59 protein-coding genes and 1 tRNA gene (1 of these 60 running past the window's edge) are annotated in these 57,467 nt (G+C 48.1%); 17 read left to right on the top strand and 43 right to left on the bottom strand.

Annotated features, from left to right (window positions below):
- Positions 1-379, top strand: the end of a protein-coding gene (gene glpK, locus KJY73_RS20800) for a glycerol kinase GlpK (RefSeq protein WP_214345563.1). Its footprint begins 1,109 nt before the window's first position; only the last 379 of its 1,488 coding nucleotides appear in the window; the start codon falls outside the window, past its left edge; it ends in the stop codon at positions 377-379.
- A 42-nt stretch (positions 380-421) separates the two neighbouring features.
- Here the strand turns inward: glpK and KJY73_RS20795 are convergent, their stop codons facing one another.
- The 5 genes from KJY73_RS20795 to KJY73_RS20775 all read right to left on the bottom strand — a co-directional run bounded on the left by KJY73_RS20795 (position 422) and on the right by KJY73_RS20775 (position 5,571).
- Complete coding sequence (locus KJY73_RS20795; protein WP_214345562.1) at positions 422-1,012, bottom strand: porin family protein; 591 nt, start codon at positions 1,010-1,012, stop codon at positions 422-424.
- Between the two features lie 163 nt (positions 1,013-1,175).
- A complete protein-coding gene (locus KJY73_RS21985; protein WP_214345561.1) occupies positions 1,176-2,489 on the bottom strand; it encodes a methyl-accepting chemotaxis protein in 1,314 nt (437 codons plus the stop codon).
- A gap of 312 nt (positions 2,490-2,801) precedes the next feature.
- Positions 2,802-3,560 carry an SOS response-associated peptidase family protein gene (locus tag KJY73_RS20785; protein ID WP_214345560.1) on the bottom strand — a complete coding sequence of 253 codons (759 nt, stop codon included), beginning with the start codon at positions 3,558-3,560 and terminating at the stop codon, positions 2,802-2,804.
- Positions 3,561-4,315: 755 nt separating this feature from the next.
- The gene (locus KJY73_RS20780) at positions 4,316-5,344 is read right to left on the bottom strand and encodes a tyrosine-type recombinase/integrase (RefSeq protein ID WP_214345559.1); all 1,029 of its coding nucleotides are present in this window, start codon (positions 5,342-5,344) and stop codon (positions 4,316-4,318) included.
- Positions 5,344-5,571 carry a DUF4224 domain-containing protein gene (locus tag KJY73_RS20775; protein ID WP_214345558.1) on the bottom strand — a complete coding sequence of 76 codons (228 nt, stop codon included), beginning with the start codon at positions 5,569-5,571 and terminating at the stop codon, positions 5,344-5,346. The genes KJY73_RS20780 and KJY73_RS20775 overlap by 1 nt, the downstream gene beginning before the upstream one ends.
- 381 nt (positions 5,572-5,952) lie before the next feature.
- Between KJY73_RS20775 and KJY73_RS20770 the strand changes: the two genes are divergently transcribed.
- The 5 genes from KJY73_RS20770 (at position 5,953) to KJY73_RS20750 (ending at position 10,225) form a co-directional block, all read left to right on the top strand.
- Positions 5,953-6,660 (top strand): zinc-finger-containing protein, encoded by a 708-nt coding sequence (locus KJY73_RS20770; RefSeq protein ID WP_214345557.1) that lies wholly within the window; start codon positions 5,953-5,955, stop codon positions 6,658-6,660.
- A gap of 312 nt (positions 6,661-6,972) precedes the next feature.
- Positions 6,973-7,500, top strand: a complete 528-nt coding sequence (locus KJY73_RS20765) for a hypothetical protein (RefSeq protein WP_214345556.1) — start codon at positions 6,973-6,975, stop codon at positions 7,498-7,500.
- Positions 7,500-8,456 (top strand): type IV secretion system protein, encoded by a 957-nt coding sequence (locus KJY73_RS20760; protein WP_214345555.1) that lies wholly within the window; start codon positions 7,500-7,502, stop codon positions 8,454-8,456. Before KJY73_RS20765 ends, KJY73_RS20760 begins: the two co-directional genes overlap by 1 nt.
- A gap of 3 nt (positions 8,457-8,459) precedes the next feature.
- On the top strand, positions 8,460-9,239 hold the full coding sequence (locus KJY73_RS20755) for a type IV secretion system protein (RefSeq protein ID WP_214345554.1): 780 nt from the start codon (positions 8,460-8,462) through the stop codon (positions 9,237-9,239).
- Positions 9,240-9,340: 101 nt separating this feature from the next.
- Positions 9,341-10,225 carry a hypothetical protein gene (locus KJY73_RS20750; protein WP_214345553.1) on the top strand — a complete coding sequence of 295 codons (885 nt, stop codon included), beginning with the start codon at positions 9,341-9,343 and terminating at the stop codon, positions 10,223-10,225.
- Positions 10,226-10,754: 529 nt separating this feature from the next.
- Here KJY73_RS20750 and KJY73_RS20745 read toward each other — a convergent pair.
- The 11 genes from KJY73_RS20745 to mutY form a co-directional block, all read right to left on the bottom strand.
- Positions 10,755-11,213, bottom strand: coding sequence for a hypothetical protein (locus KJY73_RS20745; RefSeq protein WP_214345552.1), 459 nt, complete (start codon positions 11,211-11,213; stop codon positions 10,755-10,757).
- Positions 11,198-11,896 carry a hypothetical protein gene (locus KJY73_RS20740; RefSeq protein WP_214345551.1) on the bottom strand — a complete coding sequence of 233 codons (699 nt, stop codon included), beginning with the start codon at positions 11,894-11,896 and terminating at the stop codon, positions 11,198-11,200. The genes KJY73_RS20745 and KJY73_RS20740 overlap by 16 nt, the downstream gene beginning before the upstream one ends.
- Positions 11,896-12,630 (bottom strand): TIGR04255 family protein, encoded by a 735-nt coding sequence (locus KJY73_RS20735; protein ID WP_214345550.1) that lies wholly within the window; start codon positions 12,628-12,630, stop codon positions 11,896-11,898. Before KJY73_RS20735 ends, KJY73_RS20740 begins: the two co-directional genes overlap by 1 nt.
- A gap of 387 nt (positions 12,631-13,017) precedes the next feature.
- On the bottom strand, positions 13,018-13,206 hold the full coding sequence (locus KJY73_RS20730; protein WP_214345549.1) for a hypothetical protein: 189 nt from the start codon (positions 13,204-13,206) through the stop codon (positions 13,018-13,020).
- Positions 13,207-13,246: 40 nt separating this feature from the next.
- A complete protein-coding gene (locus KJY73_RS20725) occupies positions 13,247-13,777 on the bottom strand; it encodes a plasmid mobilization protein (RefSeq protein ID WP_214345548.1) in 531 nt (176 codons plus the stop codon).
- A gap of 316 nt (positions 13,778-14,093) precedes the next feature.
- Positions 14,094-14,309, bottom strand: coding sequence for a hypothetical protein (locus tag KJY73_RS20720; RefSeq protein WP_214345547.1), 216 nt, complete (start codon positions 14,307-14,309; stop codon positions 14,094-14,096).
- 3 nt (positions 14,310-14,312) lie between these two features.
- Positions 14,313-14,690 (bottom strand): hypothetical protein, encoded by a 378-nt coding sequence (locus KJY73_RS20715; RefSeq protein ID WP_214345546.1) that lies wholly within the window; start codon positions 14,688-14,690, stop codon positions 14,313-14,315.
- Positions 14,691-15,274: 584 nt separating this feature from the next.
- Positions 15,275-16,120 carry a plasmid replication initiator RepA gene (gene repA, locus KJY73_RS20710; RefSeq protein WP_214345545.1) on the bottom strand — a complete coding sequence of 282 codons (846 nt, stop codon included), beginning with the start codon at positions 16,118-16,120 and terminating at the stop codon, positions 15,275-15,277.
- A gap of 287 nt (positions 16,121-16,407) precedes the next feature.
- Positions 16,408-16,483 (bottom strand) — tRNA-Phe (locus KJY73_RS20705).
- Positions 16,484-16,668: 185 nt separating this feature from the next.
- A complete protein-coding gene (locus KJY73_RS20700; protein ID WP_214345544.1) occupies positions 16,669-16,941 on the bottom strand; it encodes an oxidative damage protection protein in 273 nt (90 codons plus the stop codon).
- A gap of 37 nt (positions 16,942-16,978) precedes the next feature.
- Positions 16,979-18,037 carry an A/G-specific adenine glycosylase gene (gene mutY / locus KJY73_RS20695; RefSeq protein WP_214345543.1) on the bottom strand — a complete coding sequence of 353 codons (1,059 nt, stop codon included), beginning with the start codon at positions 18,035-18,037 and terminating at the stop codon, positions 16,979-16,981.
- A gap of 152 nt (positions 18,038-18,189) precedes the next feature.
- Between mutY and KJY73_RS20690 the strand changes: the two genes are divergently transcribed.
- The 7 genes from KJY73_RS20690 to KJY73_RS20660 all read left to right on the top strand — a co-directional run bounded on the left by KJY73_RS20690 (position 18,190) and on the right by KJY73_RS20660 (position 24,338).
- Positions 18,190-18,810, top strand: a complete 621-nt coding sequence (locus tag KJY73_RS20690; RefSeq protein ID WP_214345542.1) for an alpha/beta fold hydrolase — start codon at positions 18,190-18,192, stop codon at positions 18,808-18,810.
- Between the two features lie 85 nt (positions 18,811-18,895).
- Positions 18,896-19,612, top strand: coding sequence for a tRNA (guanosine(46)-N7)-methyltransferase TrmB (gene trmB, locus KJY73_RS20685; protein WP_214345541.1), 717 nt, complete (start codon positions 18,896-18,898; stop codon positions 19,610-19,612).
- Complete coding sequence (locus tag KJY73_RS20680) at positions 19,612-20,631, top strand: methyltransferase (protein ID WP_214345540.1); 1,020 nt, start codon at positions 19,612-19,614, stop codon at positions 20,629-20,631. Before trmB ends, KJY73_RS20680 begins: the two co-directional genes overlap by 1 nt.
- A 236-nt stretch (positions 20,632-20,867) precedes the next feature.
- On the top strand, positions 20,868-21,104 hold the full coding sequence (locus tag KJY73_RS20675) for a hypothetical protein (RefSeq protein WP_206593129.1): 237 nt from the start codon (positions 20,868-20,870) through the stop codon (positions 21,102-21,104).
- Positions 21,105-21,356: 252 nt separating this feature from the next.
- A complete protein-coding gene (glgC, locus tag KJY73_RS20670) occupies positions 21,357-22,583 on the top strand; it encodes a glucose-1-phosphate adenylyltransferase (protein WP_214345539.1) in 1,227 nt (408 codons plus the stop codon).
- Positions 22,580-24,019 carry a glycogen synthase GlgA gene (gene glgA / locus KJY73_RS20665; protein ID WP_214345538.1) on the top strand — a complete coding sequence of 480 codons (1,440 nt, stop codon included), beginning with the start codon at positions 22,580-22,582 and terminating at the stop codon, positions 24,017-24,019. The genes glgC and glgA overlap by 4 nt, the downstream gene beginning before the upstream one ends.
- Positions 24,020-24,023: 4 nt before the next feature.
- Complete coding sequence (locus KJY73_RS20660; protein ID WP_214345537.1) at positions 24,024-24,338, top strand: hypothetical protein; 315 nt, start codon at positions 24,024-24,026, stop codon at positions 24,336-24,338.
- Here KJY73_RS20660 and KJY73_RS20655 read toward each other — a convergent pair.
- The gene (locus tag KJY73_RS20655; protein WP_214345536.1) at positions 24,325-24,756 is read right to left on the bottom strand and encodes a DUF3293 domain-containing protein; all 432 of its coding nucleotides are present in this window, start codon (positions 24,754-24,756) and stop codon (positions 24,325-24,327) included. The two genes, KJY73_RS20660 and KJY73_RS20655, sit on opposite strands and share 14 nt — an antisense overlap.
- A 110-nt stretch (positions 24,757-24,866) precedes the next feature.
- Between KJY73_RS20655 and KJY73_RS20650 the strand changes: the two genes are divergently transcribed.
- The 3 genes from KJY73_RS20650 (at position 24,867) to arcA (ending at position 27,887) form a co-directional block, all read left to right on the top strand.
- Entirely contained in the window at positions 24,867-26,510 is a 1,644-nt protein-coding gene (locus KJY73_RS20650) for an ATP-binding protein (RefSeq protein WP_214345535.1), read from the top strand.
- Positions 26,510-27,046: a YfiR family protein gene (locus tag KJY73_RS20645; protein ID WP_214345534.1), complete on the top strand. Its 537-nt coding sequence runs from the start codon at positions 26,510-26,512 to the stop codon at positions 27,044-27,046. Before KJY73_RS20650 ends, KJY73_RS20645 begins: the two co-directional genes overlap by 1 nt.
- 133 nt (positions 27,047-27,179) lie before the next feature.
- Entirely contained in the window at positions 27,180-27,887 is a 708-nt protein-coding gene (arcA, locus tag KJY73_RS20640; RefSeq protein ID WP_206593122.1) for a two-component system response regulator ArcA, read from the top strand.
- A gap of 58 nt (positions 27,888-27,945) precedes the next feature.
- Here arcA and pmbA read toward each other — a convergent pair whose 3' ends face one another.
- Entirely contained in the window at positions 27,946-29,277 is a 1,332-nt protein-coding gene (pmbA, locus tag KJY73_RS20635; RefSeq protein WP_206593121.1) for a metalloprotease PmbA, read from the bottom strand.
- 68 nt (positions 29,278-29,345) lie between these two features.
- Here pmbA and yjgA point away from each other — a divergent pair, with 68 nt between their 5' ends.
- Entirely contained in the window at positions 29,346-29,852 is a 507-nt protein-coding gene (gene yjgA, locus KJY73_RS20630) for a ribosome biogenesis factor YjgA (RefSeq protein ID WP_214345533.1), read from the top strand.
- A 60-nt stretch (positions 29,853-29,912) separates the two neighbouring features.
- Here yjgA and tldD read toward each other — a convergent pair whose 3' ends face one another.
- From tldD to KJY73_RS20505, 25 genes are all read right to left on the bottom strand, one after another.
- On the bottom strand, positions 29,913-31,358 hold the full coding sequence (gene tldD / locus KJY73_RS20625) for a metalloprotease TldD (protein ID WP_214345532.1): 1,446 nt from the start codon (positions 31,356-31,358) through the stop codon (positions 29,913-29,915).
- A complete protein-coding gene (locus tag KJY73_RS20620; RefSeq protein WP_214345531.1) occupies positions 31,342-32,172 on the bottom strand; it encodes a carbon-nitrogen hydrolase family protein in 831 nt (276 codons plus the stop codon). The genes tldD and KJY73_RS20620 overlap by 17 nt, the downstream gene beginning before the upstream one ends.
- Positions 32,165-35,965 (bottom strand): YhdP family protein, encoded by a 3,801-nt coding sequence (locus KJY73_RS20615; RefSeq protein ID WP_214345530.1) that lies wholly within the window; start codon positions 35,963-35,965, stop codon positions 32,165-32,167. Before KJY73_RS20615 ends, KJY73_RS20620 begins: the two co-directional genes overlap by 8 nt.
- Positions 35,966-36,093: 128 nt before the next feature.
- Entirely contained in the window at positions 36,094-37,560 is a 1,467-nt protein-coding gene (gene rng, locus KJY73_RS20610; RefSeq protein WP_206593116.1) for a ribonuclease G, read from the bottom strand.
- Entirely contained in the window at positions 37,557-38,117 is a 561-nt protein-coding gene (locus tag KJY73_RS20605) for a Maf family protein (RefSeq protein ID WP_214345529.1), read from the bottom strand. The genes rng and KJY73_RS20605 overlap by 4 nt, the downstream gene beginning before the upstream one ends.
- Before the next feature lies 1 nt (position 38,118).
- Positions 38,119-38,601 (bottom strand): rod shape-determining protein MreD, encoded by a 483-nt coding sequence (gene mreD, locus KJY73_RS20600; RefSeq protein WP_206593114.1) that lies wholly within the window; start codon positions 38,599-38,601, stop codon positions 38,119-38,121.
- The gene (gene mreC, locus KJY73_RS20595) at positions 38,585-39,457 is read right to left on the bottom strand and encodes a rod shape-determining protein MreC (RefSeq protein ID WP_206593113.1); all 873 of its coding nucleotides are present in this window, start codon (positions 39,455-39,457) and stop codon (positions 38,585-38,587) included. Before mreC ends, mreD begins: the two co-directional genes overlap by 17 nt.
- A 51-nt stretch (positions 39,458-39,508) precedes the next feature.
- On the bottom strand, positions 39,509-40,552 hold the full coding sequence (locus KJY73_RS20590; protein WP_102794482.1) for a rod shape-determining protein: 1,044 nt from the start codon (positions 40,550-40,552) through the stop codon (positions 39,509-39,511).
- A gap of 220 nt (positions 40,553-40,772) precedes the next feature.
- Positions 40,773-43,859 (bottom strand): polymer-forming cytoskeletal protein, encoded by a 3,087-nt coding sequence (locus KJY73_RS20585; protein ID WP_214345528.1) that lies wholly within the window; start codon positions 43,857-43,859, stop codon positions 40,773-40,775.
- On the bottom strand, positions 43,856-44,281 hold the full coding sequence (locus tag KJY73_RS20580; protein WP_214345527.1) for a type II secretory pathway protein: 426 nt from the start codon (positions 44,279-44,281) through the stop codon (positions 43,856-43,858). Before KJY73_RS20580 ends, KJY73_RS20585 begins: the two co-directional genes overlap by 4 nt.
- Positions 44,271-45,143, bottom strand: a complete 873-nt coding sequence (locus KJY73_RS20575) for a type II secretion system protein (protein WP_214345526.1) — start codon at positions 45,141-45,143, stop codon at positions 44,271-44,273. The genes KJY73_RS20580 and KJY73_RS20575 overlap by 11 nt, the downstream gene beginning before the upstream one ends.
- A 1-nt stretch (position 45,144) precedes the next feature.
- On the bottom strand, positions 45,145-45,735 hold the full coding sequence (locus KJY73_RS20570) for a type IV pilus modification PilV family protein (protein WP_214345525.1): 591 nt from the start codon (positions 45,733-45,735) through the stop codon (positions 45,145-45,147).
- Positions 45,722-46,297 (bottom strand): prepilin-type N-terminal cleavage/methylation domain-containing protein, encoded by a 576-nt coding sequence (locus tag KJY73_RS21980; protein WP_214345524.1) that lies wholly within the window; start codon positions 46,295-46,297, stop codon positions 45,722-45,724. The genes KJY73_RS20570 and KJY73_RS21980 overlap by 14 nt, the downstream gene beginning before the upstream one ends.
- Before the next feature lie 25 nt (positions 46,298-46,322).
- Complete coding sequence (locus KJY73_RS21975) at positions 46,323-46,853, bottom strand: prepilin-type N-terminal cleavage/methylation domain-containing protein (protein ID WP_206593107.1); 531 nt, start codon at positions 46,851-46,853, stop codon at positions 46,323-46,325.
- A gap of 93 nt (positions 46,854-46,946) precedes the next feature.
- A complete protein-coding gene (locus tag KJY73_RS20555; RefSeq protein ID WP_214345523.1) occupies positions 46,947-47,546 on the bottom strand; it encodes a prepilin-type N-terminal cleavage/methylation domain-containing protein in 600 nt (199 codons plus the stop codon).
- A gap of 43 nt (positions 47,547-47,589) precedes the next feature.
- The gene (locus KJY73_RS20550) at positions 47,590-48,096 is read right to left on the bottom strand and encodes a hypothetical protein (RefSeq protein ID WP_206593105.1); all 507 of its coding nucleotides are present in this window, start codon (positions 48,094-48,096) and stop codon (positions 47,590-47,592) included.
- 1 nt (position 48,097) lies between these two features.
- Positions 48,098-49,312 (bottom strand): type II secretion system F family protein, encoded by a 1,215-nt coding sequence (locus tag KJY73_RS20545; protein ID WP_214345522.1) that lies wholly within the window; start codon positions 49,310-49,312, stop codon positions 48,098-48,100.
- Position 49,313: 1 nt separating this feature from the next.
- Positions 49,314-51,047: a GspE/PulE family protein gene (locus tag KJY73_RS20540; protein ID WP_214345521.1), complete on the bottom strand. Its 1,734-nt coding sequence runs from the start codon at positions 51,045-51,047 to the stop codon at positions 49,314-49,316.
- A 2-nt stretch (positions 51,048-51,049) separates the two neighbouring features.
- The gene (locus KJY73_RS20535; RefSeq protein WP_214345520.1) at positions 51,050-52,075 is read right to left on the bottom strand and encodes a tetratricopeptide repeat protein; all 1,026 of its coding nucleotides are present in this window, start codon (positions 52,073-52,075) and stop codon (positions 51,050-51,052) included.
- Entirely contained in the window at positions 52,072-52,980 is a 909-nt protein-coding gene (locus KJY73_RS20530) for an ExeA family protein (RefSeq protein ID WP_214345519.1), read from the bottom strand. Before KJY73_RS20530 ends, KJY73_RS20535 begins: the two co-directional genes overlap by 4 nt.
- Positions 52,981-52,982: 2 nt before the next feature.
- Positions 52,983-54,644 (bottom strand): pilus (MSHA type) biogenesis protein MshL, encoded by a 1,662-nt coding sequence (gene mshL, locus KJY73_RS20525; protein ID WP_214345518.1) that lies wholly within the window; start codon positions 54,642-54,644, stop codon positions 52,983-52,985.
- Positions 54,634-54,960, bottom strand: coding sequence for a hypothetical protein (locus KJY73_RS20520; RefSeq protein WP_214345517.1), 327 nt, complete (start codon positions 54,958-54,960; stop codon positions 54,634-54,636). The genes mshL and KJY73_RS20520 overlap by 11 nt, the downstream gene beginning before the upstream one ends.
- A 2-nt stretch (positions 54,961-54,962) precedes the next feature.
- A complete protein-coding gene (gene gspM, locus KJY73_RS20515; protein ID WP_214345516.1) occupies positions 54,963-55,607 on the bottom strand; it encodes a type II secretion system protein GspM in 645 nt (214 codons plus the stop codon).
- Positions 55,600-56,202 (bottom strand): PilN domain-containing protein, encoded by a 603-nt coding sequence (locus KJY73_RS20510; RefSeq protein ID WP_214345515.1) that lies wholly within the window; start codon positions 56,200-56,202, stop codon positions 55,600-55,602. The genes gspM and KJY73_RS20510 overlap by 8 nt, the downstream gene beginning before the upstream one ends.
- Positions 56,199-57,035, bottom strand: a complete 837-nt coding sequence (locus KJY73_RS20505) for an MSHA biogenesis protein MshI (protein WP_214345514.1) — start codon at positions 57,033-57,035, stop codon at positions 56,199-56,201. Before KJY73_RS20505 ends, KJY73_RS20510 begins: the two co-directional genes overlap by 4 nt.
- Between the last annotated feature and the right edge of the window lie 432 nt (positions 57,036-57,467).

Here is a 57,467-nt window from a genome sequence, read left to right as displayed (position 1 = left end):
TACCGGCATTAAGGAAATTGTCAGCGCTGGCTTGCAATCAGTTTGTTATCAAACCAAAGATCTGCAAAAAGCCATGGAGGCAGACGGTGTGCGCCCTGTGAGCTTGAAAGTAGACGGCGGCATGGTCAAAAACGATTGGCTTATGCAGTTTCTGGCCGATATGTTAGGCGGTGAAGTGCAGCGCAGTAAAATAAACGAAACCACTGTCTTAGGTGTCGCCTACCTGGCTGGGTTACAAGCCGGTATTTATGAATCTTTAGACGATATTTCCGCCCTTTGGCAACAGGATAAAGCCTTTACACCCAGTATGGATAAAAGCAAAAGAGACTCCCTGTACAATCAATGGCAACAAGGCGTTAAACGCATTCAGACCCGTTAATCATCGAATAAACAAAAGGCCTGTAAAACAGGCCTTTTTTAATCAAAAGCGGTAGCTAACTCCCACATCCAAACCACCAACTTTGAGATCATCCATAGGGAGATGCTTCAGCCCCACATTCATACCCCAACCGCTGTCCCAGCGATATTGCCAGCCTGCCTCAAGGTAAAGGCCTACGCCTGAGTCATCAGCTAATTTGGTCTTATCACCACTAATTTCATAGTCAAAATACTGCAACCCCAACTTACCGTAGATGCTGTTGCGCTCACTTAGTGGGAACTTGGCCGTCCCTGCAATCACCAGATTGGAATATTCCAGATCATCGGCGCCAATACCAAAAACCGGCTTGCGGTCGTTGCTGCACTCGAAATTATCCCGGTCAATTTTCTTGCAATCCCAGTTACTCGACTCAGTTCCTCCGACAATACCAGCCTCAACGCCAAATTGCTCAGTCAGACTGTAATGATAGTAAAGGTACAAATGCCCCACCCCATTACCATCTTCTTTTGAGTCTTTAAATTTGGCGCTGCCGCCGCCCATCGCCACGCCTATCGAATGAGGGGACATTTGGCTTTCCGCCAGCACTGGCGCACTCGCCAATAATATCAGTGAATATAAAACAGGTTTTAACATTGGGTGTCTCCTTATGTGTGTGGGAGACAGTGTGCCGCCAAGCCAATAGAAGGTCTGTGAGCGGCCTGTAGCGAAGATGTCAGAGTGCGTGGGAAAGTGTATGCAGATGTAATAGAAGGCTAGGGTTATGTCGGCCTTCTGATTTAACCATTTGTCGCGCTTATTACTTTAACCGATTGGAGAATTGCTCTACCGCATCGACCACTTTGGTTGACCCTTGTAATATTTCCTCAATAACGGCCCTAGCCTGAATTACCAGCTCCTGTACATCTTCAGCCTGCTTTTTACTTTTTTCTATAGTTTGCACGGCGGTATTGGTCATATTCTGATTGTTGGTTACCACACTTACAATCTCTTCGGTAGATCTACTAGTACGTGAAGCCAGTTGCCGCACTTCATCTGCTACCACTGCAAAGCCCCTGCCCTGATCCCCCGCCCTGGCCGCTTCTATGGCAGCATTGAGCGCTAGCAGGTTAGTCTGCTCGGCAATGCTGCTGATAGCTTGGACAATAGTACTTATCTGCTGTGATTGTTTTTCGAGCTCGGTGATGCTGTTTGCCGCATCACTCATTTGCTGGTCAAGTCTTCGCATCACCTCAGCGGTTTGTGCCATTACCTGCATACCACGTTGTGCAGCTGCATCAGTTTCCTGTGAGGTTTCAAAGGCAACATTAGCGGCCTCAGACACGGCAATTTCCCTTTCAATCTGCTCAGTGATCACAGTGGCAAACTTCACTACTTTATAAAATCGCCCCCTAATATCCGAGATAGGATTATAGGATGCTTCCAACCACACATCCCGACCATACTTGTCCAGGCGTTTAAATCTTTCAGCAAAGAACTCTCCGTCTCTGAGCTTGCGCCAGAAGGTTTCATACTCGGGCGATTGATGCACATCTGATGCACAAAACATACGGTGGTGTTTGCCTTTTATCTCTTCCAACTTATAACCCATTGCATTCAGAAACAGCTTATTAGCCGTTATTACATGACCATCCATATCAAACTCAATAGCTGCTGTGGAGCGCTGGAGGGCCTTGATCATATATTCGTAGTGCTGGGATGCTTCTATGGTGCGCGTCAGGTTGTTGGCATAGACGACAAAGTGCTCAAGTTGGTTTTGCTGATTAAAAACAGGGTGAACAATGGCTCTCAGCCAGCAATATTCACCTTTTTTATTAGCAATCTGAATTGCCCCAACCCAATGCTCTTTGGCGCTGATAGCCGACACCATGCGTTTAAAATGGTCAGTTCCTCTGAGATCCTGTGGAACCATGTCCTGGAGGCGCTTTCCCTCTAGTTCCTCTGCCGTGTACCCTAATTCATTCAAAAAGCTATCATTAACAAAAAAGACCTTACCATTAGCATCCAGTGACAAAGACAACATTTCCTCAAACAGCCCATCCCTAACCTGTTTAAGCAGATGTAGTTCGTTACACAATTCTTGGTTTTGTTTTCTCAGTTCACGCCCAAACATTAATGCGGCCCCCTGTGGCTTTCAGCATTTCGCATATAGTACAACTAGTTACAACCTCTATAGATGAAGTAGCTGAATACCTTGTTAAGTTAACAAAAGTTGTCAACTAACATAGATGAAGATAATACGAGACTGCCTGGCTCTAAGATCACTAAGCTGTGTGATTTTGCCCCTGACGCTGGTTCTCTTAGCAAGGTTTATTACTTTATGGACCGTTAGTTTTACTCGTACTGGTTATCAGACCGAACGCAACCAACGTACCTAGATACACTAGCTGAACTAAACCTTGCTTTGGTATCAGTGAAGCATCTGCTATTGGGTCTTAGGGGCTGAAGCAATATCCGCAATTACTGCTATTGGCTTACCGATGGGTTGGTGATTGGAAGGTTTATCCACTCGCTGCGCCAACAAATCCTGCGGCAGAAAAGGCTGTAGCAAAATATCAAATACACTGACATCGGTTTGCCGACAATCCAGCCACAAGTCCATTGAGCCATCGGCCTGATTTAATATCAGCGGCATGGACTTTTCATGAAAGGGCAGCAGTTTGTTATGAAGGCCTAGGGTGATAATAGAGCAAGATAATGCCCGCTCCCCAGTTGCAAAATGCTGCCATTCACGGCATAAGCCTCCCAGCGCCAAGGCCCCGTTGGCAGCAACAAAGTCTGTATAAATTGCATTATCTCCCTTCCCTTGCGTCTCTCCAAAACCTGTTACCGGCACAATACAGCGGGACTGCCGAAAGGCCTTATATCCTGCACTTTTGGGGTCGTTTAACTTGTCGTATCTGGTATTAAAACTGGTGTATTTAGACGGCTTAAAGCCACCTGGGCGATGTTCAAGTAGCAGCCACCAGGTGGCCAGTGCCAAAATGCGTTTCCCCTCCACCTCACGAATAATCCCCACAGGCTCAGTGGCGCGGATAAAGCGGTTAAAGTACCAGGGAATAGGCCGACCATCCGGCAAACACTTAATCTCTGATGTTTGCCTATCCGGGAAAAGCTTAACCCCTAAGGCTTCGCAAAGCCCGACAACAAAAGGGTCATCAGTGATATTAAGTCGTCCGCACATATCGATGTTCTTACCGGCACGTAGAATTGCTTTTGGTCTAACAGACTCAAATAGAATAGGCAGAAAGACGCTACTAAGAATAAAGCGGGTATGGGGCTAAAAAGCCATATTGAGGCCAATGGTTTTGCCACAGCCTTGTCAGGACAGATAAGTAAGAGACGGACAAGATTGCAGGAGCAATCTTGGACATCCGAAGGGTGGCCTGCAGGGCAAAGTACAGGGAAGAGCTTTGCAATCGAACCCGGCACTTAGCCGGGTGAGAGCCTTTGGCACAGCCATAAATAAAAAGCCCCGGTCTGTCGTGCTAATGGATGTATGACAAATGAGGCGGAATGCTCGCCCCCTGGGACTAGGCCTAACTACTGAAGGTTGATCAGATCGCAGATGTTAGAGGCGGACAAGATTGCCCGGAGCCATCTCGGACATCCGAGGGATAGCCAAAGTACAGGGAAGAGCTTTGCAATCGAACCCGGCACTTAGCCGGGTGAGAGTCTCTGGCACAGCCATAAATAAAAAGCCCCGGTCTATGACCGGGGCTTTTTCTTTACTAGGATGGTGCCCAGAGGCGGAATCGAACCACCGACACGGGGATTTTCAATGTCGACGGTTCAAGAACCCTAAGCTACTGTTATTCCTAGCTTTCTTTAGAACCAAAGTTCCTATAAAAAGTCGCTAGTTTTCAAAAATTATGAGTCTTTTGGCCTATTTCTGCGCTTCTAAGACTCAGCTCAATTAGTTTCGATAATGCTGAAAAATTACTTCTTTTTCAAGCTCTTCGCTCTATTGACAGGATGCACATGCGTATATCCCCGCCTGTAGATGCGCTTTGTGGTTGAAAGACTGCTATGACCGCATAGCTCAAAGGCTTCCATCAGGCTATCACAATCGGTAGCGGCGCGGGCTCGTAAGTCTTTTTCCTGAAATCTCTCTTCCAATAATCCTGAACTCAGAGCTTTGTTCATCACTCTATGCCATATACTCCGAAACCCATCAGCACTATATGGTGTTCCACTCCGTGTTGAGAAAAACCACCAATTCAATGGTAAGACATTGCTTTTTCTCTTCACGCTATTCATCTTTTGCAGCTTGCTCACAATGAGTTTCAACTCGGAGGAGGCAGAAAAACAAAGCTTCTTACCAGTCTTTGAAGTGTCTACCCAAAGGCCCTTGTCATCCCACATTCCGCTGTGAAGCCTAAGCATATCTGTCTGTCTAAGAGCCGTAGACAACTTCAAATCTATGTACAGACGCATCCATTCAGGCGCGAAATGTTTAAAAGCCTTGATCTCATTGTCTGTAACCAGTCTATCTCTGGGAATTTCTTTGTGGCGCTTAATATTCTGCACCGGCGTCTCTTCAACAATTCCCCAGCGGATAGCTTCGGTAAAAATTGCGCCCAATAGAGCAACCTCTCGATTGGCTCGAGTAGCTGATTTTTTCCTGGCATCAAGATGCTGATAGATATGGATTGGCTTTACTTCCTTAGGTCGAAAGTCGCCGAAGGAGAGCAGAAGAAACTTAGCACCAGACATATTGGACTTGTGCGTTTCCGGGGCTTTGGTTGGGGACACTTCCTGCATATACCTTGCAATAAGATCCTTCATTAGAGGAGCTTCAAAGTACATCCCCGGAACAGCCCAATATGCCTTTAAGGCTGAATGCAATGTCCTTCCCAGCCGAATGTCTTTCTGCCCAGGTATACGGAGGTAATAGATACCGCCTTTCTTATTGAAATACATCCCTTTCGGAAGGTGAGAGTACTCGGCTGTGTGATGCCTACCCATTATACTTTCCCAATTGCAGACAGCTTGTCATAACTTATAGATAGCTTCGAACGATTCTTGTAGTTTCTTTCAGCGCCGAGATCTTCCTCAATTACCTTTCTTAGCACTTTAGGACGTCCTAGAGCATCAATTGAAAAAGGAATATGCATCAAGAGCAACTGTTCTACTTGTTTCTTTTTTTGCTTTCGCCCTGTCAGTTCAGACATTTCTTCAAATGTTAAAAACATAACTAACTTACCAAATTTAAAAACTCCCAATCAATTTACATGCATTGAATTTATTTTTTGATTACATTTGGAAATAAAAGCCACCGTTTTTTATAAGGCGTGGAATACATATATTATTGCACACAAAATAGAGGTTATTTTCTGTGTGAAACATATACTGATGCACAAAAATGACTAAAAAAGGCAAAAACACCCTAAAAAAACATTAAATGACGTGAAATCCTCCATTTTAAATTCTAAAAAATAGAATGAAATATGGTTATTCATTTCCTCAGCGCTAAATAGCTGTGGTTGAAGGGTTTCTAACTTTGTGGATACTTCATATTCACGAGTTTGACACGTGTCAAACATTGTCATCGATAACTAGCTCTGGACTTACCAATGACTACCCCTTCAAAGCAGACCACACAAGACTTTTACTGGCATAGCACAACACCAGGTATGAAGCGGAAACTTAGCCAGATTGAGGCACAACTGAAGTATTCTGGATGTGACAAAGACTATGACAGAGACATGTACAATCAAGCTTACCTATCCGTGCTTTTGACTTTGAAACAAGAATTTAAAGGTAAACCTCAGTGCAGGATCAATAATTGGGAAAGGTCTAGCTTACTCAATTACTTCGATAGTAAGAACGACAAGACACTTACTGAGCACTACAGAATACTCGTCATAAATTTATTCTTTGATTCTGAATCCACACCAAGAAAAAGAACCACACTTGGTCCAATTATTTTTCGTTGCCATTATTGTGATGGTACTGCAAGCCTAAAAAAGTTTGACGTATTGAACAGAAGATTCGGTAAATATGGCTACATTTGTGACTCAGGCTGTGACGCCAGCGTAAGCTTTCACAAAGGCGACTCAATGCCAATGGGCAGTTTGGCAAATAAGGAACTTCGAATACTAAGAAGTCAATGCATGACTTTATTGAAAGAGATCTCTCGGAAAAATCAGGTTAATGAAAGTGTAATCAATCGGAAGTTGTCAGAGACACTGCACTTAAACTACTTAGATATAAAAATAGCCCGGTTAGCAGAAGAACAGTGCCACACTTTTATACGAGAAATCACTAAGCTAGTGCTTTAAGTAAAATAGAAACCATAGGTAACAAATCACAGTGTTCTTTGAATGTAATTTTAAATAGGCTGTGACAGTGTCACATATTAGAGAATTGGGGGGCTAATTCTAGCCCCCCATCCGCAGGTCGCACTCTAACGGATATTTTCAAAGTAAAAATACCATACCAGATACAGCATTATAAATGTAAATCACTGTATTTAAAGGAATTAAAACCCTTAAAAATATACTCAATCCCATTGAGCAGATCTTTCTTAATTAATAAAATAAATCTGATTTCTAATCAACTTAATTCTATCAATAGAAAATGTGAGGCTGTAAATGGAAAAGTTAGATACTGCAATTATTAGCTTGTTAAAAGGGATGACATATTCGGCCAGATTCATTCCCTGGGTAATGGGTATCGCGCTGATATATCAACTTACTGCCGCCTTCGGAGCATTCGCCCAAGAATGGAGTAAGGAGCACCCGTTACAATCTTATCTGAAGCCCGAGAATGTCCTAATACTGAAGAAGTTCCCGTTTCCTGATGTGTGCATGGATCGCTGGAAATCTTTCCAGGACTCAAAGGAGCGCTGCAACAAGGCCTGGGCACGTCAAGCTGATGAATTAAAGCGTTATGGCATTGATGTTGATCCAGCACAGCTAAGCACGCCTATCTTCTGGGAAATGCGCACAGGCGTCGTTTCCAGCGCTGATGCGGCCACACTTAAAGCTTCTACAACAATGCAGCCCTGGTGGGATGACAAACGTAAAAAAGCCGCTGCTGACGGCGAAATGTTACGCCAGGAGCAATTAACCAGGTTAAAAGCTTTTGAAGCACGAAAAGACCAGGTTGAGGGTAAATAATGGATATAGCCCCCATTTCACTTTTTACCGAACTGGAAGCAATGCTGATAGCCATGACAGACGCCCGTCTTGAGCAAGTCCTGCTGGACTTTTATGGCTACGGTTACGATGTATTTAGACCTCTGTTTGCCTGCTACTTTATAGGCATGGGGGTCGCCTTATATAGAGGGGCTATCGAACTCACAATGAAAGAGTTTATGAGCCATATGTTTACTATCTTCATCGTATTTAGCTTTGGTCTTAATGCCTGGGGATATACTACCTTTATCAAAGGTGGTATTGAGGATGTGTTGTCATCCAGCATTAGCATGATTTCACCTTCCTATACGTCATTCGCTGGGGAACTAGATAAACAGATTTATCAGTTTCTCGGTTTCATCGACAAGCTTAAAGCTGGGGAAGGCTGGTTCTGGCCATATGCACTTTCAGCAATAACTGCATTCTTTGCAGCTGTCTATGCGATCTATTTATTTGGTATGTATATGATGGCCAAGATTGCTGTGGGTATGCTACTAACGATAGGCCCTCTAATATTTCTAAGTCTACTGTCAAAGGCCACGAAACGGTTCTTTGAACAATGGTATGCACAGATTGCTAACTATCTAATCTTGATGATTCTCATGGTGGCATTCATGGGTTTACTTGCCTCTTTGATTGAAGAAGCTCTTTCCCGCATCGATACTACCAAATCCGTATACGAACTGGGCGACGTCTGGCCAACTTTCATTGTTATGGGATTAATGCTTTTTGCCGTAAAGGAACTTAGGAACATGGCGGCAGCGATATCACAAGGTTTTTCCTTACTGGACTCTGGCGGGTTCCAACGACTTACCAACTCTATGCAAAAAGGTGTATCGATAACAGCCAATGCCACTGGCAAGGCTTATCAAGGAGGAAGAGACTTCATGAGCAAATTTCAGCGTCCTTCCGCCACCAATCAGATTGTTAGGAGATGACCGATGAGGCTACAAACAATCTTTGCGACGTTTGTCATTTTCACCTCTAACTCTGTATTGGCTACTGGTATCCCCACCGTTGACGTAGCAAACTTGGTACCTACAATATCAAACACTGTCTCGAATTTGCAGCAACAGCTTCAACAATACGAGCAATACGTTACTCAGGTCAAAGACCTGAAAGCACAGTATGACCAGATAGTCGAACTGAAAAACCAGTTGGAAACGGCTAAAGAAACCTTCGGCTCTATCACCGGCGTCAGGGATATGGCCAAAGTTCTCAATAACCCACTCATCCAAGAGCAGAGAAACAACCTCCCTGAAGAGTGGGCGGCTACAATCGACCTATTCGAAGATGCTAACCAGGCAACGCTTACAGGTGCCTATGACCTGGAGCGAGTCAGCGCTGTGAATCGCATGAGAAAGTATCTGGACAAAGATGATTTATCTGGTGCCATGATGGTTGCTGAAGAGATAGAAAAGCGCACCAAGCTAAGGATCAACCAGATAGCCAATACTGATGCAATTGCCACCACTACCTACCACACCGCAGGCAAACAGATGTCCCAGGTGGATGAGTGGATTGGGCAAGTTGATAAAACTGAAGACCTGAAAGGTAGTATTGACCTAAACAACCGTATGATGGCAGAACTCTTAGTCAACCAGAATCGGTTGCTTCAAATCCAGTCTGCTGGAACAAAACTGGATGTCGCTAAAGATGAAAGTGCGCTGTCTGCAAGGGCTGCCGACCAAGCTCAAGCCAGTGTGAATCTGGCTTGGTAAAAATCCCCCCCTTTGCAATACATTATAGAATAACACAGTAGAAACTCTAGCTAGAATACTGTAAGTTTTTATCTGCCACCAGATAATGAATTACAACCAAAATGCAAAATAAAGACAACCTTCAGCACGCTTCGCTACACGATGAAAACGTTAGAGAAATCCATTCAGAACGTAGAAAGAAAGAGCACCAAGAAACAATGGCGTGCTTTGTTATACAAGGTTCAGATCCTATTGGAAGGAAAATAAATAATATATTTAGCAAAGCAGATGAGTATGTAATTTATGAAGTCGAGAACTGTCAATTACATGAATCCATTAAAGTGTATATTGAGCATGTTGACGAAGCAGAAGATGCCTTAATTATCAGATACAACGATATCAAGCCTGATTTTGATGAATTTATTTCAGTACTATGTAAGTATAGCCTAGACGATTCGTATAAGAAACGAGCCTCTACGGCTATAACTCTAGCACTTGATGGCAAATCAGAAGAAGCAAAAAAAATCTTCACTCGTTTGAAGCAAGATGCGGAGAACGAATATACGGAAAAAGTCAAAGGAAGGCTATCTTATCAAACAGGAGCAATTGCTCTATGTGCTCTAATATCTTTGATATCAATACCTACCTATTTGTTTAGGAACTCAGATTTCGTAGCCACCAACCCTGTTTTGTTTGAAATATTAGTTTTAATCGCACTTTCTTCCATGGGAGGAGTTCTTTCAGTTTCGCTTAATGTAAAGTCATTAACAATAGACAGAGGGCTGAGCTTAAAAACGTACTTTTTTCTAGGTTCAGAAAGAATACTAATATCACTAATTGGAGGGGTTCTTACTTATATATTGATTAAAAGTAACTTAGCTTTTGGGGTTTTATATAACGAAGGAAGTAACTTCTTTGCGGTATTAGCAATTGGCTTTCTGGCCGGATTTAGCGAAACACTTGTTCCTAATACCTTAAGAAATATAGAAAGAGAAAAGAGCAGTTAGCTCATAAGATATAGTGCTATTATCGATAAAATTAACCCTAGAATAAATTAGAGTGTAAATTAATTATCTAGACTTAAATAAGTTTTCCTCGACATTAACTTAATGTATTCCAATTAAAACAGAGAGCAACTCGCCTCGATAAAGGTGCTGGATATTTAACTTAAAGAAAAGGTAACTCTTATGTTGCATTCTAGCAAAATAGCTGGTCGAAAAGCTCGAAAATGTCTCCAAGTAACCTTTACCCCGGGTTTTAATCCAATGGTGATACATCCGCAGACCAACGTTACTTGCGTAACATTTCACAAAAGTATTTTGAACAAGTTCATATAGTGACGTTCTGTAAAAGTTCTACGGTTCGCATATAGGGATGGAGAATGGCTGGACTATTTGGAATATGCTGTGGAAGAACGATGATCAGCACGTTGACTGATTGGAAACTGATTTTTGCGGAAAAAAATTCAGCTCACATATAACCTGACGTGAGAGCCGGAAATAGGACAACTGTCAGCTCAAGTCTGACTAGTAAAAATCATTTTTCCAAGGGAGATATTTCTTCAGCAATCACTAGATTAGAGAAAGCTTTAGTTGCTAAATTTTGTAAGAGATCGTTATCGTTACTGGTATACCGAATACTTGAATGAGAGCTTTTCTTAGTCTTATTCTTGTCTCCATCATACAGAACTTTTACTTTGGGGTGGTCAGAATCCGAACATATTTTATACAGAACGCCAACATTAGATATGCCGAAACCACTTTTTGGATGCACATCAAATGGTCTACCCTTAAATTCTTTAATTGAATCTACTATATTTTGCTCATGCGTTCTATTGAAGTATTCCAGCCAACTAACAGATAGGCTCTCTTCATCTTCTCGCAATTCAAATGCTTGAGGATAAATTCCGTAAGCTCTTCCATCTTCATCCCACATTACAAGCCTTTTTTTTATATAGCGGGAAACATGATGTTCTGAATTTAAATATTGTCCCAAATATTAAACCACTCTTTTGAACGATTATTTTCAAATAATCTTTTTATCCTAAATAGATCTGTAGTCCCCGAACTATTATCAACATCAGTATCAAAACGTTCCGACAAAAACCATCTTATTTTCTTCTTTGGCAAAAATTCCAAAATAAAGCTATCCCGCCTATCATTCTTCATCCAAGAAGCTATTAAATTTCCCTTATTGGAAAGACCGAAACTATAGAGCCTGTCCGGTTTATACATAAAGCACCATTGCAAGAAAGTATCAAATGATGCTTGATTTATAGGTCGCTCTCCTTCCTCCCAATCATCTTCATCATGCAAAAAGTCTAAGCAATCAAATATTTTCTTTCTTATATCTTTATTGAAGTGCATAGAAACCTTGGAAAACATTACTTTAGCATTAGCCTTTGCATCAAACAGTATTTCGGCAATTGCTTCTTTATTTCCTGAAGGAGCCACAGAACTTGAGGAAGTTCTTTGTTCTTTTTCCAAAACATTTTGAAATACAGCCTTAGACTCTTTACTATAATATTGATCAAAATCATAAAAAGAGAAAATCGATAAAAGGGAATCAAAACACTTTTCAGAATCCAACTTATTTTCTGATATTCTAAATAAAGAATTTTCTATTTCATCATCTGAAACATAAGAAATAACATTTGAAGAGCTAGAATGTAAGTTCATTATTTAAATAGGTCCCTAGCCTTATCAGTGATACACAACTCGAATATTTCATTTTTTTTGATTCTGGCATTTTCAGTAAACTCAAATAACTTCTCGTATGATGTCGGAATTTCGAATTTCTTGATGATGTCTAAATCTAGCATTATAGCCAAATGTTCAACTATCGGAGATTCAACTACTGCTGTATTTAAGTTTACAACGCATTCTAAATCTTTTACTGGAAAAGATATATTAACAGCATGACGAATCAGGGGACCTAAACTGTCTGGCGTATTCGGATATACAGAAATATACTTTTCATTCTCAACGATATCATCCTCGATAGGTATATCTATTCTATTTACATATCGTAATCCGATTCGTTCAATATGCTGAAAACCGACAGCCTCAGACCACTTTCCCCAATCTCTTTTGAATCTACCGAAAAATTCATTCCAACCGCAGTAAGGAGCTAACTGGATTAACGTAAATGCTCCCCCCTTAATAACTAACTGTTCTGATAGATCATAAGATTGAAACTTATTAATAGTTCTACCTTCCCTAATTCTCTTACTAACTTTCTCAGTTACAACATCTATTTCTAAAGTTTCTTCAAAGCCTGATTTGTGATGATCATATATTCTAGAAAGTGACTTTACTGCTTTGGCAATTTTTTTTTCGTCAACATCCCCATGAAAGGTAAATTGAAGAATCACCTCAGTTATAGGTGGTTTTTCATACTGAAAGTTTGTCATATTGATTTCAAATTGGAGTTAATTGGCTTGACCATCAGTTGTGGATTCAAAGAAAAATTCCTACTATTGAAAACATGAATTTAAATTTAAAAGACATTTCTATTCCTTAGATATGGTATTTAAGTAAATCCGACAAATATAATACAAAAAACCTTGTAGCGTTAGTAGCACAGCCGCCTGCACTACTTCATTTAAAAATAGGTTTAAAGCCCTTTTACAATCTTCTTTTCTACATTCATCAGACAAGAAGTCTAAGCTTCAGGGAGGTACGCCTCTTTAATCTTACACAATGTCTTCTCGTTGCTCAAAGGCGATTGCCAGATTCGACCTATACCCAAAGCATGTTGGATTAGATTGTTCCTAGTCAAGATAAAGTTTTTCGATAGCTCAAATATCTCGATTTTCCTTTGCATCTTGCCGCAACCTCTCTGTTTCATAAGACTTTCGCAAGATTGGTTCGGTCTTGTCGCCAGCAGAAGCCTTCTCGAATATTTCTACAAAATCATTAAGCCCCTTTGCATCATCTGACTCTACTATATATACAAAGGGATCTTTTTTAACTTTCTTCTGAGCCATAGTGCACCTCACTTTTTGGGGGCGTAACGCCTTCGCCTAGTCAGCGCGTATGTCTTTGGTCATGAAACCTTATCAAGTTAAGAATCGCACACTGCTGCTGTTCAATATAGTCCAGAAGCCTTTCCAGGTACTTGAGTGTGACACCATCACATGAACCTTCCTTTGAGTGCATGCGCTTTGCGATCTGATTGAGATTGCGACCTATACCCAGCAAGTGCATGTTCGCTGCCCTCAACTCGTTGAGCTCTGCACCTGATAAATGTGGAACCTGGTTAAGGTACTCTCTAATCATTCGCAGCAGTAGGCTGCTTTTCTTGTCTAACCCTTCCTGCTTCATCCTGGCCTGAAACGATGTGTATTCGTCATGATTTACTCGAACCCGCAGAACTTTGTCTTTTGGTACGCTGGGGCTTATTCCGTTTTCATCAGCACTCTCTTCCACTGACAGAGCTTGGTGGATTAACTTCCTGACGAAGGCACTGCCAGACTCCGCGTCGCCTGTCTCTCTCACGTGGGCCATTAAACGATCATATACATTATCGTCGATATACACCTTCAACCTTTTGGTCATCTTACATCTCCAGATGTTTGACACGTGTCAAACTCATGTAACCAATTGGGCAGGGGGAGAGGCAAGGCTAGCAAAGTTTCTGCAACGGCGATGGGGCCGTTGTAGCACACTTTGCGTATCCTGCAATCAATCATCCCCCCGCCTACTCCCCCCAACTATATGTCTGCTGGCACCGTCCTGTTGTTTTGATCTCTTATTACTGGTGCAGTAGCAAAAGAGGGATAAAAACGGAGTTTGGATCGTACTATCCAAATGAGTTTGACACGTGTCAAACAAGCCAGGGCTCATTTGAGCTCATGAAAAATACGGGAGGGCTTCAGCCAAACCAGGAATTTATTGCTGTCGTGGCCACTTCAACGACCGTGGTCTTGAATTCATAAAACAAGGTTAGCCAATCGACCTTTAATAGCTCTTCTTTGAACATGTCGACTATTTCCCTCACCGCTGCCCCACCTGGTCCAGCTTCAATGTAGGCCAGCACAATTCCTGTAATTAGCAGATATCTGAGCGCCTGAAAGAACAGATAGGACATAGATCACTCCCTGATAATCGAAGTATTAGAATCTTGCGCACTTAGCGTCGCGAACAGCGATGCATTTGCCGCGTATCGTGCAAAAGCAGATTTTGAACAGTCAGCAGTAGGATTAAGGTCGTGATATTCACAAAACACTTTGTATGGCACTAAGGCAGGACTTATAGTGTTTACCCCAGCAGGCACTCTATAACGCCAATATTTACGCTCCTGCCCCTTCTCAGTTACCGCATGGAAATCAGTTGGCCCTGCTTCTTCAAAAATATGATGTCCTGTAGCAGCTTTAAACGCTTCTTCGTGGCTCGTCGCTTCTACGCTTTCGTATACATCACCTCGACCACCAGAAATTGTCTTTTCGACTAATACAAAAAACACATTCATAACCGTCCCCTTTTATCATCTTTGAGTGGCGTGGAGCGCACAGCGCGCCGCCGCTCGAAGTGATAACTTCTCTCTGCAGGGGCGCTCAGGGGTCAAGTTGCTAAATCGCCCGAAGGGTGAGCGGAGCGAAGGGGCCCCCGTAGGGGTTCCGATTTAGTGGCTTGATGCCTGAGTGAACCTGTGGATTGGGGACTTGCTTAACGAAGTTTACTTGATCTGCCCCCGCCGGCGAGGCGGCCCCGCGGGAGCGCTTATTGTTCCGTGGCAGCCAGCTCGCTGGCTTGCAAACGGACTCGTTTTATCCCCATAATCCACAGGATTTTGGGTTAGTAAAACAAGTACTTAGTTACAGTTACTACCGTAGGTAGGTAATTTTGCAGCTAACTTCACCTTTATTGCTGCTAGTGAGCCAGTAGTTTGCAGATAACTGTGTATAAGTCGTTACTTAGGAGATGACTTCCCGGCATCAAGCGTTTTTTTGGGGCTAGCTTAGGGATTCTGTTTATAAAAATTAGATAGATTTGGGCTTCAGGCACTGGGAAGCCTTCAGGCTTGCTGAATTCTTAGTTTGGTTTTTGTTCTGGTTAGCTGAGTTTGTCTCGAACTATTGTTTTTAAGAAGGCTTTACGTCGATTGACGAGCTCTTTCAGCTTTGCGGGTGTCAGTCTGGCAAGTTCGTCTTGTGGTAGTGATCGTAAAATACCCTGGGCAATCTCATTATCAACTTCATGATAGCCGTGAGTGCTTTCAGCTCTTTTTAACCTGCTTGCCAAACGTTTCTGACTTTTTTCTTCCAGCTTTTGTTTGCGCCGCTTAAATGCCTGATTAATGTGATGGAGCTTAGCTCTATGCTTCAATTCACTGATACTAAGAAGACCTGCTTCGCTGTCTGATACCAGCAACTTTTGAGCGTAGGCTTGTCTTCTGGCTTGCTCTTTTTCGACATAGTGCATGGATATGCCTAGCATTTCGAAGAACAGAGGCTGAACTTCAATGTACTTGGGTATCCAGCAACCAAGATTCTTATCCCAAACCCTTTCAGTGGTCACAAGTCCAGCAGGTTCCAGGAGGTCATTGATCAATCGGGACACTCGTGTAATTGATTTGTTTCCAGCTTTCGACACCGTTGACAGAGCACATGTGTCAGCCAATGTCTCAACGCAGGCCTCTACTTGATGCGTGACAAGATTTAAGTGGTGAAGCATTGCCTGCACTGTGGCGGCAAGAGCTACCTGCCGTTCAGGACGAATATTGCGAGATCTGCTTCCACTAACTTTGAGCAGTTGAAAGCCTGTCCATAGATGAACTGGCTTGCTTTCTGTCCAACTCTGCCATCTTCTGATAACACCAGGTCTGGCTTTATGGTGCTTAGGCGCAGAGAAGTACGGCCTTGGATTTTTTGCTATTCTACTGAATTGATTGACGATCAATGGTTATCGACAACCGGCCATACAAACAACATTCGGAGTCCCAAACCACTTGGTGTGGACAAAGAGAATCCATTAGGCTAAATTTGAACCTAAATCTTTGGCTAAAGATTTTCTCATTGAAGAAGGTGCTGGTAACACTCTCTTCGCAAAGACCGCGTTTATACGCGGTTTTTTTGTTTGTGCGTCCGGGTAAAAGTCGCCTCCGAAGTTCGGAGCGAAATTTTGTAGGAAAATAATAGGATTCTAGGAAAGAAAAAGCCCCAGACATTGTCTGAGGCTAGGAATGGTGGTGCCCAGAGGCGGAATCGAACCACCGACACGGGGATTTTCAATCCCCTGCTCTACCGACTGAGCTATCTGGGCAAATTCGGTTGACTGACTGACCTTTCTGGCCGTGCCGTCGTGGGTGCGTATTAAACGGATTCCGGCATATTAAGTCAACTCCTTTTTTGCACTTTTATTGCGTTTCTTACTCAAGTGGATAGAAATCAATCAAAGCGCTGAGTTTATGCTCGTTATCGCGTTTTATGCCCCGTCTCCATAGTTATTTAGGCGCTGGGTGGCACATACCCCTCAATTTCCACATCCTTGCCTTCAAACAGAAACTGCACCATCTGCTCTTCCAGAAAGCGGCGGTCGTCGGCGTTCATCATATTGAGCTTCTTCTCATTTATCAGCATGGTCTGCTTTTTCTGCCAAAGCGCCCAGGCTTCTTTGCAAATATTGTCAAAGATGCGCTTGCCCAGATCCCCGGGATAGAGCTGAAAATCCAGACCATCGGCATCTTTCTTCAGGTACTGACAATAAACCGTGCGACTCATACTATTCTCTCTCGCGGCGCGGCACCGGGCCGCATAGTTACTTATTTTTTTGCAGTGTACTAAAAAGCGCTTTGGTTGGCGCGGCCAATCCTACATTGGCAGGATTATCCAGGTTATACCAAAGCAATGGCTGCTCTTGTACCACTTGCGCCCGTGGCTCGCTTGTCAGTTCCAGCAGCATGGGACGAATATCCAGATGAAAATGACTGAAGGTATGACGAAAGCCCGGCATTTCCGTCAAGCGGAAATCGGTAAGGCCTAGCTCCCTGGCTTTTTCAGCAATCTGGCTGTCGTGCTCCACTTCGAAAAAGCCCCATAAACCACCCCATAAACCTGCAGGCGGGCGCTTATATATCAGCACCTGCTCCTGCCATTTGGGCAGCAACATAATAGTTTTACGCTCAGGAATGGCCTTTTTGGCTTTCTTACCGGGGAAATCCGTAGGTTTGCCCAGGGCTTTAGCGGCACAATCAGCCGCTACCGGACATTCGCCACATTTGGGCTTACTGCGGGTACATAAGGTGGCGCCCATATCCATCATGGCCTGGGTGTAATCACCGGTTCTGCTGGCGGGAGTAAGCTGCTCGGCCAACTCCCACAGCTGATTTTCGACTTTTTTCTCACCCGGCCAGCCGCTGATGGCAGCGTAACGTCCCAGTACCCGCTTAACGTTACCGTCCAAAATCGCATGGCTCTGCCCGCAGGCCAGCGACAAAATAGCCGCCGCCGTGGAGCGACCAATACCCGGCAGCGCCATCATGGCCGCTAAAGAAGCAGGAAACTGTCCTTGATGCTGGTCCCTCACCTGCTGGGCGGCCTTTTGCAGATTCCGTGCCCTGGCGTAATAGCCAAGGCCGGTCCAGTGGTGCAGCACTTCATCCTGGGGAGCATCCGCCAGGCTTTGTACATCGGGGAAGCGCGCCATAAAACGCTGGTAAAAAGGGATCACGGTAGTGACCTGGGTTTGCTGCAACATAATTTCTGACACCCATACCGAGTAAGGTGTCTTGTTCTGCTGCCAGGGCAGATCTTTACGGCCATAGATATCAAACCAGGCCAGAATTTTTTCGGCAAATTGCGTAGGGGTAGAAGACAAGCAAAGATCCTGAGTGCTGCTCAATTCGTTCAAGCTGCTATGATAGCAAGCAAATCACACCAGACCTCAAGCCCATGATGCATTCTTTTCCCGTTGTTTTCTTTCCCGGTACCCAATGCGATGAAAGGTTGTGGCTGCCTTTATGGCGTGAAATGAATATCCATGAACGCCGCTACGTGCCCCTGCAGTGGGCCGAGACCCTGGAACAAATGGATGGCTTGAGCCAACATGCGGTGGGTGAGGATAAGGTGCATCTGGTGGCATTTTCCATGGGTGGTTATCTGGCCTGCCGCTTTGCCCTGACGCATCCACAACAGGTCGCGTCTTTGACCTTGATTGGCTTTTGTTCGGCGGGGCTGGACAGCAGCGAACTTAAACAGCGCCAGCTAATTATCAACGCCTTACACAGGGGCCAGTTTCGCCCTATGTCAAACGAACGGCTAAGCATGATGGTACATTCGCACAGCCCTAACCGTCAGATGGCAGAGCAAACCATCAGGGAGATGGAGCAGGACTTAGGCGGTGCGGTGCTGAAGTATCATTTGATGGCGGCATCAGACCGGCCGGATCTCACTCCGGCACTGGCCAAAGCGCCTTTTCCCATACATATCATTGCCGCCGAGCAAGACCAAGTTGCACAGCTAAGTAAAATGCAGGCCATGCACAAGGGCATCCCTCATGCCAGCCTGAAAGTATTTGCTGATGCCGGTCATATGCTGCCTTTGGAACAGCCCCAATTGCTGGCCGCAGAACTTGCTGAGTATCTAGGCTAATACGTGGATATTGCTTAACCAACAAGGCATAATACGCGCCCTTTTTCAGCCAGGCGGCACGCCATTCACAGCAGAGATAAACAGTATGAGTGACCAGCAAAACCCACAACCCGAAAAAGAAGGGGTTTATCTTCGCCAAATTCGCAGCTTCGTTAAACGCGAAGGGCGCCTGACCAAAGGCCAGGCCCGCGCTATCGAGGCGAACTGGCCAAGCATGGGCCTAAGTGTTGATAATGGCATGCTGGACTTTAGCCAAGTATTTGGCCGCCAGGCACCGGTGGTACTGGAAATTGGTTTTGGTATGGGTAAATCGCTGGTAGAAATGGCCGCGGCCGAGCCGGATAAAGATTTTATCGGTATTGAAGTACATCGCCCAGGTATTGGTGCTTGTCTGGCAGATGCTGAAGCCGCCGGTATCAAGAATCTGCGCGTGTTTGAACATGATGCGGTGGAAGTACTGGCACAGTGTATTCCGGATGCCAGCCTGGCCCGTATGCAATTGTATTTCCCTGACCCTTGGCATAAATCTCGTCACCACAAGCGCCGTATCGTACAGCCAGAATTTGCCCAGAAGGTTCGCCAGAAACTGGCCATCGGCGGGGTATGGCATATGGCTACCGATTGGGAAAACTACGCCGAGCATATGCTCGAGGTTATGAGCCAGGCCGAAGGCTATAAGAACCAGTCTGCCAGCCAGGATTACGTGCCAAGACCGGATTTTCGCCCTTTGACCAAATTTGAACAACGCGGCCACCGTCTGGGGCATGGAGTATGGGATTTGATGTTTGAGAGGATCGCCTGATGCTTAGCGCCCCCAGTCAGTTATTGATAAGAAATGCCGAGCGTTTTGCCCAGGGCCGCTGGCTGCTGGTAAATCCTGAAGACGCGCAAGTATTCCGCGAACTGGGCCAAGGAACCTTGTTTGGCTTCCACCAGTATTTCGATATTTACCAGCAAGCTTGTCAAAGTACGGGTGAACAACAGCACCATTTTGGCCCGGATTATCCTTGCGAAGCTAAGTTTGATGGCATTGTGATTTACATGCCAAAAGCCAAAGAGCAGGCGCAGATGCTGATTGCTAACCTGGCCCACTGCCTGGTACCTGGCGGTCAGATGCTGCTGGTAGGTGACAACAAAGGCGGAGTAAAAAGCGCACCTAAGCTTCTGGCGGATTACGCTGAGCACTGCAACAAACTCGACTCTGCCCGTCACTGCGCTTTGTTTGGTGCGATTCTGGATAAGCCCGCTAAGGCATTCAGCCTTAAGCAGTGGCTGAAAAAGACCGAGCTGATGGTCGCAAACCAAAGCTTAACCATCAGCTTTCTGCCCGGCGTATTTAGTCAGGGCAGCCTGGATCCGGCCACTCGATTATTGTTGGAACAGGTCACTAAGGTGCCTGGCGGTCAGGTGCTCGACTTTGGCTGCGGCGCCGGTGTTATTGGCTGTTACTTGGGTAAACTAAATTCAGACACTAAAGTGGTGATGTCTGATGTTAGTGCCTTGGCGCTTTACTGTGCCAAGCTAAGTGCCGAGGACAACGGTATTCAGGCAGAGGTTGTCGCCAGCCATGGCTTAAACGAATTGAAAAGGCCATTTTCGGCTGTCTACACCAACCCGCCTTTTCACACCGGCCTGCAAACCGATTACCAGGTCAGCGAAGACTTTATCCGGCAGGTTCCGGCCAAAATGAGCCCTAATGCCCGTTTATATATGGTAGCGAACAGCTTCCTGAAGTATCCGCCGCTGCTGGAAAAGAGCTTCGGCAAGGTACAGTGGCTGGCTGACACGCCTAAATTCCGGGTATACGGCTGCCAGCGCTAGTGTTTTGTTGCCGCACCGAGTTGGTGCGGCTTTGCCCTACTACCGCACAATTCCCCCCTTTCACCAGATTTTCATCCCTCATTAATCAAATTGTCATAGCCCTTGGCTAGGCTGCAGGCCTTTGATTGTCTGGCAGTTTGCCAAATTGTATGGATGCTGAGCGGAGCTTGGCATTGAACTTGATTGCAGTGAAAGCGGCAAGACACTGGTCCTGTCGTTTCTTGGAGGAAATCCATATGTCAGATGCACTTCTTGTCCCTTTCAGGTTTGGTCGAAGCGCCACCGTCAAGGCTATTGAGCACAGCATATGCGAACTGGAGTTGAGGGTGAGCCTTTGCACAGAGCTGATTCGCGAAGAGCCGGAGTTTCGCTATTTTCATGAGCTGGAAAGGGACGCCCTGTTGCAACAGATCAATGAGCAGCGTTTTCGGTTATCCAAGCTAAAGTGGCCAACACTTAGCATATCCGCCTGATGTAACGCAGTTTCCAGGGAAGCTTAGCTCAGGGACAGAGCCGCTTGCGTTATCCGCTGCAAAACCTCTTTATTTCGGGTATTTCTTGCTTGGAATTATGGCTGCAGGCCTTGCCGTTTGGCGACTTTGTCTATACTCCTATCTGAGTCTGTTCAGTTACCATGGCAGGTATTGTACGCACAGGATGTTTTCTGCCAGTTCGGGCTGACATGGGCAAGGTGCAGTTTTATCCAACCGGACGATGGAGATACCATGGCACGAACCCTCGCAATGATCCTCGCTGGCGGTGCCGGCACACGCTTATTCCCTTTAACTCAGAGCCGTACTAAGCCTGCCGTACCTTTTGCCGGAGGACTGAGGTTAGTGGATCTGGTTTTAAACAATTTTGTGAATTCCGATCTGCTGAAAATTTACCTGCTGACCCAGTTCAAATCCCAATCCCTGAATATTCATTTACGCCAGGCTTGGTATTTGTCCGGTTTGACCGGCAACTTTATTGACGCCATTCCTGCACAAATGCGCATGGGTAAGCGCTGGTACGAAGGCACAGCTGACGCCATATATCAGAATATTCGCCTTATTGAGCAGCATGATCCTGACAATGTGTGCATTTTTGGCAGTGATCACATTTACAAAATGAATGTACGGCAGATGGTACGTTATCACGAGAAAAGCGGTGCAGCCCTGACAGTATGCGCAACCCGTGTGCCGATTAGCGAAGCACATCGGTTCGGGGTAATAGAAGTAGATGAAAACTTCCGTATGACCGGCTTTGAAGAGAAACCTGCCCACCCTAAGCCCCTGCCCGGCAACCCTAATATGGCGCTGGTCTCTATGGGCAACTACGTATTTGACGCACAGGTACTCTACAAGAGCCTGTATGCCGATGCTGAAGATAAACTGTCCAGCCATGACTTTGGCCATGACATTATTCCCAAGCTTTACAAGGATAAGCAAGTTCAAGTTTATGATTTCACCCAGAACACCATTCCAGGGGAAATCCATAACCATTACTGGCGTGACGTCGGCACTTTGTATTCATTCTGGGAAGCCCATATGGACTTACTGGCCTGTGAGCCACAATTTGAACTGAATAATGAAAAGTGGCCGCTGCGTAGTTTTCACCCGCCAGTACCCTCAGCACGCATCCTGGCGGATGAAGGCGGGCATCACTCCACCATACTCAATTCATTGATTTCATCAGGTTGCAAGATTGTCGGTTCCAGAGTGGAGCGTTCGGTACTGGGTTTTAATGTGCATCTTGGGGCTGGTTCAAGGCTGCATGAATGCGTTATCCTCGGCAAAGCGCATATAGGCGCCGGCAGCTACCTGAATCGTGTCATTGCCGACAAAGGAGTGTGTGTTGCGCCCGGCACCGAAGTTGGCGTCAATCCCTTGCAAGATAAGGCCCGAGGCCTCACTGTTACCGAGGAGGGATTGACCGTCATAGCCAAAGGCATGAAGGTTGGATTTGAATGAAAATACTCTTTGTCGTCTCTGAAGTAGAAGATTTGGCGAAAACCGGTGGTTTAGCAGACGTTGCGAAGTCGTTACCTATAGCGTTGAAGGCGCTTGGGCATGACGTGCGTATCGTCAAACCTTACTACAAACAACTGGCCGACAAGTTTAAGCTACCCAATCTCACCGACGAGCAGTATCTTCAGGCTGGTGACAAAGAATACCGTTTTAATATCAAACGTTTGGAGCTGGAAACCGTACCGGTTTACTGCATTGATTACCCAGAGTATTTTCATCGTGCAGGGTTATATTCTGATGGTTATGAAGCCTTTGGTGATAACGCCGAGCGTTTTGCCTTCTTCTCCAAAGCGGCACTGCAAGCGGCGGAGGCCATAGATTTCCAACCTGATGTGGTGCACTGCAATGACTGGCATACGGCACTCTGCCCCTATTTTATCAAGCGTGACCAAAGTGGCTTTTTTGCCTGTACCCGCACCCTACTCACCATTCACAATGGTGCTTATCAGGGTGTACACCGCTTTGCAGATATCAGCTTTTTACGCCCGCATGGCGAGCTGGCCGCGCAAATCGACAGTCACGGCAATCTGAACTTCCTGAAAGCCGGTATTCAGTTTGCCGACAAGATCAATGCAGTCAGCCCCAACTATGCCAGGGAGTTGCTAACGCCGCTGGGGTCGCACAGCCTCTACCATGAGTTTCAGCACCGGGCCAATGATGTCAGCGGTATACTCAACGGCTGTGATTACCAGCAGTGGGATCCGGCAACAGACCCGCATTTACCGGCCAATTACACCGGCGAATCACTACCGGGTAAGGGCCTCTGCAAACAAGCGCTGCAAAAAGAAGTCGGGTTACCGGACAAACCTAATGTGCCACTTATCGGCATGCTGTGTCGGCTGACAGAGCAAAAGGGCTTTGGCTATTTGCTACCAGTACTGAACCAGTTATTGCAACACAATGTACAAGTTTTAGTTATCGGCACCGGTGACCCGGTGATCAGTGATGTGCTGCAATTTAATGCAGCCCAGTTCCCAGACAAGTTAGTTTTTCGCAATGACTTCAGCACCCGTATGGCGCACCTGTTGGAAGCAGGCAGCGACTTCTTTCTGATGCCGTCGTTATTTGAACCTTGCGGGCTAAACCAGATGTACAGCCTCGCCTATGGCACTATTCCAATAGTGCGCGCCGTAGGCGGGCTGCGCGACACCGTATTGGATCTGCAGACCCTGCCCGAGCAGGCAACCGGTTTTATGTTTGAGGCGCCTGACAGCTCCGCCCTGCTTAACTGCGTCAGGCGCGCCATGCTGTTTTACTATGAATACCCGGAACACTTCACGCAGATGCAAAAACGCGCCATGCGCCAGAAATTTACTTGGTATGACGCTGCGTTGAATTATCAGGCGCTATATCAACATTGTCAGCCAATGGATAATTAATCCTATGCGTTATGTGCAAGCACTTTTATGCGCAGCAGGGTTTATATGTTCTACGGTGCAGGCGCTGCCCGAACAGTGCCTGCAAGACCCGGCCCGCACGCAGCCCTGTCCGCATTTAATCTACAAACAAGTAAACACGGCAGATGCGCAAGCTAAGGCAGCCAAACAGCTTATTTGTGTCTGCCTGAGTGATTTTGCCGATTTGCAGTTGCCTGCCGCCACAGACGCCCAGCAAATCAGTAAGAAAATACGATTAAAAAGCCTCGCGGCACAGTTAAACATCAGTGAGCAGGCGCTGCTGCAGGCTATTCGTTATTAATGCGACAGCGTTTTGTAAAGCTACCTAAATACACAGATTGCACGCCAGCAAGTAACACCGGCAGCAACCATAAGTCATCCCCATCCAGCCAATAAAGCGCGTTCTGCGCAAACTGCTCAGCAAGCTCTATACCCTTAGGTTTATCACAAACTATCAGGTAACTGGCCTCCTGATGGCTAAGATCGGGACTGGCCCCAGATAAAGGCGAAAACCTGATATTTTGCTGCATCAGACAATCAGCCAACTGCTGCTGACGCAGCTTATTCTGCGAGGCTGTTTGAATCTGCCCGAGCGGATTACAGGCGGTCAAAATACAAGCTTGCGATGCCAAAGCTGGTGGTGCGTCAAGCAGAAACACCGTTTGCTGATAAGCCGTCCATAGCTCTTTGATACCAAAAGGCTTTGAATTAATGCACATCTTTTCGAATTGACCCTTTAAAAATTTTCCTTTTTCAAAAGATTGTATCAATATGGTGATAAGCTTGATCGAGAAACAATAACTACAAGTCAGGACTGAACCGGAAGCGCATGGCTGAACAAAAGCGGGTCCTATCCATAAAAAGTCTGTTTATCTGGGTAGTAATGTCAATTACCACGGCAGCACTTATCCTGGCATCCAGCATTTCCCTGTACGTACAAATCAGTAATTACAAAGAAGAAATGATTAACGAAGTGGAAACTTTCGCGGAGTTAATCAGCACCAATGCTGCCAGCGGTATTGTATTTAATGACAACGTCACCGAAGAGCAGAATTTACAGGCCTTGTCTGCGGCCGCTTTTATCAACAACGTACACATTTACAAGCTGAATCCGGCCAACGAACTGGAGTTTTTTGCCAGCTATAACAAAACTGGCCAAGCGCCGGTAAGGGCCATGTTCGGACGCACCGAAGAGCTCGCCACACCAACGTTTGGTGCAGATGCACTCGAATATATGATGCCAGTGAACCTGGAAGGTGATCGGGTTGGCTATACCTACATCCGAGCATCCATTGATGCCCTCAATAAGCTGACCTTAAACACTATACTGATCACGCTGACGGTTTTGCTGTTAGCCTTGGTGCTCAGCTTCTTGCTGACTCTGCGTTTGCAACGTTCCGTAACCCATCCCATCGAAGAATTGGTCTATCTGGTGCAGCAGATTGCGCATCAGAAGGAATACTCCAGTCGGGCCAAGGCATCCAGCCTCAAAGAGCTGGATATTTTAGGTAGCGCATTCAATGACATGCTTGCCACTATTCAGCAGCACATCCAACGACAGGAACTTGCCGAAGAAGAATATCGCCGATTGAATCTGAGTCTGGAAGAGAAAGTAGGACAGCGCACTACTGCTTTAAAAGAAGCCAACAAAGAGCTTATCCAAACCCTTGAGAAACTACACCAGTTTCAACGTCAGATCGTGCAGAATGAGAAGATGGCCTCCCTTGGCGACATGGTTGCCGGTGTAGCCCACGAGGTAAATACGCCCATAGGTTTAGGTGTAACAGCCTCAACCATGATGCTGGACAGACTCACTCAACTGCAAAAAGACTTCGAAGACAAAAATCTGAAAGCCAGCGCCTTGGCCAAATTTCTTAAGGAAGGCGAAGAGAACCTTAATATTATCTACCGCAACCTGAATCGGGCCGCTGAGCTGATTTCCAGTTTTAAACAGGTTGCTGTCGATCAAACCAGCGAGACAGCCAGAGTATTCGCCTTCAGACAACTGATGGACGAAATTTTGCTGTCCATGCGGCCAAAGCTTAAAAAGCTCCCCCACGAAATCCAGTTGCACTGCGACCCTAACCTGACCATAGAAAGCAAAGCCGGTCCCATTAACCAAATAATGATTAACCTGATCATGAACTCTGTGATTCATGGTTTCGAGTTTATGGAAAAAGGTCAAATCGACATCTGGGTGGAAATGCAGGGCAATAACAAGCTCTGCATCAGGTATGTAGATAACGGCAAAGGTATTCCGGAACATCTGTGTAAACGAATTTTTGACCCCTTTGTGACAACTAAACGTGGCCAAGGTGGCAGTGGGTTGGGTATGCACTTGGTATATAACCTGGTCACTCAGGCACTAAACGGCTCTATCACTGTGACCAGCGAAGAGGGGCATGGTGTGGAGTTTCAGATTCTGTTCCCAGTGCGGAAACTGGAACACTCGGATATAGCTAAGAGTTCATGATGCGAAAAGGATCATCGCTCATCATTGCTGTTTTAATGGTCATGTCGTTACTTTCGACAGGACAGGTTTGGTCACAGGGCTTTAGCTCAGAGCAACTGCGCGCACCATTTTTATTGCACATTGCTAACTTCACTCAATTTATTGATGAGGGCAGCCAGCAGCCGGTGAACTTCTGTTTCCTGGAGGGCAATAACTTTGCTCATGCCAAGGTATTTAAAGGCTCCCCGAACCAACAAGTGAAACAAAGAGCGATTAAACTTATCGAGCTACAAGACGCGGAGCAACTCAGTCAGCAAAGTTGCCAGATCTTGTTTGTCAGTCAGGATAAAGAAGACGATAAGCTCTTCTCCTTATTGGCCGAAATTAATCGCCACACCGTATCCATAGGCGAATCACTAAACTTCATTCGCAACGGCGGCATGATGGCAATAGTGCCATTGCAGTCCAAAATGAAGATATTTTTTAACCAGGAGGTTTATCAGCAAACCGACCTAAAGTTCAGCTCTGCACTGCTTAAGCGAGTGAACTTCCGCTAATCATTTCGGTCGGATGGGCTAAGTGGCTGACAGAATCAGTCAAGCGCGCGATTCTATTGGTTCAGGACACTTATGAGAATGACCATTATCTGGTAAACTTACAAAAATCTAACAAAGCGTGGAACTTTAAAAGATGCAAACCCCAAATATTCTCATTGTTGAAGATGAGGTTGTTACCAGAACAACGCTAAAAAGCCTGTTTGAAGCAGAAGGCTATGAGGTTTATGAAGCCGAAAACGGTGAAGAGATGCACAACATCTTTGCCGAGCATACCATTAATCTGGTCATTATGGATATCAACCTACCTGGCAAGAATGGCCTGATTCTGGCGCGTGAAGTGCGCGACCGCAAAAATGTTGGATTGATTTTCCTGACCGGCCGTGACAACGATGTTGACCGTATTCTGGGTCTGGAAATCGGTGCAGATGACTATCTGACCAAACCATTCAACCCTCGCGAGCTGACCATTCGTGCCAGAAACCTGTTGGCCAGAACCCTGAACAGCAACGAAGACGACGACCTGCCTAGCAAGGTCTCGTTCAACGGTTGGACCTTGGATGGTGACAGTCGCAGCCTGATTTCACCCAGCGCGCAGGAATTCCGTCTGCCTCGCAGTGAATTCCGTGCCTTACACCTGTTCCTGCGTCACCCAGGTAAGATTCTGACCCGCGAACAGTTGATTATGGAAATGACAGGTCGTGAATTGCGTCCGAATGACAGAACAGTAGACGTGACTATCCGTCGTATCCGTAAGCACTTTGAATCAGAGCCTAGCGCCGAAGAGTTGATTGTGACTGTGCACGGTGAAGGCTATCGCTTCTGTGGCGCAGTAGACGCCTAAGCAGCAATAAAAGCGAGGAGATGGCCAACAGGCAACTCCTCGCTTTTTTATTATCCTGTTAGTCGCCCGCGACCTGCATAGGACTGAGTAGTACAGAGCCGGTTTGCACCGCTCCGCGTTTCTCCGTATCCGCCCCAATAGCCTGAATGCCCATCAGCATCTCTTTCAGATTTCCGGCAATGGTTACTTCATGAACCGGATATTGGATTTGTCCGTTTTCAACCCAAAAGCCCGCCGCGCCGCGTGAATAGTCACCATTGACGATATTAACACCCTGCCCCATTAATTCGGTAACCAGCAACCCGGTACCCATCTGCGCCAGTAACTGCTCAAAATCCTGCCCAGATGACTTCACCAACCAATTGTGAATGCCCCCGGCGTGACCGTTGGACGGCATGGCCAGTTTTCGGCCCGAATAGCTGGTTAACAGGTAGTGCTGCAATACCCCCTGGTCGATAATATCCATGTCCTTGGTGCGCACGCCTTCATGATCAAAGCTTGAGCTCGCCAGGCCTTTCAGAATATGAGGGCGCTCTTCGATTCGCACCCAGTCCGGCATCACTTGCTTACCTAAATGGTCGAGTAAGAATGAAGACTTACGATACAAACTGCCCCCGCTGATAGCAGAGACCAGATGGCCGAATAAGCTGGAGGCAATTTCTCGATGAAAAAGTACCGGCACTTTACTGGTTTTCAGCTTGTGCGCGCCCAAGCGTGCAACTGTGGCTTGCGCAGCTTCAATACCTATTTGTTCGGGTGTATGTAATAAGCCGGCTTCACGATTAACGGTATAAGCGTAATCACGCTGCATATCACCGTCTTTTTCTGCTATCACTACACAGCTCAGGCTGTAACGACTGCTTGGGTAGCCTGCATTAATGCCATGGGTGTTACCATACACTTTGACGCCCATATTGGCGTTGTAGGAGGCTCCATCTGAGTTTTTTATCCGCTCGTCATGGGCAAAAGCGGCTTGCTCAGCCCGTATTGCCATCGCAATACCAGCTTCGGCATCCAGTTCAACCGGATGGTACAAGTCCAAGTCCGGGAACTCGGTAGCAATAAGATCAGCATCGGCCAAACCAGCGCAAGGATCTTCACTGGTGTAACGCGCTATCTCTATGGCCTTTTCCACTGTCAGCTTGAGCGCTGCAGGGCTCAAGTCGGCCGTGGAAGCACTGCCTTTGCGTTGTCCGACATAGACGCTAATCCCCAGTCCGCCGTCATTAGTAAACTCCAGAGTTTCAACTTGCTGCATGCGAGACGATACGGCAATACCCTGTACTTTACTCATACTGGCTTCGGCCTGGCTGGCCCCCAGCTTTTTGGCCAGGGTCAGGACATCATCAACAACGGTCTGAATTTCAGCAAGGCTTTGTTGTGCATTCATGGGAATTAGGTTTTCCAGCGGGCAAAAGGTTACAATTGGATAGCTAGTTTACCACTAAAGACATCAAGATGACCGAATACGACGATCAGGAATTTGAAGGAAAAAGCAAAACCCAGCTTAAGAATGAGATGCAGGACCTGCAGCAACTGGGTTTAAAACTGGTTGGCCTGGGCCCGGCTGCGTTAGCCAAAGTCCCGTTAGACCAGGAACTGAGCGATGCCATCAATCTGGCTAAACGCATCGACAAGAAAAAAGAGGGCTATCGCCGTCAATTGCAATTTATCGGCAAGTTAATGCGTACCCGTGACGTAGAGCCCATTCAGCAAGCTCTTGATTTGCTGGAAAACAAACATCAACAAGCTACTGCACAGTTTCATAAACTGGAAAGGCTGCGCGACGATATCGTTGCCAATGGCGACAGCGCCATCAACCACGCTATGGAGCTGTATCCAACTCTGGAAAGGCAAAAGCTGCGTCAATTAAGCCGTCAGGCGCAAAAAGAAGCGCAACAAAATAAACCACCGAAATCTTCCCGTGAGATATTTCAATATTTACGACAAATATCAGAGCAGTAGGTCAGCGCAAGCATCGCTGAGTCTAAGTAATACGAAGAGGGCGGCCATTGCCGCCCTTTTTTATGCCGTACCGCCGACGGTAAGCTCATCAACTTTAAGGGTTGGCTGACCAACCCCCACCGGCACGCTCTGGCCGTCTTTACCGCACACGCCAACACCGCGATCGAGACTCATATCATTGCCTATCATCGAGACTTTCTGCATCACCTGAGGGCCGTTACCAATAAGGGTAGCGCCTTTTACCGGGGTGGTAATTTTGCCATTCTCAATCAAGTACGCCTCAGAGGTGGAGAAAACAAACTTACCAGAGGTGATATCGACCTGACCACCACCAAAGTTAGGGGCATAAATGCCTTTTTTAATGGTGCTGATAATTTCCTCCGGCTCGTATTCACCACCCAGCATGTAGGTGTTGGTCATTCTTGGCATAGGCAGATGCGCATAAGACTCGCGGCGACCATTACCTGTTACTGGCACGCCCATCAGACGCGCATTCAGCTTATCCTGCATATAACCTTTAAGGATGCCGTCTTCGATTAACACGTTATACTGACTCGGATTGCCTTCATCGTCGATGCTAAGCGAGCCACGGCGCTCAGCCATGGTGCCGTCGTCCACCACAGTAACCCCTTTGGCAGCGACTTGCTGACCAATACGGCCACTAAAGGTAGAAGAGCCCTTACGGTTAAAATCGCCTTCCAGGCCATGACCAACGGCTTCATGCAGAAGTACCCCAGGCCAGCCACTGCCAAGCACAACCGGCATCAGACCGGCTGGGGCATCAACAGCCTGCATATTCACCCTGGCCATATGCAAAGCTTCGTCAGCAAGTTGCTGGTAACGGGGAATGCCCTGCTCCAGTTCCAGGAATCTGGCGTAAGCATAACGCCCGCCCATACCCGCACTACCGCGTTCCCGGCGGCCATTCTTTTCGATTAATACTGAGCAGTTCAGTCTAACTAAGGGGCGAATATCGGTATTTAGCGTGCCATCGGTAGCCGCCACCAGTACTTCTTCATATACACCACTGATGCTCACTACCACCTGACTAATGTCAGGCTCCTGCTGGCGTACATAGGCATCCATGCTTTTCAGCAAGTTGATTTTATCCTGATCAGACAGGTCTAGAATGGGATTGCGTCCTTCATACAGCGCCTTCTGGGACTGGGCGGCAGAGAATGCTTTTACCTGATGATTGCCACCTTGCCTGGTAATGCTGCGGGCTGCCTGACAAGCCTGATGCAATGCTTGTCTGGAAATTTCATCTGAATAGGCAAAACCGGTTTTCTCGCCGCTCACGGCCCGAACACCCACACCACGCTCAATGTTGTAGCTGCCTTCTTTAATAATGCCGTCTTCCAGCACCCAGCTCTCATGCTGGCTAGATTGAAAATACAGGTCAGCAAAATCATTATCGTGCTGGTATATCAGGCCCAAGGCCTCTTGCAGATCAGCTTGTGTCAGCTCAGATGCTGACAGTAGATTCTGCTCAACTATTGAATTCAATCAGTTTGCTCCTGAATTGGTTATGCTGCCCAACTGGCATATTCCTACGTATCTCGCGCATTTGGTCAAAATCAACCCGGGCCTGCACCAACCCCGGGCCCTTGGCCAGGCTGGTCAACACGTCCCCCCAGGGAGAGATAACCGTGGAATGACCATAAGTCTCCCGTCCATTAGCATGCTCACCGCCCTGCCCGGCAGCCACCACAAAGCATTGCTTTTCAATGGCTCGGGCCCTGAGTAACGGCCACCAATGGGCTTCACCCGTTACTTGTGTGAATGCAGCGGGTAATACTAAGATGTCCAGCTCACCCATGGCCTGAAACAGCCCGGCAAAACGCAGATCATAGCACACCGCCATACCAATCCGCCCCAGTGGCGTATCTGCAACCACCAATTCATCACCGGGTTGGGTGTACCTGGACTCCAGATAAGTGCGTGTGCCATCGGCGACCTGCACATCAAAAAGATGAATTTTGCGATAGTGACCAAATACCTCGCCACTGGGTGCAAACAGCAAACTTGAGGCACTGAATTTCTCTTTGCCGGGCACTTTGATTGGCAAGGTACCGGCTACCAACCAAACGCCGTGCTGGATAGCCAGCTCAGCCAATGCGCTTTGCACCGGTCCCTCGCCAAAGGTTTCAGCCATGTCCAGCTGTGCTTTGTCGCTACCGCCAAAACAAGCAAAACACTCCGGCAGCACCACCAAACAAGGTGAAGACTTATCCAGCCCCTGCAACTGTCTGGCCACTTCGGCCAGATTCTCTAGCGGGTCAGGAGACGAAACCAGCTGAATCGCAGCCAGATTAACCATTGGATGTTTCCTCAACAGGCAATTGTGGCGGTTGTGGCGCGGGCTCTTTGGGCTTGGCTTTAGCTGGCAATTGCACTTCACGACTGTCGCGCCCAAGCTCCTGCAACACAGGTTCGTCCAGGGTACCGCTAAGCGAATATTCAATATTGGAGATAACCTTGGCAGAAGTGAGCACCTCATCCAGGGCAAATGCCGCTAGAGCCGTAGCTGGATTGACCATCCAGGCGAGAATAACCGGCAAGCTGGAGGTCACTTTTGGCGTAAAACCAATGCGATAATCAAGCTGCTTATTATTCAGGTCGGTGTAGCCAGCCAGCACCATTTTGCCTGCTGCACCATCAATACTGGTGTCTTCAGTGTGCACTTTTCCGTCTCTGACCTGAAAAGTACCGTTCATCTTGTCGTAGAAGAATCCCTTGGCAAACACATCACGAAAATCCAGGGTCAACTTACGGACCAGTGATTCCAAACTGAGAATAGAGAACAAACGGGCACCTTTGTCACTCACTTCGCTCAAATACCCATCGGTAAGCCCCCACTTCACATCGCCATTCAGCGTAGCGTAGTTGAACTGGTAGGGTGCTTGTTGCCAACTCAGATCAAAGTCCATCCTGGCACCAGAGTCCCTTATACCTGCATCAAATTTAAAATGTTTCAGCAGCGCGCCGAAGTCCTTACTCTCCAGATTACCGGTGAGTTTAGTACTGCTACCGGTTTCACCGATATACCAGTTACCCATGGCACTAATTCGGCTGTCCGGTAACTTCATATCCAGTCGGTCAATCTTCATACCCTGCTCGGCGCGACTGAGCTTGATGCTCACCTGACCTAGCTCATAATCCATATAACTGCAGCGCTGACACTCAATCAAAAGAGGGGGAAACTGACTGAAATCAGGCTCTCTCGACTGCTCAGACGTTTGCCAGGCAGGCAGTGCCAGATAGTCGGCCTGAATACTGATGCCGCGCTCCAGCCAGTCATGACCTATCTCAATCTCCGCACGACCTTGTTTTGCATTGAGGGTGGCCAACCAGGCTAAGTCAGAATGCTTAAAATTCACCTCAGTCTGATTCAGTACCAACCCCAGCACATCTAAGCTCTGAGCATTAACAAAAATCCGTTCGGGTACCGGAAACAGCCCCTCTTTTTCGGACGGTAGCGACAACAGAGCCGCAATTGCACTGTGCCACTGCTCAACACTAATGAAAGGAAGATTGGCCGAAATACTGAATCCATTGCCCATACCGGCAAAACTACTCTCACCCAATGCCAAATGGGCTCTTGAGAAACGCATTTCCTGATGCGGTAGCAGGCCATTAAAACGCACCGCATTGCCTAGTTGCATTCGTACATTGGAGACCTGTTGGTCGCCGCTCACATCCAGATGCAGCGGCATGTCCATGCCAGCGCCTTTGGCAAAGGGCGCTGGTAAATCGGACACCACATTGAGCATGTCCGACTGTAAGTTAAATTCATATTGATAACCCTGCTCCGGCAGCGTCAGAGTTAAATCTGCATGCCAGGGAGAAACGCCAGCCACGAAGGGTTCTAAACCCGGATGCTGCGCCAACAAAAACTGATGCCAGTTCCACTCACCGTTAAGCTGTATTTGGGTTTGATAGCCATCAGTGCGCTGCTGGCCCTGCAACGAAATAGTGGTAGGCTGACCGAGCAACTCAGTTTGTAAATCTCTAGCAGTAATCTTGTCATTAACGAAGGTTAGCTCGCCGCGGGTTTTCAGCATATCCAGCTTTAGGCTCTGCACACTGACTTTGTTGTTATTAAAGCCAACCTTGCCCCGCGCGACCACATCCTTGCCGCTGAGGGGAATAGTCAGCTCCAGTTCGGCCTTCAACTCCCCTTCAATTTGCACTTCTTTGAGCGCAGCGCCCACGGAACTGGCCAATTCGCTGTTGAGCATTAAATCGGTAACATCACTGCCTAAGGCGTTGTCTTGTAGACTGATTGTCAGCACCGAGTCATCCCTGAGTTCAGGAATTACAGCACTCACATGCCCAACCTTAAGATTACGCAACTTACCTTTGCTGCTGTCCATCCACAGGCCTTGGTTTTCAAACAACAACTGCATGGACAATTCGGTCAGCGCTGGCCAGTCATCATCAAATAGAAACTCGCTGTCATGCAATTCAACCTGGGCCTGGAAAATGCCACTGTTATCAGCAAAAGGATAATTGGCAGGAACACCATGCCAAAGCAGGCTTGCCTGTTTTACCCTGCCCGACACCAGCGCATGGTCAAGATAGCTTTTGGTGTTCTGCCCCATCAATTCGCCGGGAAACAACTTTTTGGCGTCTGCTACGGTCAGGCCTTCCACCTGCGTGACCAGCGTCAGCTCACCATCCTGGCTGTTATATCGAACGGCCTGATTAAAAGTGACGACATCAGAGCTGAAGGCCAATTTCGGCAGTGTCAGAATGGTGCCGTTGTCATCCTGTTGGATGTAGAGATCGGCATCCAGGCCATCGAATGCCAGCCGACTATCCAGCAGCCCATCCGTCAGCAGGTAACCATCATGACCGGTTAACGACAACCGACCTTGCCCATTAACCCAGTCAAATCTTCCCTGCAGGCCACTCACTCCAGGCATATGTTGCGCTGCCGCTAACTCCAGATCGCTAAAGGATAAGGTTGCCGCGACCACTTCATCACTGGCCAGTAGTGCCATGTGCGTCAGTTTGCCTTGCGGAGACATGGCCTCCAGCCAATCAGTCTGCTGTTCACTGATAAAGCCAGACAGCACCGGGGACAACTCGGCTAATTGTAAATCCGAGCTACGTAGCAGATATTCCCCGTTGTCACTGGCATAGCCTTGTAGGTCCAGGGTTAAACGCTGTTCTTCATTGCTAAGCAGTTCGGCCTGCTGCAAGGCAAAGCGCCAGCCGTTGGCATCAGGTTCGGCGCGCAATGTCCCTTTCGCAATTCGCAGACTGGCTGGCTGTTTACCCTTAAAACGCAATTGGCTATCGCTGAAATTTGCCTGCATCGACACAGGCTGGGAATCACGGATTTCCGCCCACAATGAGAAATTTAAACGGCCACTGGCTAGTTCCCGCTGACTAGGATTAAATTGCGCCAGCCAAGGGGAGATATCCAACTCTTTGGCATCAGCGTGGAAAGTACCGCTTAGATTGTCTCTTCCCCCACGCAAGTCCAGAATAAACCGGGCTGAATTGCGTGTAAGCTCAGCCACGCGCATCAGACCTGTGCCTTGGTGACGCTGAGCCTGATTTAACCAACTGAGCTGCTGGATCTGGATATGTTGACGTTCCTGCTCGGTGGCCAGAAACAAGTCACTGTCATTGATGGAGAAGCGCTGCAGTTGTTCTAGAAACAATTCCTGCAGTGCATCCACCACAGGGTATTCACTTTCGCCCGACTCTAAACGCGGAATATCCAGTGACAGGGTTAAACCATCCAGATTGAAGCGCTGAGACTGGATTTTGCCGTTCTGAATAGAACCCCAAAAATCCAGTTCTATCTGGGTTTCACGGATATTAAGTTGAATGGGTGAATTACTTTGATGATTCAGTGCAACATTACGTAGCACAATAGCCGGGCCGGTGCCTTTCCAGGCAGCACTAATGCTGCCGATTTTTAGATCGGTGCCGTACTCCTGGCTGATATAGTCTTCCAGCCAGTGTTTCTTGCTATCCATATACGGCAGGCTATAACGCAACACGCTGAGCAATACCGCCAGGGTAACCAGCAGCACGGCGCTCAGCGTCCACAACTTGCGCAATATGTAGGACAGATAATAAACCGGCTTTTTCACTGCAATTCAATCGTTCAATATACAGACAACAACGCGCTACGAATTACCCTCCTGGTTAACCGCTTGAGTCATTGTCCGTCGGCATAAGCCTTATCATTCATTAGGTTTCTATTGCCATACTGAGTCGGCTACATCATCACCACGTCGTATTTGTCCTGATTGTACAAGGGTTCCGTTTGTACCTTTATCTGTCTGGAGACAAACACTTCCAACTCGGCCAGCATATGCGACTCTTCCCCCAGCAGCGCATCGGCGACCGCTGGCGAGGCATAAACCACAAATTTGTCTGCATCATAGGCGCGGTTTACCCGCACTATTTCACGCATAATTTCAAAGCAAATAGTTTCCACAGTTTTAATGGAACCGCGCCCCTTACATACTGGACACTCGCCACAGAGGATATGTTCCAAACTTTCGCGAGTTCTTTTGCGGGTCATCTCAACCAGACCCAGGGCGGTAAAGCCATGAATGTTGATCTTAGCCCGGTCTTTGCCGGTCGCCACTTCCAGACTGTGTAACACCCGACGCTGGTGATCCAGGTCGGTCATATCAATAAAGTCGATGATAATAATGCCACCCAGATTACGTAGCCTAAGCTGTCTGGCAATGGCGGCGGTGGCTTCAATGTTGGTATTGAAAATCGTCTCTTCCAGATTCCGATGTCCAACAAAAGCCCCGGTATTGATATCAATAGTGGTCATGGCTTCGGTCTGGTCGATGATCAAATACCCACCCGACTTCAACTCAACTCGCCGCTCCAGCGCACGCTGCGCTTCGTTTTCCACATCATACAAGTCAAAGATAGGTCGCTCGCCCTGGTAATACTCCAGCAGCTCGTGCAACTCAGGGGCATATTCCTTGGTGAAGCTTTGCAGCTCACTGAATGCCAGTTTTGAATCTATACGAATACGATCCAGCTGGGTGCCAACAAAGTCTCGCAATACGCGACGTGCTAATGGCAAATCCTCATAAAGTACGTTGGATTTGCGTTTTTTCATGCGTTGCTGCACTTTTGCCCACAGGCGTTTGAGAAACTCAGCATCCTGCTGTAACTCACTTTCTCCAACTCCTTCAGCCGCAGTGCGCAGGATAAACCCACCATCTTCACTGCACAGCTCCTGCACTAGTAGCTTGAGACGCTCTCGCTCGGCCTCGTCTTCAATGCGCTGCGATACGCCAACGTGGGCAACACTGGGCATAAACACCAGATAACGTGAGGGTAAGGTAATGTCCGTGGTTAAACGGGCACCTTTAGTGCCGATAGGATCTTTCACCACTTGCACTACGATGTCCTGACCGTCTCGCACCAGTTCACGAATATCTTGCTTGGACAAATGACTCTCTGATACTTCCCCCACCAACTCGTTATGAATAACGATGTCTGATGCATGTAGGAAAGCCGCTTTGTCCAAACCGATATCCACAAAGGCTGCTTGCATCCCAGGTAACACCCGGCTGACCTTGCCGCGATATATATTCCCTACAAGTCCTTTTTTGGTATGTCGCTCTACGTGGATTTCCTGCAAGATGCCATTTTCGATCAGGGCAACCCTGGACTCCGATGGGGTAACGTTGATCAACAGCTCGGCACTCATAACAGATGTTGCTCCTTTAGCAATTCGGCAGTTTCATACAAGGGTAACCCGACCACCGCACTGTAACTGCCCTGAATACGTGTGACAAACCGACCAGCCAGCCCCTGAATGCCGTAACCTCCGGCTTTATCCTGTGGTTCACCGGATTGCCAGTACCATTCCATTTCTTCCGGGGTTACCACTTTAAAACTGACATCCGTCAGCACCAACCTGTGCTGCAATCCGCGATCGCTGCGCAGCGCCACCGCCGTCATTACCTGGTGATGGGCACCGGACAGTAAGGCAAACATGCGCTTAAAGTCGGCCTGGTCTTGCGGCTTGCCGAGAATTTTATTTTGACATACCACAGCCGTATCAGAGCCAAGTACCGGATCTACATGCCCTGCTTGTCGCCAACCAGCTTCGGCTTTGGCCCGGGCTAACCTAACAACATAGTCCCGAGGCTCTTCACCACTTCTAACCGACTCATCAAGGTCGATACTGATCTGTTTGAACGGTACCTGCAGTTGGCTTAACAACTCGGCACGACGGGGAGAGGCCGAAGCTAAAATCAGCATATCAGCTTACCTTAAGTTGTCTGCGCGCCTTGCGCAGAATCATAAAACACCATGGCCAAAACAGCATGGTGGTAAAGACTGGCCATAAATAATCGAACAGGAAATAAATATCGGTCAGCATGTGCTGCAGCCAGAATATCACCAGGTGATAAAGCGCCGCCAACAGGCCAATCATAAAGGCCTGTTGCCACACTGAATAGTTGCGCAGGCGCTGGTAGTTGGCAGCCAGGATAAAGACCACCAGACTGAGCGCTAGACTATGAATGCCAAGCGCTGTGCCGAGTAAAATATCCAACACCAGACCGTTGATAAAGGCCACGCCGACATTAACTCGCTGCGGTAAAGCCAAGGTCCAATAGCCTAATACCAGCAACACCCAGTCGGGTCGGTAGGGGTCGACCATAATAGGCATCGGCATAATTTGCAGCATCTGCGCCACCAACAAACTGATGGCAATGGCCCAATGTTTAAGACTGAGGCGCATCAACGACCTCTCCTTGTTCAACCGGCCCCTGCGGTGCATCATGTGGCCACAGCAATAACAGGTACTTCAATCTGTCCAACTGTGCAGCAGGCACGGCACGAATCACAGCGAATGGACGGGTTTCGTCACGTATGACATCAACAATGCGCCCAACCGGATAACCTTCTGGAAAAACTTGCCCTAAGCCGGAAGAAACCAGTACATCGCCAGGTTCAATATCGGTACTGTGCGGCACATGGTTGATGACCAGTCGGTTCAACTGCCCCGAACCAGAAGCCACCAGCCTTACGTTGTTACGCAACACTCTAACCGGCACAGCATGGGTAACGTCGGCAATCAGCAATACCCGACTAGTGGTAGTGCCTACCTGCATCACCTGGCCAACGATACCTTTATCATCCAGCACCGGTTGCCCTTCATACACACCTTGCAAGGTGCCTTTGTTAATTACGATCTGGTGGCTGTAGGGGTTGTTATCAACCGCCATCAGCTCGGCCACAATTTTGCGCACATCGGGGCGCACTGGCGAACCGAGCAAAGTGCGCAATCGTTCGTTTTCTTGCTCCAACACTGAAAAACGCTGCAATTGCTCACTCATCAGAATATTTTGACGAGTGAGCTGGGCATTATCTTCCAACAACTGACGCTGAGTGGTTAACGCCCGGGCGCTCTGGCTTAGCACTTCGCCGGGTAGATTAGCCATATATTGCAGAGGGCTGACCAGGGAGTTTAGGTACACCCTGACATTGCTGAAGGTATCCAACTTGCCGTCCAGGATGATAAGCAACACAGACAGCACACTGGCAAGCACCAGTCTGCTGGTCAGTGACGGACCGCGGGAAAAAATAGTATCCAAGACAGACGCCTAAAAACGAGTGGGCGGCTTACGCCGCCTCTAATTAACCGATTATTCGTAGCTGAACAGGTCGCCGCCGTGCATATCGATCATCTCTAAAGCCTTACCACCACCTCTGGCGACACAGGTAAGCGGGTCATCGGCGATTACCACCGGAATACCGGTTTCTTCCATCAGCAGACGATCCAAATCTTTCAGCAAAGCGCCACCACCGGTCAACACCATACCGCGTTCAGAAATATCTGAGGCCAGTTCAGGTGGAGACTGCTCCAATGCCACCATAACGGCCGACACTATGCCGGTCAGTGGCTCTTGCAACGCTTCCAATATCTCATTGGAATTCAGGGTAAAGCTTCTCGGTACCCCTTCTGCCAGATTACGACCACGCACTTCGATTTCACGGACTTCCTCGCCCGGATAGGCCGCGCCAATCTCATGCTTGATACGCTCTGCGGTAGCTTCACCAATCAAGGAGCCGAAGTTACGACGGATATAGTTGATAATAGCTTCATCAAACTTATCACCACCGATACGCACCGAAGAGGAATACACCACGCCGTTCAATGAGATAATCGCGACTTCCGTAGTACCACCACCGATATCGACTACCATTGAACCTGTTGCTTCTGATACCGGCAAACCTGAACCAATAGCCGCTGCCATAGGTTCGTCAATCAGAAACACCTCACGAGCACCCGCGCCCAGTGCAGATTCACGAATAGCACGACGCTCAACCTGAGTTGAACCACAAGGTACACACACCAGCACACGCGGGCTGGGGCGTAGGAAATTATTGTCATGCACTTGTTTAATAAAGTGCTGCAACATCTTTTCGGTAACATAGAAGTCGGCGATCACACCGTCCTTCATCGGCCGGATGGCCTTGATGTTGCCCGGGGTACGACCCAGCATGCGTTTGGCCTCACTGCCCACCGCTGCTACACTCTTTGGACCTCCGGCACGCTCCTGACGAATGGCCACCACAGAGGGCTCATTCAAAACTATGCCTTGGTTTTTTACATAAATAAGGGTGTTGGCTGTACCCAGGTCGATAGATAAGTCATTGGAAAACATTCCGCGAAGCTTTTTGAACATGTACTGACCCGGTCCTTAACTGCCGCCATTTAACGAAAATGGGGCTAAATTTAGCATTTACGACAAACTGGTTAACTTTACCAATGCCCCCGCCCCTGCACAAGTTGTGTGGACAAGGCATTAGGTATAAAAAAGCAAGAAAAATTCCCTTTTGGGTACAGACAAGGCTGCAAAGCGGCAAATTAACGATTTTTATGCCAACTAAAGCCAGTGGCGGGGCTTAGGGAAATACCTCGCGTTGAAAAATTAAACGGTCATTACCACGGAACTGGCCGAAGCTTGCTTTGGCTTTAGGACCTTCCTGGATGCCAGAATTTTGCCAGTCGTATAAAAGCCAGCTAAAGGGTGTTTGCCATTGCAGTGAAACCTCTCCCTGCATATTGGTTGGGCTGAGTATAAAACCCGCGCTAGGTAATAGCGGTTGTCCGCTTAACACTGTGCCACTTCCCGCAGGCTTTGTAAGGATGCCTGATGGTGTTTTGCTCAGAATCGACAATTCACCGGCATTGAATACAGAGCAGTTATCCAATTCGTTGGTCAGCCACTGATTACTAGCTTGATCAAAGTACTGCACAACCAAAGGCAGAGGTAAGTTTTCTGTTTCAGGCCCGAAAGTATTGAGTAATGTGGCCCTGCCGTAGCGCATTTTCATTGGAGAACCACTGGCAACATTTTGCGCCGGAGACAAGTCAGTATGCACATTTTGCATGGCTACCATGTCACTGTCATTGATGCTGATCCCCAACAATAATGCATCATAAGGCCCATCAGCACTGGTTCCCCGGGAAAACACAATATTTGCATCAATCCCAGCTATTCCTTTATCCCATAGGGTGTCCAACTCATTTGGCAACAATCTGTCGCTTAGCACTTCACCCTCATAAGCCATAAGGGCCAGATTGGCTGATTTGGCAAACGGCCCCATGTAGTTCTGGGTGGTGGTACCAGCAGTATTCTTGGCGACGATATTAGCCGTTAGCCCAAAACCTTGCCCCATATAGGTAAATGGCGCGGGTGTCTCCCCTACCAATCCGCACGCCGGGGTAATGCTATCATCGGTCAGGGCAAAGTAAGCCGGAATAAAACGACCGATAGGTTCACTTTGACTTAAGGGCAATATTTTCCCTGCGCCCAGATAGTCCTGGTCAACATCAACGCTCACGCGAATCACGCCCACTTCAGAAAAGCTGACATTGAGGTTTTCAAACACCCCAGAAGTAGTATTCACTTTGGTAAACGCGGCCTGATTAGTCAGATTGCCGCTTTCCCCCGGCGTTGGTGCCAGTAGTTCATGGTCGACAATCACCAGTTTTCTCGGCGCGGCTTCATTGCCGAAGTTATTGGTGGTGCCACCCAGCGCATTCAAGGCACTCAATCTTACGCTGAATGTCTCGCCGGCTTCGGCAAACACGTCACCCTCGTGATAAGCGCCGCTGAATGAACTGCTGTTGCCGCTGGAGTTTTTTATCTCAATGGCCACGGCGGCTGGCCTTACGGTAAAGGCAGATGAGGTACCACTCAGTTGTTTGCTGCTGTTGTTACTGGTGGTCGCGGCGGCCAAGGTGATCTTTCCGGCATCATCAAAGCGTACATTTAAAGTAGCTTGCCCTGTATCACCAAAATCGGCCTGGATTGTGCCCGGCGCATCACCCAGTGAAACATTATTTACGGTCAACCAGTTGCCGCTGCTACACGTACCAGGATCCTGACAGCCAAGATCAATGGAAAGTGCCTGATTGTTAGTCAGTGCAGCGTTACAAAACCCGGTTTCCGCATCGGTGGTAATAGCTTGCACATCTAGTTCAAACGCCACGCCAGCTACCTGATGGCTAAGCGCGGTATCACTGGTGTTCTTTCGCACAAAGCGCAACAGACTATCTTTGACAGTAAACTGACAAGCTTGGCCGGTTTGGCCTTTTACGCAGGCTGCCGTATTTGAAGGAATAGTGCCGCTAATAGCACCGGTGTTGAGCTCAAAAGTTGCCGGATAAAGGGCCTGTGGGTCAATGGCCATCACTATATTGGTCTGGCTGCTGTTATTAAAATTTGCAACGACCGAGGCTAGCTTACCGTTTTTTTCGGCTACTTCGACCGTGGCGGTAATCTCGGCCTGTGTCGCACAAGCAGCATCTCCGCAGGCAATCACGTTCACAGGGTATTGGCTCTCACACGTGGCCATTAAACCACTGTGACTAAGCAGGAAATGGTGCACCTGAGCAGCAGGTGAACTGCAACTGGTGGGGGTGTAACCATCTGAGGAATCACAGTAGACTCCCCCATCGATGGTGCCATTGTTGGTGATATGACTGGCGGTAACATCACCGGTGACCCGCCCCCCCCAATCCACCACCACCAAGGAGTCTGCCACAATATTGCCGTCCACTAATGCGTTAGAAGACTTCAAAATCGCCTGACCGGTTTCAATATTGCCGTAAACGCTGCCATTACTGCCGATAGTTAATGACGTGCTCGCCAGGATGTCGCCATATACAACAGCATTTGACGGTTTAATATCTACTATAGGCGCAACAACATTCCCGGTTAAGCTGCTGCCACTGGCAAGTATAAAGCTGCTGCTGGCATTGACCTTGCCAGTCAAATACACCGCACTGATCGTGTCAATGCTGTATGCGGTTAGATCACCAATCACTGTGGTGCCACTGCCTATCAGCAGCTCGCCACTGGCAGATATATCACCTTCTATGCGGCTGCTACTGGAGCTGATGGTGACATCCGAACCTTGAATCGGTCCTGTAATATTGTTGGCTGAACCCGTAACTATCGTTCCGCCGTATAGTCCCCCAACCAGGGTATTACTCGAGCCCAGTTCAATAATGCTCGCGGTCAGGTTCCCTGTAATCTGATTGTCAGATGCAGTATCAATACTAGTAGCATTCATATCACCACTAAACGAACTGCTGGAACCCGTCTCAATTGTCTGTGCGGAGATATTACCAACCACTCTATTGGCATAACCAAAATCTGCCGTCTTTGCGACTGTGATATTGGCTTTAGCCCGAAAATCAGACCCTGAAGTGAGATTGCCCGAAACCTCAATGGTTAACCTGGAAGCACTGCCACTTTGGTTTACTTTGGCATTGGACAAGCTAGCATTGCCGTTAATTTTTAATAAGACGTTGGTGCTGACAGAGATGCTGTCATTCCAACTTAAAGAGAGTACCGGGCACGTGACCGTCGAACCGGCCCTTTTACAACCGCTTGGCAATGGGCCATTAGGAAGACTGTAGTCAACCGCCCACACTTGCCACGTCACCATCAATAAGAACCAGCTGAGCCAGCGGGTCATAGCCCCTCCCTGGCATCAACAGACAGCGTGCGGCTTATCACCGCATCACCGGCCTGGCAGGCCCCCGTCACAGAAAACTGGTAAAGACGAATACCGGCGGTCGCATAGTCCTCGTGTTGGCAGCGACGCAGATAAGCGCAATTTTCTAACCCCGGCACAGAAAGGGTTTGAAATAGTGCATCCGTTTGGCAGGCCGCCGGTTCACTCGCACTTGAGCCTAGCGGAAAAACGGCGACTAACTGGCTTTCCAAGCCGCTTTTGGCTGCTTGTAATGCTCTGACACCATACACTTCAGTGACAATCGTATCGCTGGAGGTTGAAAGAACCCGCGAGAGTGCAAATCCCAATCCGGCTAATACCACCAGTATGAACATCGCCATCATTAACATACTGCCACCTTGTTTGTGTTTATCAGGGCACATTAGGCACCTGCACTTCATAATGATAGGTGACAATTTCTTCATTTAGCATAAAGCGCAGCCTAATCTGCACCAACGCATTTCGGGTCAAGGTGGCTGGCCTGACCTTAAAGGGTAACTCATCCTCCGCAGTCACCAGTGAGTATGGCTGCACATCTTTTGCCATCAAGGAGGCTAAACTTGCTTTAATCAGGCCGATATTAGTATTGCTATTAGTTGGGCTGGAGAGATAACCATAGCCCTGGTAACGATACAACCAAGCGTCACTCTCGCCCCCTTCACGCCAGAAACAATAAGCAACCGGTTGACCGCTTATGTAAAATCGCGACGAGGGGGAGTCTGCCGCAAACTGAATACTGGAGGCCAAACTGATAGTCATTAGATTATCAGCGTCGGGACCAGTCACCCCAGCGATAGGATATTGAGCCCTGGGCAAAGCCGTAGAGTTATAGACATTCACCGATGAAATTGGGTAAACCAACAAACGATCGCCATTGACGAAATTATAGCTGTCACTGCCCCCGCTTAAGGTTAACACCTTCACCTCAGATGCTGCCGGTTCGGGTGCCACCGGCACATCCAGATAGTAGCCGCTCCATTTGGCTGGCACGAACTCAATACAATGGCTGTTGTTGGCGTTGGCCTGACGAGTACGAATACTGTTAGGTACAGCATTACGCAGTTCCCGGCTTAATCGTTCCACGACAAAACGTGCTTCACTTAGCAGTTGGTCACGCTCTGTGGCATCCACATAGATGCGGGTACCCATACCAATAAAGCTGAAAACAGCTAAAGACACCACGCCTAAAATGGTGATCACCACCACCATTTCCATCAAGGTGAAACCGCGTTTTCGGGCCCGCATATCAGTAGTTCCCCCGATAGGTGGAAAACACCATGGGCTGCCCCATCGGGGTTGTCACGGTCAGGGTGATGAGTTTCATATTGCCTATTACAGCATCAGCCTGGCCGTCCATATTTTGGTCATAAAAGACCTGCACACCAACTACAAAGCCCTGATAAAGCGCTGCGTCATCGCTGAGTAAAGACGCTTCCGCTGCCGCAGCATCAAAAATGGCAGCGGCGCTTAAGCCATTCAGACACAGATAGTCGTCCACATCATCATACAAATCCTTATTTGTCCCGCCTTCTTCACAACCTAGTGCCGCAGGTTGCGTGCACAATTCATCGGCTTGAATACCGTCTTCGGGCCTGTCAGCATCTTCTCCGCAGCGCAGTAACCCGCCGGCACGATCTGAATGCTCGTCAAACGCCCGGCCACTGATTTCATTTAATAATGACTGAGCAAGTTGTGCTGCGCGGGCCTGAAGAATAGGTTCAACACTACGACTGGCCTGAGGCAGAATCAGGCTACTGATCATGGTTAAGGCAACGGCAAAGGCAGTAATACCAATCACCATTTCCATCAATGTGAAGCCCAAATTACGGGCAGGCATGGATATAGCCCTCTGGCTCAATACAGACCTTAGTGGTTATAGCGCCGCTAATCTGCACCTGACAAGCTGACTGGCAGACAGGTTGCGGGTTAGCTGGATTTTGGTTACTAACCGGACGGCCAAAGCTGTCAAAGCCAATATGATCAAGGCTAGTTGCGCCATCTAAAACCGACAGTTGTATCCCTTCACTAGTGAGTTCGCCACTGCTACTGCGCAAATATTCGGGCGTAAAAGCCCCGACCACAGTGCTACAGGTCCTGGCAGCCTGGCTTGCACCGCCGTTTAGCGCATAAGCCAGATCGGCCTGGGTTGCAGAGGTATGGGTATAGTCAGGCGGACCAAAATCGCTTACTGCGAAATTAATCTGAAAACAGAAACTAGCCCGAGTATCTTGCATAGCACGGGCCTGCATATTACGTAGTGCAGCCACCACCCGTGCCTGCACGGTATATTCCACCACGCCGTCCTTGCCCGCAAAGCGGCTGGCAGCAGACACCGCCAGTATCCCAAGGACAATGATCACTATAATCAATTCCAGCAAGGTAAAACCGGCGGTTTTCAAGGTCGTTCCCTATCCAAGCATCAAGTTAGCAGTCGGTGGTGACTTTACCTACAATGATTCCCGCGCCCTCAGCAGAAGATGCTGTGCGATTATTTTTAACAAATGCGAAGCATCTGTTAGCCGTACCTGTGGGCGCCGCGGTACCTGAATAAACAACAATACCGTTCGCAGATCCTGTAACAGCACCGTTGTCGTCAATAGTAGCGACTGCAATAGTAAAATCGGTAACATTCAATAGTTGCCCCCAATCTGCGGCCGCATTGGAATCAACATTTGATGTCGAAGGATATCCGAAATTCAGTAATACAGGATTGCCGTTCACTTGAACGGTTGGCCCATTAGTCCCAGCCTCAGCAACTCCTTGATTACCTGCAATCAAAGACTTCCCATAAACTATCGAGTTCGCTGTTTGCATAGAAGCAATTACACCATCCAGCGTTGCAGCTTTCGCGTCCGACTGAATATCAATAAACTTAGGCGCGGCGGTTACCGCCAGAATACCCAGAATAACGATTACGATGATCAGCTCAATTAATGTAAAACCACGTTGTTTCATATCACCTACCCCTTTTAAAACAAACTCTTAGTATATCTGTTAGGTTATATCACCACCTTCAATGGCGAAAGTGGTGTCGTATGCCTGGCCCTATTAAGGGCGACTAAAAACTATGACCTGACCAATTCGAGGGTCATACACAAAACCGTCCCCTACCGTATTGTCGGTGGGCGCAGCTTGTTTATTCTTTATCGACTGGGTCAGATAGTAGTAACAAACATCATTACCGCCCGAGCCCGCACCATCCCCAGCCCTGGTATAGTAGCGATAATTTGCAAAAGGTTTTTGATTCCAATCAGGTGTAATGGTTGGCGCACTTTGCATAATTAAGTTAAAAATGCTCACACAGTCCAAATCCCCCACAGCGTCATCTTCCGAACTGCTGTCGTTAGCCAACTCGCCGCTTGGATAGCCAGTATTCTTATCGATGCCAATCTGAATGCCGCCTACGGTAACGAAGGTACTATTCGTACCGTTGTTTTCTGACGGACGTCCTTCTAATTCCCACTGGGCGCGGATCAGCCCAACACCAGTAGCAAAGCCACCCGCCACACCTTCGACCGTGGCATTTTGTGCATCATCCGTCACCTCCAGCATGCGTGGCAAAGCCACGGCCGCCAGCAACCCCAGTACCACCACCACAATAACCAGTTCGATTAGGGTAAAGCCCCGCTGTTGATTGTGCTTTTTCATCTTGCTCCCGTCCCCTTGTTGGCGGAATTGCTCCTCAGCTTAGTCATTGCTTAATAACCTGGCCGGTGTAAATCCTGTACTCAAAATATGGTCCTGTGGACAAACGGAATCGACAAGTACTGTCCAGTGCGTTGCCGGTCAGGCTTACACCGTCGAAGTACTCGCCATAAACCTTAAAGCTCTGTACTTCCATCGGTACATTTAACACCGACTTCCACAACCCTGCACAGCCGTCGCTAGTGGGCTCAACCCGCGGCCAACCTATATGACTCATGGCGATAGGCCGCCTATCCACTTCTTTACCTACACTGTTATAACGAATCTGCAGTATACGGGCCGGACGCCCCTCGGCTTCCCATTGCCATTTCGCCCCCACCACGGCTTCAGCCATTTCGTCAGCCAGCAAATCCAGACTAACCTTTTTAAGATCATCTTCACTGTCATTCAGATACCAGATAAAGAACGCCATCAGTAGGGCAAACAGGGTGACTATGATGATCTGAATCATCAGGCGTTGCAGGTTGCTTTCACTAACTGATTGATCACTCATCTCACCTCCCCCGATAGGCGCTAGCCATATCCCACATGGGTGTGAAGATCCCCAATGCCAGCACTAATACCATTATCGCCACGATACCTATCAGAATCGGCTCAATCTTGGCGGTCAGGCTCTTCAGGTCATATTCCACTTCACGCTCGTAAAACTCGGCGACATCGGTAAGCAGTTCATCCACCCGGCCGGTCTCTTCGCCAACATTAATCATCTGCAACACTAAAGGGGTAAATAGCTTACTGCTTGCACAGACCCTTGAGAGGCTTTCCCCCTTTTCTATATTGCGGCGCATCTCCAGAATCTGCTTGGCCATATATTTGTTATCCACCGCATCGGCGACCAGATTGAGGGCATGGGTTAATGGCACTCCTGCTCGCGTCATCATGGCGAAGCTGCGCGCGAAACGGGATAATAATGAGCGCTGAAGTATGCTGCCTACAGCAAATAGCTTGAGCTTGTATCTGTCCCAGTTCAGAGCACCTTGCTCACTTTGCAAATAGCGCCGCAACATCAGCCAAGCAGCAATAACAGCCAGCAACATCAAATGCCAATAGTGCACAAACAGATTGGACATACCGATAAGCACTTTGGTCATGGCAGGTAAGTCGGCCCCCAACTTGGCAAACATACCGGCAAAGGTAGGGATCACCCAGATATTCATAATCACCAAGGCAATCACTATGGCAATTAACACAAAGATCGGATAACGCGTGGCGGCCTTAATCTGCTTACGGGTTTCTTGTTCCCGCTCAAGATATTGCGCCAGCAAGCGGAAAGCTTCGTCAAGCCGACCTGTGTTTTCCCCTACATGCACAACACTGACAAACAGACTATTGAACACGTTCTTGTGTCTGTGCAACGCATTAGACAGTGAATGTCCGCGCTCCATATGTTCAACCACATCCAGCAAAGCTTCGCGCATGCTCGCCGAACTGCTGCTTTCAGCTAAACCGCCGATTGCCCGCAAAATTGGGATCCCTGATTTCGTCAGCGAATACATTTGTCGGGCAAAAATTACCAACCCGTCCAGGCCTACTCTGGATCGAAACCAGGTTATCTGCCACTTGCCCTTTTCTACACTGGCCTGAATAACAATAGGTACCAAATCCCTGTTTAATAACACTTGAGCGGCGCTGGCCTGATCCTGAGCATCCAGAGAACCGGTAAGCATTGAACCATCTCGCGTACGGGCTTGGTAGTCAAACTGTGGCATATCAGCTATTAGCCTCCGCTACCTTAGGCATGGCCTGGTCGTCTAACACCATTTCCACCAGTTTTAAGACTTCCTCAACTGTGGTCAGGCCCTGTCTGGCATAATCCAATGCGGCCTTTGAGAGGGGCTGATACCCGCTGCATTTCTTTGCTGCCAGGCTGAAGCCATTGGTATCAGCAACTTTAAGTGCACTCATCATGCCTTCGGTCATTTCCAGTAACTCAAAGACACCAATACGACCGTGGTAGCCGGTTTGATGGCACTGGTCGCAACCTCTGCCATGTTTGAATTCAATGCTGCTGACATCATTCGCCAGACTGTTTAACCAAAACAGTTCATCCCGGTCCGGTTGATAGGGTTCAGCACAGTGCATACAAACCCGTCTGACCAAACGCTGGGCCACGATAGCGCGCAAAGAGCTGGCCACCAGGTAGCCAGGCGCGCCCATGTCCAACAGTCGAATAGCGCTGCTAATAGCGTCGTTGGTATGCAAGGTAGATAACACCAAGTGACCTGTCAGAGCGCCGCGCAAGCCAATCTCTGAGGTTTCATGGTCGCGCATCTCACCTACCATGATGACATCCGGATCTTGTCGCAATGTGGTGCGCAACACATTGGAAAAGGTCAGCCCGATTTTATGATTAATCTGCACCTGATTAATCCGTGGCAGGCGATATTCCACCGGATCTTCCACGGTAATAATTTTTACCCCCGGCTGATTCAACTCACTTAATGCGCCATATAAAGTGGTGGTTTTTCCCGAGCCGGTAGGGCCGGTGACCAACACCATGCCATGGGGACGCTTAAGTAGCTGACGAAAACGCACCAGCATTGCCTCTGGCATGCCGGTTTCTTCCAGGGTAAGCAGGCCAGCGGATTGATCCAATAAACGCATTACCACGGATTCACCATGCTGTACCGGCATGGTGGAAAGGCGCACATCGATGTGATGGCCTTTTACCTTGATATGGGTACGCCCATCCTGCGGTAAACGTTTCTCAGAAATGTCCAGACCAGACATTAGCTTCAGACGTAACACCAAGGCCGACGCGATGTTGCTTTCTTTAATCAGGTTTTCCTGCAGTACTCCATCCACCCGCAAACGGATACGCAGCAATTGTTCGTCGGGCTCAATATGAATATCCGACGCCTGCATTTGCACCGCATCTTCAAATATGGATTTGAGCAATCTGGCGACGGCGGTATCTTCCTCTTCCGCGCCCATATCAGCAAAATCAAACTCAGTGGCTTCACGATGCTCACTGGCCAGTTCTTGGGCAAAAGAGGCAATGTCTTCGGTACGCCGGTAGTGCCTGTCAAAGGCCGACAGCAGTTGCGATTCCCTTACCACAGCAACCTTAATCGGCTTTTTCAGCAAATTAGCCAGTGTATCCAGCGCAGCCAGGTCGGCAGGATCGCTCATACCAACCAGAATGTAATCGAGGTTATTTTCCAGCACCAAAGCCCGATAGCGGCGAGCCTGCACCTCTGGCAATAGTTTGATCGTCTCAGGCGGTAAGGAGCGAGTGCTGATATCAATAAAAGGTACGTTCAACTGCTGGGACAAAAATGTCAGCAGTTGGTTTTCACTCACCAGTCCCAAATCCGTCAGGGTGTGACCCAACTTGCGCCCGGACTGACGCTGAGCATTTAACGCTTGTTGCAACTGCTCTTCACTGATAACACCCTCGTGAACCAGCAAATCGCCAAGACGCATCTTAAGTTTGGGTTGCATAACTACTGCCCCTCCAACGCACTTAAGCGCTGCACTACAAAGCTTTGTAGTGAAGAATTGAGCTTGCCACTGTGACTTAGCCACAGATAGTGTTCACGAGCCTGTTCAACTTCCCCTTGTTGATCCTGACTGACAGCCAGCCCCATCCGCCACTCCACTTTCTGTGGCTGATATTCACTCAGCAACAGGTAATCCTGCACCGCTAACGGCAGCTCGCCGGCTTGCTGCGCCAACTGCGCGCGCAGAGCGAAATAATCCGCATAAGCTAGAATTGACGGTTGGTGTTGCTTAAGTAAAACCAGAGCTTCGGTCTGGCGCTGCTCTCCAACCAACATACGCGCCAGCATTAACCGCAGTGACGGCTCTTCCTGGAAACTTGCTAACCCGTCTTGCAGCAACTGTTTAGCGCCTCCAACTTGGCCAAGCCCATACATTAGCTCTGCCAGACGTAAACGCACGGCATGTTGTTGAGGTTGCATATGCAGCATTTGGGTTAACAGTTTTTGCGCCGATTCAAACTGATTCTGTGCCAGCGCATGTTTTGCCCTTTCTTTAAGCCCTGCCCATTGCAGATCCTGCTCCGATGCTTGCTTGGAAATACTTAGCTTACCCTCAGCTACAGGTACTTCATCTTTCACTACAGTGGCGGTCTCAGAGGTGGGATTTTGCTGTTCCTGAGGTTCCTCAGACACCAGCGTCTGAGCAAGTGCAGGCTGCGGCTGCGGCTGCGGCTGCGGCTCAGTATCCTGGGCTTGAACCTTAGCGTCTTCAACTTGCTTTTCGGTTACGCGCTCCACCGGTTTGGCTAACCGAACAGGCTCAACCTGTGCTGAAACGTCTACCTTCTCGGGCTGTATCCATTGTGGAATCAACCAGTAAGCCAATGCCACCAGCAGTGCTATTGGTAACACGCCAAACAACCACCAAACCGAACGACGTGGGGCGGGTGGCTGATATTCGGCCTGTAAACCGGCCGGGGCTGCCTGGCGGTTTTCCAGATCTTTGAGCATTTTATTTACAACGCTCATAGCCACCTCAACCATAGCCAATAACCGGCCCCTGCCATCACTAAGCCGGATAGTACAATCACTAACAATGACCAGGAGCCGATAGCCGAAGACTGAATAGCGGCCTCGGTATCTTGTACTGCCAGTTGTATATGGGTCGGCGTGACCTGCATCTTGCCTTCACCAAAGGCCAACATCAGGGCTTTGTGGCAAAGCACGTTCACCAGTCTCGGCGTACCCTGGGAAGCGCGAAACAATTTGCGGCAACAGGCCGTACTGAAAACTTCCCCCCCCCGGTAACCAGCGACCTGCATACGGTGTCGTACATATTGGGTGAGTTGGTCCAGGTCCATGGCGGATAGCTGATAACTAAAGCCGATGCGCTGTTTCAATTGACGCAATTCGGGCAAAGCCAGCTTGGCATCCAGCTCTGGCTGGCCAAACAGCACCACCTGCAGGAGTTTTTGCGATTCGGTTTCCAGATTACTGAACAACCTAAGCGCTTCAATACTTTCCACCGGCAAAGCCTGAGCTTCGTCGATGATAAGCACGGCCGCCTGACCCTGGCGGTGGATATCGATAAGGCGCTGCTGAATGCGCTGAGTAAATTGCTGTTGATCGACAGGGCCATCGAAATTGACTCCCAGCTCTCTGGCCACCGCCAACCTCAGTTCCTCTGGCGACAAATAGGGATTGGGAATATAAGCAGAAACAAAATGATCCGGTAATTCATTCAACAACTTGCGGCATAGTAAGGTTTTGCCTGTGCCCACTTCACCCGTTACCTTGATAAAACCTTCGCCCGTTTTCAAAGCCAAGGTCAGAACCTCAATAGCCTGCTTATGGCTGGGCAAACCAAAGTAGTAACTGGTATTAGGCGTTAGCGTAAAAGGCAATTCCCGCAAGCCGAAGTGGTACAAGTACATGCTCAGTTCTCACCAATCCAGTCACGCACCTGATCGCGGCTTTGCATTAACTGCTTACGCCAGGTATCCGGCCCGACTACAGTCGGTCTGAGCAGAATAATCAGCTCTTTTTTCTGCTCCACTTCCCGACGATTTTTAAATAGCTCACCGAGCAGCGGAATGCTGCCCAAAACCGGCGTTTTGGAATGGCTTTCGCTGATAATGGTTTGCATCAAACCACCTATCACGACAATCTCACCAGAGCGGGCATGAATAATAGTATCGGATTCCCTGATATTGCTTTGCGCCAGAGGCAAGACAAATTTTTCCTCATTCAGGGTGACGACCTTTTCCTGTTCTTCGGTTTCAATAACCGAGGGATGCACGTGCAGCAATACGCTGCCGTCTTCATCTATCTGCGGTGTGACATCCAGGGCGATTCCCGAAAAAAACGGGGTGAGTTCAATGTTTGGTGTCACCGCGGTTGTGGAAGAACTGATGGTGCTTTGGCTGGACACATCGGTAACAAAATACTCGTCATCGCCTACCTTGATCACCGCCTTCTGATTATTAATTGCCGTCACCCGCGGGCTGGACAATACCTGCACATTGCCCTGCGTTGACAGCAAGTTAATTACCCCGCTGAAATCCTTGTTCACAAACGCCAGACTAGCAGCACCTCCCAGAGTACTGGTAAGGCTGTTCACCGCCGTAAAGCCTTGTGTTGAAAAACGAAAATCTGTACTGCCGACATTGGCTAATACCTGATTCCAATTTACCCCCTGCTGGTAATCATCATTAAGCGATACCTCGATAATCCGCGCTTCGAGCACCACCTGACGTTGAATAGTTTGTTGTGAGCGAGATAGAAACTCGCGCACGCTGCGCAGTTCATCAGGCATAGCGCGAACAGTAACCAGGCCTGCTTGCGGCGATACGATGACACTGCGTCCGCCTTGCCCTCCCACCAGGCTTATTAAGGCTTCTTTCAAATCCTTCCAGAAGTCTGTTTGCGTGCGGGTCAGAATATTCGTGCCGTTTACATTGTTGTTGGCATTGAAATTGTTGCTGTATTGATTGCCGCCGGTCTGGCTGTTGCCACCAAAGTTGTTAGCACCGCCATTATTAGCACTGTTATTGTCAAACTGTGACACGCCACCTGACATAATGCTGGATTGCGTTGTGCCATCACGAGTCATCAACAGGTAATTGACCGTGAAAGTTTCTGTGCGTATGCCTGAGGGATATACCCGAAATACGTTGCCGCTACGCTGAACATCATAACCATACATTTCTTCGGTTAAATCCAGCGCTTCTTGCAGTGTCACCTGTTTCAAGTCGAGTGAAATAGTGCCTTGCACCTGCGGATGAATTGCTACGCTGAAGGGTGTGCCTTCAACCAAGCCACTGAAAAACGCTGCGGCGGCTACCTGCTCCGCTTTCACATCAAAACGCTCTTCACTGAACAAACCAGCAGACAGTTCATTGATTCCCGCACTATTGGACAATAGCGCCGACACCTCACTAGGGAGTGTTTGCAATGCTGTAGCCGGCACAACGGACGAGCTGCCTTGTTCATCCACTGCTTTTTGTAACTGTGTCGCCGTTGTCTGGCCACCATCATTCGTCTGGCAGGCAGTCAACAAACAAATCAGAGTAAGCAGTACAGAGAACTTAAAATTCATCGGTATTGTCCTTCACCTTGGTATCATTCAACACCACTACCCGAGTTTGGCCATGCTCACTAAAGTGCACCGCATCGGCGTGGATCGCCGCCACAACAAGATCACCCAACTTGTCACCTACATACATAATACGTTGATTTACAATGGCATAACGCCGTTCTTCGGCAATAAATATGGCGCTGACCCGCAACGATGCGGCATGTGCACCAGAGGATGCTTCATCCATTTTTTGCGTTGTCGGCGGCCTGGTCGGATCCTGTAATTCAACCGCATCCGTTCCCAATAGCAGCACCAGATAAGCAGAGGTCAATATCAAGGTTAGACTCCTACAAAGGCTTTACCCGTGCTCAGGGTATAAAGCTCTATTTGCAACCGGGCCGTGGGGTACTCAGCCACCTGATAGTCAAAAGTCTGCCAGTAAAATTGCCAGGGCAATGATTGCAAATGCTGCAAATATGCCTGGATGGCAAAATAACGCCCTTCCACAATCAGTACCAACCCTTGTCGATACAAACTCAGCTCACTGTCGCCATTGGTTTGGTCTATAACATTAACCGCAGGCTGTGAACTCAGTTCAATAAGCTTTAGCTCCGGATGTTCGGCTAACAGCTCCTGCAGAACCTCCTTCATACGTTTAGCCGGAATAAGCTGACGGGTTTGCTCTGCTAAGGTCTGTCGCAACCTTTCCTGTTCGGACAAAAGCTCATTAATACGCTGATTCAGTGGTGCATCCGGGTCGACGTTGGCTGCCAGCAATTCATTTAGTTGCAGTTGCAAGCCATGGCCTTGGCTCAATCGACTTTGATGGCTGCTCTGCTGGGCCTTTAACGCAGTAAATCTGGGGTCAAGTAGCAAGTACCAGCCACCATACAAGAGCACAAACAAACCCGCTAAAAGTAGCCACACTCGCTCTCTGAGCGAGCGGGACAAAAAGGCTTCGCTAAGTTTTTGGTAGCTACTCATTGTCTCCCCCTTTTTGACCGGGAAACATTGAGCTGAGCACAAACTGCAAATTGTCTTGCCCATCGCGGGTCAAGGCCACGTTGGAAAACTCCTTACCCTGGAAGTAAGGGGATTGTGAGAGCTTCTCCAGCCAAGCTGGCAATGCTTCACTATACTGTACACCGCCCTTGAGAGATAAATGCGCTCCATTCACCTGAATTTGATTTAACCAGACGCCGTCCTGGTGGTATTTGGCTAAATCCTGCATAAAAGTCGCGTAGCCCGGCCCCGCGCTGCCCTGCTGATCTAATAAGGTCAGAATATGCTGCTGGGTATCAATCTGTTTTTGCAGTGCCAATATACGTTTGGCCAAAACCTCACTGGGTTCCCTTCCCAGCAGTTGCTGCTGGGCAGCGACTTGTGCCCGCTGATTTTGTAATCGCTGCTCGGCATGTTCGGCAATAGCCTGCCACTCCGTTAGCTGACGTTCGCTGTACCACCAGCCAACGGCCAGCAGAACAGCAACCAAAACCCAGACCGACAGCACAAAGGGAAGTGTGAGTAATTCATAGCGGGGGCGCATGTCCTCCGAGTAGAGGTTTACCCGAAACTTCATGCTTCGTCTCCCCGCAGTTGACGCATAGCGGCTCCCAGACTGGTTAAACTGCCAGATGTAAAACTCAAGCCCTCGGCATGCGCCAATTGAGGTTGAATAATCTGCGTATCCAGCAAGGTTGCCTCTTTTAACAGCTGCGCCAGGTCAGTCATAAAAGGCGTATCAATACAGAGCAACAGCCGCTTAACCGGCGCCTGTCGCAACTGACTGTCGAAATAGTCCATAGAGCGCTGAATTTCGAGGCTCAGGCTATCCGCAATCCCCTGATGAATCTGTTCCAGTCCATAACTGCTCAATTGCTCATAACCACGCAACCGGCGGGTAAAGTAAAGCTTGCCGTCTTTGAGAATACTCAGCGATATTTCTTCGCCCGGCTCCTGCAGCAAGGTGATGTGCGCCTCATGATGGGGTTCGAGTAAATCACATTGACTTAGCTCTTCGACACCTATGCTGGCAAGTTGTAAACCAGCTTGGGTAATACCTTGAACCAGCTCTTCAACCAGACTTTTAGGTACCGCGACTAAATTAATTTTGTTGGAGCCAGACGGCTGCGCAGGCAAATCAAAATAATCGACCTGCATTTCCTCAGAGGTACCTAATAGTTCACGAACGGACCAGCTCAGCGCCGGTAAGATTTCCGGCTCAGGCACCGGAGGCCGCTCCACTTGTAACAGCTGATAGCGGTTGGTGGAAAAGACCAAATGACAGGGGGTGTTTGCCGCACGGTGACTCTCAACCCACTTACTCAGAGCAAGAGGCCAGTCCTTTATGTCCATTTTGTGCTGAGCAACCCAGAATGGTTGCCCTTTCTTCAATGCCAATAACGACAGCATCACTCCATGCTGGCCAAACTCCAGACCAACAGAGCAAAAAGCAGCAGATTTCCGAAACCTACTTTTTACAACATCTTTCCAGCCAAGATGGGCCATATCGCGCTGTCTTTATTGTTATTTCAACTAATTACATCAGACAATTAGTATTTTCACCAGTATTTATCCGGGTTAGTCGCCCGTCAGTCTGACGTTTCTCTGTGCTAAATCAAAAATCGTGAAAATTTTTCAACACCCTTAATCCTTTTTACCGTTCCCCCCCTTAACCGATGTATCACCACCTCAATAGGAGATGGTTTAAGACTGACAGTAAAAATCCACCTGCATAGCAGGTGGCTTTGCTTAAGGGCACCCTAGAAGGGTGCCTTTCTACTCAAGAAAGTGCTAAGTGCTGTTGACGCTCCTCTTCCTCTTTGGCTTGTTTATCCTGATACT

Origin of the sequence: Bowmanella yangjiangensis, assembly GCF_018531185.1 — a bacterium.
GTDB classification, from domain to species: domain Bacteria; phylum Pseudomonadota; class Gammaproteobacteria; order Enterobacterales; family Alteromonadaceae; genus Bowmanella; species Bowmanella yangjiangensis.
This window is presented reverse-complemented; position numbering and strand designations above follow the sequence as displayed.

Excerpts from the sequence above, each read along its gene's own strand:
- KJY73_RS20795 (WP_214345562.1), bottom strand. The coding sequence starts at position 1,012 with ATGTTAAAACCTGTTTTATATTCACTGATATTATTGGCGAGTGCGCCA.
- KJY73_RS21985 (WP_214345561.1), bottom strand. The coding sequence starts at position 2,489 with ATGTTTGGGCGTGAACTGAGAAAACAAAACCAAGAATTGTGTAACGAA.
- KJY73_RS20785 (WP_214345560.1), bottom strand. The coding sequence starts at position 3,560 with ATGTGCGGACGACTTAATATCACTGATGACCCTTTTGTTGTCGGGCTT.
- KJY73_RS20780 (WP_214345559.1), bottom strand. The coding sequence starts at position 5,344 with ATGGGTAGGCATCACACAGCCGAGTACTCTCACCTTCCGAAAGGGATG.
- KJY73_RS20775 (WP_214345558.1), bottom strand. The coding sequence starts at position 5,571 with ATGTTTTTAACATTTGAAGAAATGTCTGAACTGACAGGGCGAAAGCAA.
- KJY73_RS20770 (WP_214345557.1), top strand. The coding sequence starts at position 5,953 with ATGACTACCCCTTCAAAGCAGACCACACAAGACTTTTACTGGCATAGC.
- KJY73_RS20765 (WP_214345556.1), top strand. The coding sequence starts at position 6,973 with ATGGAAAAGTTAGATACTGCAATTATTAGCTTGTTAAAAGGGATGACA.
- KJY73_RS20760 (WP_214345555.1), top strand. The coding sequence starts at position 7,500 with ATGGATATAGCCCCCATTTCACTTTTTACCGAACTGGAAGCAATGCTG.
- KJY73_RS20755 (WP_214345554.1), top strand. The coding sequence starts at position 8,460 with ATGAGGCTACAAACAATCTTTGCGACGTTTGTCATTTTCACCTCTAAC.
- KJY73_RS20750 (WP_214345553.1), top strand. The coding sequence starts at position 9,341 with ATGCAAAATAAAGACAACCTTCAGCACGCTTCGCTACACGATGAAAAC.
- KJY73_RS20740 (WP_214345551.1), bottom strand. The coding sequence starts at position 11,896 with ATGAACTTACATTCTAGCTCTTCAAATGTTATTTCTTATGTTTCAGAT.
- KJY73_RS20735 (WP_214345550.1), bottom strand. The coding sequence starts at position 12,630 with ATGACAAACTTTCAGTATGAAAAACCACCTATAACTGAGGTGATTCTT.
- KJY73_RS20730 (WP_214345549.1), bottom strand. The coding sequence starts at position 13,206 with ATGGCTCAGAAGAAAGTTAAAAAAGATCCCTTTGTATATATAGTAGAG.
- KJY73_RS20725 (WP_214345548.1), bottom strand. The coding sequence starts at position 13,777 with ATGACCAAAAGGTTGAAGGTGTATATCGACGATAATGTATATGATCGT.
- KJY73_RS20720 (WP_214345547.1), bottom strand. The coding sequence starts at position 14,309 with ATGTCCTATCTGTTCTTTCAGGCGCTCAGATATCTGCTAATTACAGGA.
- KJY73_RS20715 (WP_214345546.1), bottom strand. The coding sequence starts at position 14,690 with ATGAATGTGTTTTTTGTATTAGTCGAAAAGACAATTTCTGGTGGTCGA.
- KJY73_RS20700 (WP_214345544.1), bottom strand. The coding sequence starts at position 16,941 with ATGAGTCGCACGGTTTATTGTCAGTACCTGAAGAAAGATGCCGATGGT.
- KJY73_RS20690 (WP_214345542.1), top strand. The coding sequence starts at position 18,190 with ATGAATATCCATGAACGCCGCTACGTGCCCCTGCAGTGGGCCGAGACC.
- trmB (WP_214345541.1), top strand. The coding sequence starts at position 18,896 with ATGAGTGACCAGCAAAACCCACAACCCGAAAAAGAAGGGGTTTATCTT.
- KJY73_RS20680 (WP_214345540.1), top strand. The coding sequence starts at position 19,612 with ATGCTTAGCGCCCCCAGTCAGTTATTGATAAGAAATGCCGAGCGTTTT.
- KJY73_RS20675 (WP_206593129.1), top strand. The coding sequence starts at position 20,868 with ATGTCAGATGCACTTCTTGTCCCTTTCAGGTTTGGTCGAAGCGCCACC.
- glgC (WP_214345539.1), top strand. The coding sequence starts at position 21,357 with ATGGCACGAACCCTCGCAATGATCCTCGCTGGCGGTGCCGGCACACGC.
- glgA (WP_214345538.1), top strand. The coding sequence starts at position 22,580 with ATGAAAATACTCTTTGTCGTCTCTGAAGTAGAAGATTTGGCGAAAACC.
- KJY73_RS20660 (WP_214345537.1), top strand. The coding sequence starts at position 24,024 with ATGCGTTATGTGCAAGCACTTTTATGCGCAGCAGGGTTTATATGTTCT.
- KJY73_RS20655 (WP_214345536.1), bottom strand. The coding sequence starts at position 24,756 with ATGTGCATTAATTCAAAGCCTTTTGGTATCAAAGAGCTATGGACGGCT.
- KJY73_RS20650 (WP_214345535.1), top strand. The coding sequence starts at position 24,867 with ATGGCTGAACAAAAGCGGGTCCTATCCATAAAAAGTCTGTTTATCTGG.
- KJY73_RS20645 (WP_214345534.1), top strand. The coding sequence starts at position 26,510 with ATGCGAAAAGGATCATCGCTCATCATTGCTGTTTTAATGGTCATGTCG.
- arcA (WP_206593122.1), top strand. The coding sequence starts at position 27,180 with ATGCAAACCCCAAATATTCTCATTGTTGAAGATGAGGTTGTTACCAGA.
- pmbA (WP_206593121.1), bottom strand. The coding sequence starts at position 29,277 with ATGAATGCACAACAAAGCCTTGCTGAAATTCAGACCGTTGTTGATGAT.
- yjgA (WP_214345533.1), top strand. The coding sequence starts at position 29,346 with ATGACCGAATACGACGATCAGGAATTTGAAGGAAAAAGCAAAACCCAG.
- KJY73_RS20620 (WP_214345531.1), bottom strand. The coding sequence starts at position 32,172 with ATGGTTAATCTGGCTGCGATTCAGCTGGTTTCGTCTCCTGACCCGCTA.
- rng (WP_206593116.1), bottom strand. The coding sequence starts at position 37,560 with ATGAGTGCCGAGCTGTTGATCAACGTTACCCCATCGGAGTCCAGGGTT.
- KJY73_RS20605 (WP_214345529.1), bottom strand. The coding sequence starts at position 38,117 with ATGCTGATTTTAGCTTCGGCCTCTCCCCGTCGTGCCGAGTTGTTAAGC.
- mreD (WP_206593114.1), bottom strand. The coding sequence starts at position 38,601 with ATGCGCCTCAGTCTTAAACATTGGGCCATTGCCATCAGTTTGTTGGTG.
- KJY73_RS20590 (WP_102794482.1), bottom strand. The coding sequence starts at position 40,552 with ATGTTCAAAAAGCTTCGCGGAATGTTTTCCAATGACTTATCTATCGAC.
- KJY73_RS20585 (WP_214345528.1), bottom strand. The coding sequence starts at position 43,859 with ATGACCCGCTGGCTCAGCTGGTTCTTATTGATGGTGACGTGGCAAGTG.
- KJY73_RS20580 (WP_214345527.1), bottom strand. The coding sequence starts at position 44,281 with ATGTGCCCTGATAAACACAAACAAGGTGGCAGTATGTTAATGATGGCG.
- KJY73_RS20575 (WP_214345526.1), bottom strand. The coding sequence starts at position 45,143 with ATGCGGGCCCGAAAACGCGGTTTCACCTTGATGGAAATGGTGGTGGTG.
- KJY73_RS20570 (WP_214345525.1), bottom strand. The coding sequence starts at position 45,735 with ATGCCTGCCCGTAATTTGGGCTTCACATTGATGGAAATGGTGATTGGT.
- KJY73_RS21975 (WP_206593107.1), bottom strand. The coding sequence starts at position 46,853 with ATGAAACAACGTGGTTTTACATTAATTGAGCTGATCATCGTAATCGTT.
- KJY73_RS20555 (WP_214345523.1), bottom strand. The coding sequence starts at position 47,546 with ATGAAAAAGCACAATCAACAGCGGGGCTTTACCCTAATCGAACTGGTT.
- KJY73_RS20550 (WP_206593105.1), bottom strand. The coding sequence starts at position 48,096 with ATGAGTGATCAATCAGTTAGTGAAAGCAACCTGCAACGCCTGATGATT.
- KJY73_RS20545 (WP_214345522.1), bottom strand. The coding sequence starts at position 49,312 with ATGCCACAGTTTGACTACCAAGCCCGTACGCGAGATGGTTCAATGCTT.
- KJY73_RS20540 (WP_214345521.1), bottom strand. The coding sequence starts at position 51,047 with ATGCAACCCAAACTTAAGATGCGTCTTGGCGATTTGCTGGTTCACGAG.
- KJY73_RS20535 (WP_214345520.1), bottom strand. The coding sequence starts at position 52,075 with ATGAGCGTTGTAAATAAAATGCTCAAAGATCTGGAAAACCGCCAGGCA.
- KJY73_RS20530 (WP_214345519.1), bottom strand. The coding sequence starts at position 52,980 with ATGTACTTGTACCACTTCGGCTTGCGGGAATTGCCTTTTACGCTAACG.
- mshL (WP_214345518.1), bottom strand. The coding sequence starts at position 54,644 with ATGAATTTTAAGTTCTCTGTACTGCTTACTCTGATTTGTTTGTTGACT.
- gspM (WP_214345516.1), bottom strand. The coding sequence starts at position 55,607 with ATGAGTAGCTACCAAAAACTTAGCGAAGCCTTTTTGTCCCGCTCGCTC.
- KJY73_RS20510 (WP_214345515.1), bottom strand. The coding sequence starts at position 56,202 with ATGAAGTTTCGGGTAAACCTCTACTCGGAGGACATGCGCCCCCGCTAT.
- KJY73_RS20505 (WP_214345514.1), bottom strand. The coding sequence starts at position 57,035 with ATGCTGTCGTTATTGGCATTGAAGAAAGGGCAACCATTCTGGGTTGCT.